Origin of the sequence: Acinetobacter haemolyticus (assembly GCF_900406815.1) — a bacterium.
GTDB lineage: Bacteria > Pseudomonadota > Gammaproteobacteria > Pseudomonadales > Moraxellaceae > Acinetobacter > Acinetobacter haemolyticus_A.
In genome coordinates this window covers 1-57671 of the sequence record NZ_OVCN01000012.1, presented here as the reverse complement: position 1 = coordinate 57671, position 57671 = coordinate 1, and the positions used below count along the sequence as shown (strand labels likewise).

General features: G+C 41.3%; 47 protein-coding genes and 4 tRNA genes. 13 read left to right on the top strand and 38 right to left on the bottom strand.

Features of this window, described 5'->3' with window-relative positions:
• Positions 1-320: 320 nt before the first annotated feature.
• From DK207_RS09970 to DK207_RS09905, 14 genes are all read right to left on the bottom strand, one after another.
• Positions 321-881, bottom strand: a complete 561-nt coding sequence (locus tag DK207_RS09970) for a TPM domain-containing protein (protein ID WP_109441023.1) — start codon at positions 879-881, stop codon at positions 321-323.
• Positions 875-1936, bottom strand: a complete 1062-nt coding sequence (locus DK207_RS09965; protein ID WP_109441022.1) for a TPM domain-containing protein — start codon at positions 1934-1936, stop codon at positions 875-877. Before DK207_RS09965 ends, DK207_RS09970 begins: the two co-directional genes overlap by 7 nt.
• A 23-nt stretch (positions 1937-1959) precedes the next feature.
• Positions 1960-2550, bottom strand: a complete 591-nt coding sequence (locus DK207_RS09960) for a LemA family protein (RefSeq protein ID WP_004641306.1) — start codon at positions 2548-2550, stop codon at positions 1960-1962.
• A 173-nt stretch (positions 2551-2723) separates the two neighbouring features.
• On the bottom strand, positions 2724-3614 hold the full coding sequence (locus DK207_RS09955) for a metal-dependent hydrolase (RefSeq protein WP_109441021.1): 891 nt from the start codon (positions 3612-3614) through the stop codon (positions 2724-2726).
• A 170-nt stretch (positions 3615-3784) separates the two neighbouring features.
• Entirely contained in the window at positions 3785-5206 is a 1422-nt protein-coding gene (locus DK207_RS09950) for an FAD-dependent oxidoreductase (RefSeq protein ID WP_109441020.1), read from the bottom strand.
• A gap of 71 nt (positions 5207-5277) precedes the next feature.
• A complete protein-coding gene (gene gltB, locus DK207_RS09945; protein ID WP_171055753.1) occupies positions 5278-9756 on the bottom strand; it encodes a glutamate synthase large subunit in 4479 nt (1492 codons plus the stop codon).
• Between the two features lie 461 nt (positions 9757-10217).
• Entirely contained in the window at positions 10218-11090 is an 873-nt protein-coding gene (locus tag DK207_RS09940; protein ID WP_005088508.1) for a hypothetical protein, read from the bottom strand.
• Between the two features lie 15 nt (positions 11091-11105).
• Positions 11106-12191: a 3-dehydroquinate synthase gene (aroB, locus tag DK207_RS09935; protein ID WP_109441019.1), complete on the bottom strand. Its 1086-nt coding sequence runs from the start codon at positions 12189-12191 to the stop codon at positions 11106-11108.
• Positions 12192-12211: 20 nt separating this feature from the next.
• Entirely contained in the window at positions 12212-12754 is a 543-nt protein-coding gene (gene aroK, locus DK207_RS09930; RefSeq protein ID WP_005087029.1) for a shikimate kinase AroK, read from the bottom strand.
• Between the two features lie 38 nt (positions 12755-12792).
• The gene (gene pilQ, locus DK207_RS09925; RefSeq protein WP_167365854.1) at positions 12793-14925 is read right to left on the bottom strand and encodes a type IV pilus secretin PilQ family protein; all 2133 of its coding nucleotides are present in this window, start codon (positions 14923-14925) and stop codon (positions 12793-12795) included.
• Between the two features lie 61 nt (positions 14926-14986).
• Complete coding sequence (locus tag DK207_RS09920; RefSeq protein WP_005088514.1) at positions 14987-15514, bottom strand: pilus assembly protein PilP; 528 nt, start codon at positions 15512-15514, stop codon at positions 14987-14989.
• Positions 15514-16224, bottom strand: a complete 711-nt coding sequence (locus tag DK207_RS09915) for a type 4a pilus biogenesis protein PilO (RefSeq protein ID WP_109441018.1) — start codon at positions 16222-16224, stop codon at positions 15514-15516. Before DK207_RS09915 ends, DK207_RS09920 begins: the two co-directional genes overlap by 1 nt.
• Entirely contained in the window at positions 16221-16865 is a 645-nt protein-coding gene (locus DK207_RS09910) for a PilN domain-containing protein (protein WP_004641325.1), read from the bottom strand. The genes DK207_RS09915 and DK207_RS09910 overlap by 4 nt, the downstream gene beginning before the upstream one ends.
• Complete coding sequence (locus tag DK207_RS09905) at positions 16865-17923, bottom strand: pilus assembly protein PilM (protein WP_004641327.1); 1059 nt, start codon at positions 17921-17923, stop codon at positions 16865-16867. The genes DK207_RS09910 and DK207_RS09905 overlap by 1 nt, the downstream gene beginning before the upstream one ends.
• A 163-nt stretch (positions 17924-18086) precedes the next feature.
• Between DK207_RS09905 and ponA the strand changes: the two genes are divergently transcribed.
• Positions 18087-20678 carry a penicillin-binding protein PBP1a gene (gene ponA, locus DK207_RS09900; RefSeq protein ID WP_026070395.1) on the top strand — a complete coding sequence of 864 codons (2592 nt, stop codon included), beginning with the start codon at positions 18087-18089 and terminating at the stop codon, positions 20676-20678.
• A 28-nt stretch (positions 20679-20706) separates the two neighbouring features.
• On the opposite strand, the gene DK207_RS09895 is transcribed toward ponA, so the two are convergent.
• The 8 genes from DK207_RS09895 to DK207_RS09860 form a co-directional block, all read right to left on the bottom strand.
• On the bottom strand, positions 20707-21525 hold the full coding sequence (locus DK207_RS09895; RefSeq protein ID WP_109441017.1) for a putative RNA methyltransferase: 819 nt from the start codon (positions 21523-21525) through the stop codon (positions 20707-20709).
• 62 nt (positions 21526-21587) lie between these two features.
• Positions 21588-22706: a phospho-N-acetylmuramoyl-pentapeptide-transferase gene (mraY, locus tag DK207_RS09890; protein ID WP_109441016.1), complete on the bottom strand. Its 1119-nt coding sequence runs from the start codon at positions 22704-22706 to the stop codon at positions 21588-21590.
• On the bottom strand, positions 22707-24104 hold the full coding sequence (locus DK207_RS09885) for a UDP-N-acetylmuramoyl-tripeptide--D-alanyl-D-alanine ligase (protein ID WP_109441015.1): 1398 nt from the start codon (positions 24102-24104) through the stop codon (positions 22707-22709).
• Between the two features lie 23 nt (positions 24105-24127).
• Positions 24128-25627, bottom strand: a complete 1500-nt coding sequence (locus tag DK207_RS09880; RefSeq protein ID WP_109441014.1) for a UDP-N-acetylmuramoyl-L-alanyl-D-glutamate--2,6-diaminopimelate ligase — start codon at positions 25625-25627, stop codon at positions 24128-24130.
• A 7-nt stretch (positions 25628-25634) separates the two neighbouring features.
• Positions 25635-27464: a penicillin-binding protein PBP3 gene (gene ftsI, locus DK207_RS09875; protein WP_109441013.1), complete on the bottom strand. Its 1830-nt coding sequence runs from the start codon at positions 27462-27464 to the stop codon at positions 25635-25637.
• 10 nt (positions 27465-27474) lie between these two features.
• Entirely contained in the window at positions 27475-27813 is a 339-nt protein-coding gene (locus DK207_RS09870; RefSeq protein ID WP_109441012.1) for a cell division protein FtsL, read from the bottom strand.
• Positions 27813-28736 (bottom strand): 16S rRNA (cytosine(1402)-N(4))-methyltransferase RsmH, encoded by a 924-nt coding sequence (gene rsmH, locus DK207_RS09865; protein ID WP_109441011.1) that lies wholly within the window; start codon positions 28734-28736, stop codon positions 27813-27815. Before rsmH ends, DK207_RS09870 begins: the two co-directional genes overlap by 1 nt.
• A gap of 199 nt (positions 28737-28935) precedes the next feature.
• Complete coding sequence (locus tag DK207_RS09860; protein WP_109441010.1) at positions 28936-29928, bottom strand: sulfate ABC transporter substrate-binding protein; 993 nt, start codon at positions 29926-29928, stop codon at positions 28936-28938.
• A gap of 461 nt (positions 29929-30389) precedes the next feature.
• Here DK207_RS09860 and DK207_RS09855 point away from each other — a divergent pair, with 461 nt between their 5' ends.
• From DK207_RS09855 to DK207_RS09825, 7 genes are all read left to right on the top strand, one after another.
• Complete coding sequence (locus DK207_RS09855; RefSeq protein ID WP_416224672.1) at positions 30390-30629, top strand: DUF4179 domain-containing protein; 240 nt, start codon at positions 30390-30392, stop codon at positions 30627-30629.
• Between the two features lie 106 nt (positions 30630-30735).
• On the top strand, positions 30736-32244 hold the full coding sequence (gltX, locus tag DK207_RS09850) for a glutamate--tRNA ligase (protein ID WP_109441009.1): 1509 nt from the start codon (positions 30736-30738) through the stop codon (positions 32242-32244).
• Between the two features lie 58 nt (positions 32245-32302).
• Positions 32303-32378, top strand: a tRNA-Ala gene (locus tag DK207_RS09845).
• Between the two features lie 118 nt (positions 32379-32496).
• Positions 32497-32572 (top strand) — tRNA-Glu (locus DK207_RS09840).
• A 111-nt stretch (positions 32573-32683) separates the two neighbouring features.
• Positions 32684-34099, top strand: a complete 1416-nt coding sequence (locus DK207_RS09835) for an amino acid permease (RefSeq protein WP_109441008.1) — start codon at positions 32684-32686, stop codon at positions 34097-34099.
• Positions 34100-34314: 215 nt separating this feature from the next.
• A tRNA-Glu gene (locus tag DK207_RS09830) sits at positions 34315-34390 on the top strand.
• A gap of 31 nt (positions 34391-34421) precedes the next feature.
• Positions 34422-34497 (top strand) — tRNA-Glu (locus tag DK207_RS09825).
• Positions 34498-34542: 45 nt separating this feature from the next.
• Here the strand turns inward: DK207_RS09825 and DK207_RS09820 are convergent.
• On the bottom strand, positions 34543-35478 hold the full coding sequence (locus tag DK207_RS09820; RefSeq protein WP_109441007.1) for a hypothetical protein: 936 nt from the start codon (positions 35476-35478) through the stop codon (positions 34543-34545).
• A gap of 170 nt (positions 35479-35648) precedes the next feature.
• The gene (locus DK207_RS09815; protein ID WP_109441006.1) at positions 35649-37268 is read right to left on the bottom strand and encodes a hypothetical protein; all 1620 of its coding nucleotides are present in this window, start codon (positions 37266-37268) and stop codon (positions 35649-35651) included.
• Between the two features lie 227 nt (positions 37269-37495).
• Here DK207_RS09815 and DK207_RS09810 point away from each other — a divergent pair, with 227 nt between their 5' ends.
• Entirely contained in the window at positions 37496-37834 is a 339-nt protein-coding gene (locus tag DK207_RS09810) for a hypothetical protein (protein WP_109441005.1), read from the top strand.
• Positions 37835-37858: 24 nt separating this feature from the next.
• Here the strand turns inward: DK207_RS09810 and DK207_RS09805 are convergent, their stop codons facing one another.
• From DK207_RS09805 to DK207_RS09770, 7 genes are all read right to left on the bottom strand, one after another.
• Positions 37859-38803, bottom strand: a complete 945-nt coding sequence (locus DK207_RS09805; protein ID WP_109441004.1) for a cation diffusion facilitator family transporter — start codon at positions 38801-38803, stop codon at positions 37859-37861.
• A gap of 279 nt (positions 38804-39082) precedes the next feature.
• Positions 39083-42226: an efflux RND transporter permease subunit gene (locus tag DK207_RS09795; protein ID WP_109441002.1), complete on the bottom strand. Its 3144-nt coding sequence runs from the start codon at positions 42224-42226 to the stop codon at positions 39083-39085.
• The gene (locus DK207_RS09790; RefSeq protein WP_109441001.1) at positions 42216-43460 is read right to left on the bottom strand and encodes an efflux RND transporter periplasmic adaptor subunit; all 1245 of its coding nucleotides are present in this window, start codon (positions 43458-43460) and stop codon (positions 42216-42218) included. The genes DK207_RS09795 and DK207_RS09790 overlap by 11 nt, the downstream gene beginning before the upstream one ends.
• A gap of 4 nt (positions 43461-43464) precedes the next feature.
• Positions 43465-44886: a TolC family protein gene (locus DK207_RS09785; RefSeq protein WP_109441000.1), complete on the bottom strand. Its 1422-nt coding sequence runs from the start codon at positions 44884-44886 to the stop codon at positions 43465-43467.
• Between the two features lie 54 nt (positions 44887-44940).
• A complete protein-coding gene (locus DK207_RS09780; protein ID WP_109440999.1) occupies positions 44941-45369 on the bottom strand; it encodes a cation efflux protein, CzcI-like in 429 nt (142 codons plus the stop codon).
• Positions 45370-45517: 148 nt separating this feature from the next.
• Positions 45518-45703, bottom strand: coding sequence for a hypothetical protein (locus tag DK207_RS09775; RefSeq protein ID WP_109440998.1), 186 nt, complete (start codon positions 45701-45703; stop codon positions 45518-45520).
• A 163-nt stretch (positions 45704-45866) separates the two neighbouring features.
• Positions 45867-46229 (bottom strand): cation efflux protein, CzcI-like, encoded by a 363-nt coding sequence (locus tag DK207_RS09770; protein WP_416224670.1) that lies wholly within the window; start codon positions 46227-46229, stop codon positions 45867-45869.
• 211 nt (positions 46230-46440) lie between these two features.
• Here DK207_RS09770 and DK207_RS09765 point away from each other — a divergent pair, with 211 nt between their 5' ends.
• Positions 46441-47133 carry a hypothetical protein gene (locus DK207_RS09765; RefSeq protein ID WP_109440997.1) on the top strand — a complete coding sequence of 231 codons (693 nt, stop codon included), beginning with the start codon at positions 46441-46443 and terminating at the stop codon, positions 47131-47133.
• A 51-nt stretch (positions 47134-47184) separates the two neighbouring features.
• On the opposite strand, the gene ettA is transcribed toward DK207_RS09765, so the two are convergent.
• Positions 47185-48846, bottom strand: a complete 1662-nt coding sequence (gene ettA / locus DK207_RS09760; protein ID WP_109440996.1) for an energy-dependent translational throttle protein EttA — start codon at positions 48844-48846, stop codon at positions 47185-47187.
• A gap of 297 nt (positions 48847-49143) precedes the next feature.
• Here ettA and DK207_RS09755 point away from each other — a divergent pair, with 297 nt between their 5' ends.
• Together DK207_RS09755 and DK207_RS09750 are read left to right on the top strand one after the other, a co-directional pair.
• On the top strand, positions 49144-50421 hold the full coding sequence (locus tag DK207_RS09755) for an O-acetylhomoserine aminocarboxypropyltransferase/cysteine synthase family protein (protein WP_109440995.1): 1278 nt from the start codon (positions 49144-49146) through the stop codon (positions 50419-50421).
• 249 nt (positions 50422-50670) lie between these two features.
• Positions 50671-51558 (top strand): SDR family NAD(P)-dependent oxidoreductase, encoded by an 888-nt coding sequence (locus DK207_RS09750; RefSeq protein ID WP_109440994.1) that lies wholly within the window; start codon positions 50671-50673, stop codon positions 51556-51558.
• A gap of 259 nt (positions 51559-51817) precedes the next feature.
• Here the strand turns inward: DK207_RS09750 and DK207_RS09745 are convergent, their stop codons facing one another.
• Together DK207_RS09745 and DK207_RS09740 are read right to left on the bottom strand one after the other, a co-directional pair.
• Positions 51818-52582: an HD domain-containing protein gene (locus DK207_RS09745; RefSeq protein ID WP_109440993.1), complete on the bottom strand. Its 765-nt coding sequence runs from the start codon at positions 52580-52582 to the stop codon at positions 51818-51820.
• A 100-nt stretch (positions 52583-52682) separates the two neighbouring features.
• Positions 52683-53567 (bottom strand): LysR family transcriptional regulator, encoded by an 885-nt coding sequence (locus DK207_RS09740; RefSeq protein WP_005087070.1) that lies wholly within the window; start codon positions 53565-53567, stop codon positions 52683-52685.
• 108 nt (positions 53568-53675) lie between these two features.
• Between DK207_RS09740 and DK207_RS09735 the strand changes: the two genes are divergently transcribed.
• Positions 53676-54431 (top strand): SDR family oxidoreductase, encoded by a 756-nt coding sequence (locus DK207_RS09735; RefSeq protein ID WP_109440992.1) that lies wholly within the window; start codon positions 53676-53678, stop codon positions 54429-54431.
• Between the two features lie 46 nt (positions 54432-54477).
• On the opposite strand, the gene DK207_RS09730 is transcribed toward DK207_RS09735, so the two are convergent.
• From DK207_RS09730 to DK207_RS09715, 4 genes are all read right to left on the bottom strand, one after another.
• Positions 54478-54795 carry an AzlD domain-containing protein gene (locus DK207_RS09730; protein ID WP_005087073.1) on the bottom strand — a complete coding sequence of 106 codons (318 nt, stop codon included), beginning with the start codon at positions 54793-54795 and terminating at the stop codon, positions 54478-54480.
• The gene (locus DK207_RS09725) at positions 54792-55502 is read right to left on the bottom strand and encodes an AzlC family ABC transporter permease (protein WP_109440991.1); all 711 of its coding nucleotides are present in this window, start codon (positions 55500-55502) and stop codon (positions 54792-54794) included. Before DK207_RS09725 ends, DK207_RS09730 begins: the two co-directional genes overlap by 4 nt.
• A gap of 78 nt (positions 55503-55580) precedes the next feature.
• Positions 55581-56411: an AraC family transcriptional regulator gene (locus DK207_RS09720; protein WP_109440990.1), complete on the bottom strand. Its 831-nt coding sequence runs from the start codon at positions 56409-56411 to the stop codon at positions 55581-55583.
• A gap of 113 nt (positions 56412-56524) precedes the next feature.
• On the bottom strand, positions 56525-57671 hold a 1147-nt coding region (locus tag DK207_RS09715; protein ID WP_109440989.1), incomplete at its 5' end, for a hypothetical protein.

Below are 57671 nucleotides of genomic sequence, written 5' to 3'. Positions count from 1 at the left end.
TTTATAAGCTTTATTCAGCTACTTGTATTCAGCACGTTTTATGCCAGCTCCTAGCTTAGCCAATTTTAACTCAAAAAAACAGTGACTTAAACCATTATTAGTACTGATCAGAATTAATGCAATTCAGACATTTTATGAAAAAAAATGACAATTAATGTCATATTTACCCCTTTATCACGACAATAAAATGCAACTGATTTTGATGATTTTCGAATTGTTTTAAAATTAAGCGCAACAGGTCACAGAAAAAAAATTGTAACCGTCACGACCATTCATCGTTAAAATTTAATTGTTCGTCTCTCGAATGGATATTCATAAGATCAATTTAAAATAATCGGCTCATTCGGCAATTCATTGGTTTGTTCAGGGATCGGTTGATCATAATATTGCGCTAGCACTTGACCAATTTTTTCAACGCCCACCAACACGCCCTGCTGATACTGTTTATTTTTTAATTTTTCAATGATCAAAGCACAAATCTGTTGCCAAGTTTCCACATCCGTTGCATTTTTTAAGCCACGATCAATCACAATTTCAACTTTTCGCTCGCATAAATTTAGATACAACAACACCCCACTATTCAGTTCTGTATCCCACACCCCAAGTTCAGCAAAAAGTTGCTGAGCCCGTAAACGCGTATCTTGATAATAGGCTTGAGAACAGGGAATATGCCCCTCAATGACGACTTGGATTTCGCCAACGTGTCCCTGCTCGGCTTGTTGTACACCTTTGGCAATCTCAACACGGTCCTGTTGATTAAAATAACGATGTGTCGCAGAGATATACAAAAAGTGTTTAAACCAACGTTTTAAACTAGGTGTGACACACTCATCCAACTTCGGTTGAGTAATAATCTGTGTTGTGTCTGTTTTCGTTACCATGAGCCTGAAGCACCTCCTCCACCAAAACTACCGCCACCGCCACGGTAGCCTCCACCACCAAAACCGCCACCTCTGCCGCCGCCACGTCCGCCACCAGAGAGAAAAGCCTGAAAAATGAGTTGTGCCAAAGAGGTGATTAATAAAAAGAATACACCGATGCCCAAAATTAAACTCATCACAACACCAGCGCCATTGACCAACCCTGCAACAGCAGCAGCTACACCAGCAGTTGATGCACTCAGACGCTTTCCAACCACAAATGATCCAATCACACCAGCAACCAGAATAAACAGCGCCATCGACATGGTGTTCTCTTTGGCTTGTTGTTGCTGTAATGCTCGTTCATGGCGTTCTTTTAGTTCTTGTGCAGACTGTTGTGCAATTTCAGGATCAAGATTCACAATACGGGTAATTTCATCCAATCCAGCAGATATACCTTGTGCGTACTGCCCTTGTTTAAATGCAGGGGTGATTTGATTGCGAATAATTCGACTCAATACCACATCAGGCAACACGCCTTCTAAACCATAACCCGTGAGGATTTGAATGTTCCGATCATTAATCGCAATGGCGATGAGCAAGCCATTGTCTCGTTTCGCTGATCCAAGCTGCCATTGCTCCCCTGCTCTCAATGCAAAATCAAAAATCGCCTCTTGCCCTGTAGTTGGCACAATAATCACACCAATCTGAGCCTTACCTTGTTGGTATAGATTCAGAATCTTTTGATCTAATTGCTGTATTTCAGCAGGACTCAGAATCTTCGCCTGATCTATCACAGGTTGATTGAGTGTTGGCAGCCCTCGAATCGACTCTCCATCTGCCATATCGTTGGCAACTTCGATAGATGTTTGAGTATTTTGATTGCTAGTGGTCGAAGTCGAAGGTTGGGCTCTTTGTTGCTCTTGAATAATTTTGCCTGCAATCAACACATCGCTTTGATCTGTTGCAGTCGCTTGCTCTGCCCATACCTTATGCTGAAAACAGATTGTAATCAAAAGAAGCATACAAACGACGACCAATCGCTGTTTGTATGTTTGCTTCAATGTTTTCAGCATAAAATACTCCCAAATATTCAAAGTTAATTAAATGAAACCGTAGGAGCTTGTTGAGCAGATTGTTCCGCCTTGAAGTTTTCTTTGGTTTTCATGCCAATCACTTTAGCAGTCATGACTTGTGGGAATTGGCGTGAATAAGCATTGTAATCTTGAACACTTGTAATATATCGATTACGAGCAACTGCAATACGGTTTTCTGTACCTTCAAGTTGCGCTTGTAAATCTCGGAAATTTTCATTGGCTTTAAGATCAGGATAATTCTCTGAAACTGCAATCAGGCGGGATAGTGCGCCAGTCAATTGACTTTGTGCTTGCTGGTAACGCTCAAATAATACAGGATCTTCTAGAACTTCTTTATCCACTTTTAAGCCCGCAACGTTAGAGCGTGCCTGTGTGACTTCAGTCAAGACTTGCTCTTCATGTTTGGCATAGCCTTTCACAACATTTACCAGGTTAGGTACAAGATCAGCCCGTCGTTGGTACTGGTTTTGCACTTCTGACCATGCAGCCGTCACCGCCTCATCTTTAACTTGCAATGTGTTATAGCCACAACCCGTGAATAGCAATGTACTTGCCAAAATTGTTGCAAGTGCAGTTTGTTTCATCAGTTTCATACCTATTTATCCTCAAGTTTTTCTTTATATTTTTAACAATAATTTATTGTAATGTGATTTTTAAAGCGCTGTGTAAAGTTTATTAAATTTGGTTATTCAATATTTAAATAAAAAAGGCATCACTTCCATGTTTGAAGTAATGCCCCACTAAACACAATTTGCGTCGACTTGGATTAACTATAAATTTTAGAAGCAGTCTCTTGTTGAAAACTAATCATGCCATATTCATCAGCCATACGTGCTTTCCAATAATTGACTAACTTCGTATAGTCATGTTTGGCAGGGTGGAAATCCGCTTGATAATACGACAAGTATTCAGGAATCAGTTGAATTAACATTTTTACAAGTAAATAAGTACCAAATAAATTACCGCCGACTTTAGGCAAACTTTTCCATTTATCCTGCCATATTAAACGCGTCGTTCCATAAAAAACCAAACTCGCAAAACCTGTGGTGACACTGCGCATCAACAAACGACGAATACGATCATCCCCATATACTTCTTGGTAGACATCAAAGGCCACAGACCGATGCTCGATTTCTTCAATCGCGTGCCATACCCAAAGTTTCATTGCGTCATCGTCCAAGGTACTCAGAATCTCTGGATGTCTGAGGATATATCCCCCTAACATCGCAGTAAAATGTTCAAAAGCACAGGTTAAAGCCAATTGTAATTTCGGATGAATATTACGAAGTGCATCATCTCGTTTTGCCAGCCACGCTTGGAAACGATCTAAATTATAGTCATCGCGTCGCCATGCATCATTGAATTCAGTGTGTGCCTTGGAATGCATCGCTTCTTGACCAATAAAAGCAGCAATCTGTGCTTGTAATTGAGGATCTTTGACTTTATCTCTCACATTGCGAACACTATTGACAAAGTATTGCTCCCCAATCGGAAAAGTAGAAGAAAGTGCCGTTAACAGATGAGACATCAGTGGAGAATTCGCAAAATAATGCCGCTTAATTTTTTGTGGATTAAATTGCAAACGTCGCACCGTAATTCCCAAGGCTTTAGGACGGTTTAAATAACTTTTTTCTTGATTTACATTTGCAAGTGCCATATCGTGTGCCTGCGCAATTTTTATACCGAGTTTGAGTATTACGCTGGGAAAACTCGATGCACAGGGCAAAAAAGCTTATAAAATTTGCCAAAACTACCAAACGGACCAGATGAAATAACAAAGCCTGCATTTCGCAGGCTTTGTTTAGAATAGGTTTCAGCGTTAAGTGTTTAGACACCAAGATAATCTAAAATACCTTCAGCAGCTTGACGACCTTCCCAGATTGCGGTTACCACAAGATCTGAACCACGCACCATATCTCCACCCGCAAAAATCTTTGGGTTAGAGGTTTGGAATTTAAATTCTTGCTGTTCAGCAGCGACCACACGACCTGAACCATCAAGACTAACTTTTGCATCCGCAAACCAATCAGCTGGACTTGGGCGGAAACCAAATGCAAGCAAGACTGCATCAGCTGGCAAAACTTCTTCAGAGCCTGGAATAGGTTCAGGACTACGGCGACCACGACTATCAGGCTCACCCAATTGGGTTGTTACTACTTTAACGCCAGTTACTTTCCCATTCTCGCCAACAATTTCAATTGGCTGGCGATTGAATAAGAATTTCACACCCTCTTCATAGGCATTCTTCACTTCACGCGCAGAACCCGGCATGTTACTTTCGTCACGACGGTAAGCACAGGTGACTTCTTGTGCGCCTTGACGCAACGAAGTACGGTTACAGTCCATTGCGGTATCACCACCACCAAGCACAATCACCTTTTTACCATCAACACTAATATATTCGCTTGGATCTTTTTCCCAACCTTGGCAGCGATTCACGTTTGCAATCAAGAAATCCAATGCGTCATAAACACCATCAAGGTCTTCACCTGAGAAGCCACCCTTCATGTAGGTATAAGTCCCCATACCCATGAACACTGCATCGTATTCAGCAAGTAATTGTTCGATTGTAACGTCTACGCCGATTTCAGTATTTAAACGGAATTCGATGCCCATCCCCGTGAAGATTTCACGACGACGCTTCATCACATCTTTTTCCATTTTAAATTCAGGAATACCAAATGTAAGCAAGCCACCGATCTCAGGGCGTTTATCAAACACCACTGGCTTGACACCACCGCGCGCAAGAATGTCAGCACAACCTAAACCCGCAGGACCTGCACCGATAATGGCAACTTTTTTATTGGTCCATTTTACGCCAGACATATCTGGACGCCAGCCTAAAGCAAAGGCAGTGTCATTGATATATTTTTCCGCATTACCAATCGTTACTGCACCAAAACCATCATTTAAGGTACAAGCACCTTCACACAAACGATCTTGTGGACAAACACGACCACAAACTTCTGGCAAGGTATTGGTTTGGTGGCACAGCTCGGCTGCTTGGAAAATTTGACCTTCTGCAATCAGCTTTAACCAGTTAGGAATATAGTTATGTACAGGACATTTCCATTCGCAATACGGGTTACCACAACCTAAACAACGATGCGTCTGATTCGCAGCCACTTCAGCAGTAAAAGGTTTATAAATTTCCACAAATTCTGCTTTGCGGACAGTAATATCTTTTTTCTCTGGATCTTGGCGTGGTACGTCCAGAAATTGAAAGTCATTATTGAGGCGTTCTGCCATGTCTCTCTCCGTGGGTAGGCGCAGCGGTTTTCTTCACCTCTGCACCTGCCTATGTCTTTGCAGTCGTGGAATTATTGTGGATCAGCTTGGGTTGTTTTCAAAAGCGTTTGCAAATTAGCAGCTTTTGGTTTTACAAGCCAGAACTTACGACTATAGAAGTCGAACTCATTACGGATTTTGTAAGCCCAAGCACTGCCTGTTTCTTGGATATGCTCATCAAGAATACGTAATAGATATTCTTTATGATCTTCCATCGCTTCTGTCGAGATACGGTTGAGGTCAATCAACTCATGGTTGTAGTAATCAACAAAGTCATTGTCGAGGTCAAGCACATAAGCAAAACCACCCGTCATACCTGCACCGAAGTTGTGACCAACCTTACCTAATACAGTCACCACACCACCCGTCATATATTCACAACAGTGGTCTCCTGCACCTTCAATTACCGCAAATGCCCCTGAGTTACGAACGGCAAAACGCTCACCTGCGGTACCCGCTGCAAACAACTTACCGCCTGTTGCACCATATAAACAGGTGTTACCAATGATCGCAGTATTTTGTGTTTGGAATGGTGAACCTTTGGGTGGGAAGATCGATACACGACCACCCGCCATGCCTTTACCAACATAGTCGTTAGCATCACCTTCAAGTTTGATATGCAAGCCACCTGCATTCCACACACCAAGTGATTGACCGGCAGTACCAACCAAATTCATCACAACAGGGCTGTTTTCCATACCCAAGTTGCCATAACGACGTGCAATCTCACCCGAGATACGCGCACCGATTGAACGATCACAGTTACCTACAGTAAAGTTAAATGAGCCGCCTGTTCCCGCTTCAATCGCTGGTAGCATTTCTTCAACCATACGTTCAGCCAAGACACCTTTGTCGAATGGTTCATTGCCTTGAACTTGACAATATTGTGCCTTGCCTTCCGCTGAAGGATGAGAGGTTAATAATGCACTTAGGTCTAAGTGTGCATGTTTTTCAGTTTCACCCGGTAATACTTCAAGTAAATCAACACGACCAATCAAGTCTTTTAGTGATGAAACGCCTAATGCAGCCAACCATTCACGTGTTTCTTCTGCAATAAACTTGAAGAAGTTAATCAACATTTGTGGCTCGCCAATATAATGCTCTTGGCGTAAATGGTCTTGTTGGGTTGCCACACCAGTTGCACAGTTATTTAAATGACAAATACGTAAGTATTTACAACCTAATGCGATCATTGGTGTAGAACCAAAACCGAAACTTTCAGCACCTAAAATAGCGGCTTTAATCACATCCAAACCTGTTTTTAAACCACCATCAGTTTGAACACGAACCTTACCACGCAAGTCGTTTACACGAAGAGCCTGATGCGCTTCACTTAAACCCAACTCCCATGGTGAACCCGCATGGTGAATCGACGAAAGCGGTGAGGCTGCTGTACCACCGTCATAACCTGAAATGGTGATGAAGTCTGCATAAGCTTTTGCAACACCTGCAGCAATTGTTCCAACACCTGGCTCAGATACTAATTTCACTGAAACCATTGCTTGAGGATTGACTTGCTTCAAGTCAAAGATCAATTGCGACAAATCTTCAATCGAATAAATATCGTGGTGTGGAGGTGGAGAAATTAAGGTCACGCCCGGCACCGAGTAACGTAAACGCGCAATCAAGCCATTTACTTTACCACCCGGTAGCTGACCACCCTCACCTGGTTTCGCACCTTGCGCCACTTTGATCTGTAGAACTTCAGCAGAAGTTAAGTACGCTGGTGTTACACCAAAACGACCTGATGCGATCTGTTTAATTTTTGAGTTACGAATCGTGCCATAACGCGCAGGATCTTCACCGCCCTCACCTGAGTTTGAACGACCACCAATGGTATTCATTGCTATCGCAATTGCTTCATGCGCTTCTGGAGACAATGCACCTAATGACATACCTGCAGAGTCAAAGCGAGGTAAAATCTCTTCAATGGTTTCAACTTGATCAAGCGCAATTGAATTGGTGGTTTTTAACTTAAATAAGTCACGAATCGTTGCAACAGGGCGATTATTTACCAACTCTGCATATTCTTTAAAGTCTTGGTATTGACCTGAACGTACCGCTTTATGAAGCGAGTTAATCACATCAGGGTTGAACGCATGGTACTCTTTACCAAAAACAAATTTGAGCAAACCACCTTGATCAATCGGCTTACGATTCTGCCATGCAGTGGTCGCCAACTTCTTCTGGTCTTTCTCTAAGTCAGCAAAGGTTGCGCCTTGAATACGACTTGGCACACCAAGGAAACATTGGTCCACAACCTCTGAAGATAGACCAACTGCTTCAAATAACTGACCACCACGATAAGAGGCAACCGTCGAGATGCCCATTTTAGAGAGAACTTTTAATAAGCCTTTCTCAATCCCTTTACGGAAATTCGCTTGTGCGTGAATTGGATCACCCAATAACTCACCTTTAGCAACCAAATCATTGATTACGTCATAAGCCAAGTACGGATACACCGCTGTTGCACCAAAGCCAAGCAATACAGCGAATTGATGTGGGTCACGAGCAAAACCCGTTTCAACTAAAATATTTGCATCAGTACGCAAACCGGTTTTAATTAAATAATGGTGAACTGCACCTGTTGCCAATGCTGAATTTGCGGGTAAGAAACCTTCACGAATATTTTTATCCGTTAAAACAATCAAAGTCTTACCATCACGAATTGCTTGCGCGGCTTCTTCACAAATACGTGTAATTGCAGCTTGCAAACCCTCAGTCTCAGCGTAATTCAAATCAATATCAACTACGCCATAGCCTTCGCGCTCTTTTTCAACATCACGAAGCTGCTGCATTTTCGAATTAGACAATACAGGGCTTGAAATAATGATGCGATCCGCATGTTCTGGACCTTGTTCGAATACGTTTTGCTCACGACCTAAACAAGTTTCCAATGACATTACAATTGATTCACGTAATGGATCAATTGGTGGATTGGTGACTTGCGCAAATTGTTGACGGAAATAGTCAGACACATGGCGTACTTGTCGAGACAATACTGCCATTGGCGTATCATCACCCATCGAACCCACCGCCTCTTGACCACTTTCAGCAATCGGACGTAACAATTGATCACGCTCTTCAAATGTCACCATAAACATTTTTTGAGCTGCTTTTAATTGATCGCCTACTAAACCTTGATCAATCAATTGCTCTTCTAACTCAGGATTCGCTTTCAGGCGAATGGCATGATCACGCAACCATTCACGATACGGACGCATATTTTTAAGATGATTACTGACATCTTTAGTGTCCAGCACTTTACTAGTTAAAGTATCAACCACCAAGATTTGACCTGGACCAACGCGGCCTTTAGACACCACATCTTCTGGATGATAGTCCCATACGCCAATCTCAGAGGCCAACGTGATGTAATCATTCTTTGTGATCACCCAACGTGCAGGACGCAAACCATTACGGTCCAACATACAGATCGCATGACGACCATCTTGAATAACTAACCCAGCAGGACCATCCCACGCTTCCATATGCTTAGAGTTGAACTCATAGAAGGCACGTAAGTCCGCATCTAATGTTTCAACGTTTTGCCATGCTGGTGGAACAAGCATACGTAATGCACGGAATAGATCCATACCACCGCCCACAAGGATTTCAAGCATATTATCTAAGCTAGAAGAGTCCGAACCAGTACGGTTTACAATTGGATTTAACTCAGTTAAACCTGGCAATAATGGGTTTTCAAATTTTGGAGTACGCGCCAAAGCCCAATTACGGTTTGCAGTAATGGTATTAATCTCACCATTATGCGCAAGATAACGGAACGGCTGAGCCAACGGCCAACGCGGTAATGTGTTGGTTGAGAAACGCTGATGGAATACCACGATATGTGATTTTAAACGCTCATCCGCCAAGTCAGTATAAAAGTCAGCAATTGCCGCAGGCATCATCAGACCTTTATAGCTGATTACCGTTGTTGCCAAAGTCGTCACATAGAATAAAGGATCATTGTGCAACTGTTGTTCAGCACGACGGCGCGCTAAAAACAACTTACGGTTGAATTCAACCTCAGTTAAGCCCATTGGGCAATTTACAAGAATTTGTTCGAACACAGGCAATGATTGCAATGCAATCTCGCCTAATGCGTCATTATTTGTTGGCACAACACGCCACGTTGCAACTGTTAAACCTTCCGCTGCAATTTCCTTATTCAGAATATTCTTTGCATTTTGAGCAAGTGCTGGATCAATATTTAGAAATACAGTACCCGCAGCAAAAATTTCTGTCAGGTTGACCCCTAATTTTAGTGCTTCATCACGGAAAAATTGTTTAGGCATAGCCAGTAACAATCCGCACCCATCTCCTGTCTTACCATCTGCGGCAATACCACCACGGTGCGTCATGCAACTTAAACTGTGAATCGCGGTTTCAACTAAATGATGGCTTGATTCCCCTTTCATGTGGGCGATCAGACCAAAACCACAGTTATCCTTAAACTCATCAGGTTGATATAAACCTTGAGCGGGAGCTACAGTATTAGGCGATGGCATGTGCATAGCGTACCCTTCTTTTCAACATGGCTCTTTCGAGCAACAAACAATCAATTCATTTTCTGCGATATTGCCGATTAACTCATACAAAGTTCAATGCTTCGCGAAAACATTTTTCATGGCGAATTTGCAATATACGTCTTTCTCATCCAAGAATCAGCGTATTTACCATGTAATGTGTTTTCAGTTATTACACCTTAGCAAGGCTTTGTAAAGCAGAAAACTTTACATTTCACCAAATTAATGAGTCATTTAGCACCAAAAAGAACATTGAGCAGACAAATTAGCACCACAAAAAAGCAAAAAACATGCCAACAAGATATAAATTTACTAAATCATTAAAAAAATTAAAATAACTTTAATTTATAGTGATCTGAGACCAAGATTTACTGACCAAAAATGCACCACAAAAAAGCATAGCGCCACAATATTGCACTAATAAAGCACCATTTTAGTGCTCATTAATTAAAGGGGTCACTGATTTCGCGCTTAGAAGAATCTGAATTTTCTTTTATTTTCTCTGCGTTTGTCGGTGTATGGACAGCAGACTGATTTTGCTGGACATTCACGACATTGCCTTGTGCATCACGGCGAGTCACCGTTGTTCTCACGGTTGTCGATGCATCTGCTGATGAAGTTGCTTTATTGGCTGAAGTCGCACTTCGAGTGGTCCCAATTAATAGCGTTTCATCAACCTTTGGTAAAGCAGCGGGTTTTAATTGAATCGCATAGAGCTGATTGGTGGACAGCTTCATCTCATCTGCACCCAAATCATTCACTAAATCGACATAAGTTTCGAGCCGCTGTGCTTTCGGTTGGATTGATTCTGGTAGACTCAACTCTAATTGTGCAAATTGACGATTCGCTTCATCTGGATTGGCAAACAGACCATATACCAAAACATATTGTTCAACTTGATCTTGGCCACTTAAACGAAAATAGGTAAATTTTTTCCGATCTGAGCGATTTAATAAAAAGTTTTTAATAATTGCTTCGTTTGAACTACGAAAAATTTCCATCGTCCAACGACGCTGATTGTCTTTGACAAATTTCGTCCCACGAAATTCAGGAAGATGCTCGTTAGCAACCACCACACGCGCTTTTAAATCCAAAGGTCTTACACTATCTGATAAGGCACCCAAATGCGTCGTGGCAGCGACCTTTTCAGGTTGAATTTGCACAGAGGTTTCCGTTTTCGAAGGTTGCTCAACTTCAACCAAAGCATCACGATCTGTCACCGCCCAAAAAACCAATGCAGCAATTAAACAAGCGAGCGCTAAAACTAGCCAGCTATATTGTTGAATATTTTGCCAAATTGATCGTGACACAGCCATGCCTTCCTTCGTGATTTATGATGCAGATTGATTTGCAAGAATAGATTGTTTCATTAGCTCAATATCAAAGTCTTTAGTGATCACAGCTTGCCCTAACTTTTGGAGCAAAACTAAGCGCAATTGACCATTTAAAACTTTTTTATCATGTGCCATATAAGCAAGAAACTCATCTAATGGAATTTTTGGACATGATATCGGTAAATTAGCACGTTGAATGATTTTTTTTGTACGTTCTACATCTTCAACCGAGATCCACCCTAAACGCTGTGATAAATCTGCAGCCATAACCATACCCGTTGCAACAGCCTCTCCATGCAACCATACGCCATAACCTAAATAAGACTCTATCGCATGACCAAAAGTATGACCTAAATTCAATAATGCTCGCTCACCTTGTTCTTTTTCATCATTAGCAACAATACGTGCTTTATGGGCACATGAGCGATAAACCGCTTCTGCCAGTAAATTTGCATCACGAGCAACCAATGCATCCATATGTTGCTCTAACCATAACAAGAAGTCTTGATCACCTAATAGTGCATATTTAATGACTTCAGCCAAACCCGCTGATAGCTCGCGATCAGGCAGGGTATCTAGCTGGGCCATATCCGCAAGCACCACCTGCGGTTGCTGAAAAGCACCTAACATGTTTTTCCCTAAAGGATGATTAATCCCCGTTTTCCCCCCAACGCTCGAATCTACCTGAGATAAAAGCGTGGTCGGTACTTGTACAAAATTCACGCCACGCTGAAAACATGCCGATGCAAATCCAGCCATATCGCCAATTACACCACCACCCAAAGCCAGTACCGTGCAGTCACGATTAAAACCAGACTCTAATAAAGCATCAAAAATCAAGTTGAGATGTTGAATATCTTTGAATTGCTCACCATCAGGTAAGATGCACTGCGCAACCTGCTTATTCAGTTGAATGAGCGCATCTTTGTAGCTTTGCAAATATAAAGGAGCGACAGTGGTATTGGAAACGAGCATGACTTGTCGCCCATGTAAATATGGCTCAAGCAAAGTTTTAGGATCTAAATAACTTCCAATAAAAATCGGATAACGACGCTCACCTAACTCGACATATAATGTTTGCATAACTTAAACCAACGACAGATTTACTTAACTTGTTTAGATAAAATTACTTGAAGAATTCGCTGAGCAAGGTCACGTGCAGCACCTTGATTAGTTTCAATAATATGATGTGCGACCTCACGATACAAAGGATCACGTGTCTCCAATAAGTCACGTAACTTCTGTTCTGGGTTTTCGACTTGTAATAATGGACGATTTTTATCGCGATAGGTTCGCTGTAGTTGTAGCTCTACAGGAGTATATAGATAAACAACAATGCCTCGTTGTTTTAAAAGTTCTCGATTGGGTCGTTGGGTCACTGCCCCGCCACCTGTAGCCAAAACAAGTGAAGAGCGGGCAGTTAAATCATTCAACACATTTGTTTCACGCAAACGAAACCCCACTTCACCTTCTTTTTCAAAAATCCATGGAATCGTCGCCCCTGTTTTACGTTCAATTTCATGATCGCTATCCATGAAATCTCGCCCTAACAGTTCAGCTAAGTGTCGACCAACAGTTGTTTTTCCTGCCCCCATCGGCCCTACCAAATAGATATTTGGTAGGGATTCAAACGCTTTGCTTGGCAAAGGCGCCACCTATATTAATTGCAATTATTGAAAATATATTAATGATTTCTGGTCAAAGTGTCATTAACAATTCTCGGTGTCACAAAAATAAGCAGTTCACGTTTATTGTCTGTTTTCAGATCACGACGGAAAAGTCGTCCCACATACGGAAGATCACCTAAAAATGGCACTTTAATTTGTGAGCTGATATTTTCCTGCTCAAAAATACCACCAAGCACTACAGTTTCACCATTATCAACCAAAACATTGGTATCAATTGAATTCTTACTAATGGTTAATTGACCCGTTGGCGTTGGTGCGCCAGGTGCATCTTTTGCAATGTTAAGTTTCATCATGACTTTTCCATCGGGCGTAATGCTTGGAGTCACATCTAAGCTTAAAGTTGCATCAATGAACTCCGTTTTAGGTACCGCATTTGCGCCCCCACCCGTCGAAGATGCATAAGGAATTTTGGTTCCTGACTCGATCTTTGCAGGTTGCTTATCAGCAGTCATCACTTTAGGCGTTGAAATAACCTCACCAAAACCATCCGCCTGTACTGCAGAAAGTTCTAAATCCAACATAAAATCAGAGAGGCTAATTAAGCCAAAAGCAATACGACTTGCACCCGGAGTAACTGCACCCAAATCTACATTTAAATTATCAGGACGTTCGATTTCATATTTCCAACCACCAGTATCACTATCCTTTTTCGGCTCTCTCAAATTCCACAGCGTAGTGTCACTTCCACCGACTAATAAATCATTATTGCGGGTGACACCTTGAGATAAGATTCCCCACTTGACCCCCATCTCCCGAGTAAAGTCTGTGCTCGCCCGAACAATACGGGCTTCGATCATCACCTGTTTAACTGAAACATCTAACAGATCCACCATCTTACGGATCTTGTCAATATTTTGGGCAGTATCATTTACGATCAAAGTATTAGTACGCACATCTGCGACAGCACTACCTCGCGGACTCAATAAGCTTTCTAAAGCAAGTGAATCTGTGTTTGCTGTCCGATTGGACATACCAGCTTTACCATCACGAGAATCTTCGATCAGTTTTAAAATATCTGCTGCTTTTGCATAGCTCAGCTTGATATATTCAGATTGAATTGGTGCAAGCTTTACACTTTGAGCAATGGCTTTTGCCTCTTCTTCCTCAGCCTTAATCAACTCTGAAACTGGCGCGATCCATATCACATTACCATTACGACGCTTATCTAGATTTTTGGTCTTTAAGACGATATCCAAAGCCTGATCCCAAGGTACATCTTTTAGGCGTAAAGTAATATTCCCTTGTACCGTATCAGCAGCCACCATATTGATATTGGTAAAATCAGCAAGTAACTGCAGCACACGACGCACTTCAATATCTTGGAAATCTAAAGAAATCTTATTGCCAGTATAAGTTTGAGATTTTGCTTTTAATGGTGATTTTTCTTCAGGTCGCTTTAAACTAATCGTCAGTTTATTTTCAGCTTGATAAGCCATGTATTCATAACTACCCGCAGACTGAATGGTAATCACACCATTACCTTTATCATTATAGGCATCAATACTTGCTACAGGAGTCGCAAAATCATTGGTATTTAAACGACGTGCTAAATGGGTCGGAATTTTATTCCCCATCGTCCGCACAACGATTTTACTCCCTTGCTGCTGTACATCTACTGGCGTATTACTACCCAATAAATCAATCACAACTAGACCTTCACCTTGATTGCCACGTTGGAAACCAATATTTGAAACCCCTTGTTGTACTTGACGGGCAGTCGCAGATACAGGACTCGCAATAGCAGGACGCGCAGAATTAATTTTTAGAATAAAAGTATTACCTTCTACACGTGTGGTAAAAGCGCCTGCATCTTTCAAATTCACAATCACGCGAGAACGCTGGTCATCCGCAGCGACTTCTACTGAACTGGCTTCATTGGTTGCAACAGGTATAGAACTCTGCTTTAAGGTTTGTTTAGCTTTATCAAAATCCAAAATCAAACGAGAGGGTTGTTCAAGTTGATATGCCTGCGGCTGTGGTGGCAGACCATTAAACATGACACGAATTTCAGTCCCCTGATCAGCCAAACTCATTGGCACAATGTTGGTCATGTTCACTTGTGCTGATGCTACCTGCATCACTGCTATTGCGACAGCACCCATTGAAAATTGACGGAATGCACGATTCATGGTCTTCGCTTCCCCAAATAAAGAATCTTTAAACTGTTTTTTCATTGTTATTCCCTTAATCTTACGGCGCAGGTCCAATTAAAACGAGTGTTCTTGGTCTCTCAACATAACCCTCTCGCCCATCAGGAACGATTTCAACCAAATCGATTTGTGTTGGACTAATTTTAATAATCCGCCCCTGATTCATCCCCAGATAGCTTCCCACTTGCACCCGTTCAATCTGCCCATCTGGTGTTTGAATCAGTGCAATGGTTTCATTAGCACGGCCACGCATACTGCCTTTCATATTCAAAGACTCTAAGGCATAGCTTTCTAAAGGCTGAGGCTGGCGATTAAAATTAGGATAAACACGTTTACCTGCCATAATTTTTAATTCAGCCGCCAACGAACTTGGCATAAATGGACTTTTCAGTTGGTGTGCTGCGTAATTAAATAGAGGAACTGGCGTAAAAATAGGCGCAGGTTCAATCGGTAACGGTGGCTGATTACGGATTTCAGCCATTTTTTGATTCACCGCATCAATGCGAGAGTCACACCCCACTAACCCAAGACCAACGAATAATGTAAGTAATAATTTATAATTATTCATTAGCGTTGCCCTCCTGAAACAGCAGTGCTATCAACCTGATCATCCGCCCCAACATAACGATAAGTTTTTGCTTTAACCGTATAATGGACAACAGGGATATCAGATTTTTTCTGAGTATCTTCTTTCGCTTCGACGATAAAATCATGCAAAGTTACGATTCGAGGCAAAGCGGCAATACCTGTCGCAAAAGCACCGAAGGCATGATAATCGCCTGTTGCTTCCAGACTAATTGGTTGCTCAATGAAGAACTCTTGTCTAACTTCTTTTTCTAAACGAATATTTTTAAATTTCAGACCCGAATTTACCCCAGTTAAGTTTATATCCTCAACCAAACTCGGAATTTCAGTTTCTTTTGGCAACTGCTCAAGCTGTTGATTAAAATTCGCTTCCATTTCTTGCAATTGAGTTTGGTATTGCTGCAAGTTACGTAATTTAGATTCCTTTTCTCTAAACTCATTTAATAGACTTTGTTCACGCGCTTCAGCATTAGCTATCGTCTGTAGCTGCTTTTGGATCACAACGAAATAACCCAATGCCGCAACAGCGAGTAAAATAAAAATCCAACACGTCACTTTTACCGACCATGGCCAACTGCCATAGTTGTTCATATCTAAAGTATTAAATTGCTGAAAAAATTGCTCAACTGTCATTTTCTTTTTCTTTACAGCTGCGCCTTCTTGATTGAGATCATTTAGTTCATCTTGACTCATTGTGCGCCTCCCACTGTTACTGATGCAGCTGATTCTGAAGCAGGATCAGTTGTCACCGTGGTTCCAATTTCACCCAAGTCTACAGTAACAACGAAACTGCCATAATTTTCTTCGACACGAGGAACTAAAGAGCTAACGGCTTTATCTTTTTTCTCTTCTGATGCCAAAAACGAATTCATAAATGCGTTACGATACCAAGGTGAAGCTTCCAAATTTCGTAACAGCTCGGCAACGGTATTTGGACTCTCTGCTTTTCCTTCGATGGTAAATTTATCACCTGTACGCGTAAACTTAGTGATGTACATTGTTGGAGGGGTTACACGCACCAACTCATCAACCAAACGTACAATGACTGGTCGTTGTCCTTGCAGTCCTTGAATCAACTTCATGCGTTCAATAATCGCATTGCGACGCTCTTGCAATCCCTCTAATGACTTCAGTTGAACATCTAAGTTTTGATTGGTACTCACAATAAACTGGTTTGCTTGTTCTTGATCATTCAGCTTGTGATCAAAATACATCCATGCTGTAAATACAGATGCGATTCCTAAAGCAGCCACCCCAACACAAAATGCAATAAATTGTTTCTTTCTTTGTTCTCTTAGCTCATCACGCCAAGGGAGTAAGTTAATCTTTGCCATTAATCAAAACTCCTCAATGCCAAACCACATGCAACCATCAGTGAGGACGCATCATTTTCAATTTTTTTAATATCTATTTGTGGAGAAAACCCCATTTGTAAAAATGGATTGGCAATCGTTACTCGGTAACCTAATTTTTGTTGTAATAACTTCGCTAGACCGGGAATATTCGCATTTCCGCCTGCCAGCAAGATGTGATCAATTTCATTAAACTGAGATGATGAAAAGAAGAACTGTAGTGAACGTGCTGCTTGTTGTACCACTGCATCCAAGAATGGCTCTAACACTTCAATATCGTAATCATCAGGTAAGGTTCTTTCTTTTTTTGCACGACCGGCTTCTTCAAAAGATAAACCATAACGACTTTGAATATCTTGTGTCAGTTGACGTCCACCAAAAACCTGCTCACGCGTGTAGATAATTTTCCCTTTCTGCATAACAGACAAGGTGGTCATCGTATGGCCAATATCTAATATCCCAACAGTATTGGCACCCATCGGCAAGGTATCAGAAAAGACGCAGAATGCACGTTCCATTGCATAGCTTTCAACATCTGCTTTCTTTGCTGTTAAGCCAGCCAGTTCCAACACTTCAACACGGGTATCTACATTTTCAGTACGTGTTGCAACCAGAAGTACATTCACCCGATTTGGATTATTTAATCGATCAGGCAGGACTTCAAAATCAAGGCTCACTTCATCTAATGGGAACGGAATGTATTGCTCAGCATCCATACGAATTTGAACTTCACGTTCTTCATCCGTCATGTCAGCATCCATTTCTATAATCTTATTAATGACCATAGATGTCGGAATTGCCATCGCAACATTACTGGTGTGAGGATTCGCAAGGTTCACCACTCTTTCAAGTGCATCACCTACCGCCTCTGGGTTCAGAATGCTTTTTTCCACCACACTATTTTCAGGCAGCGGCATGACAGCATAACTTTCAACCCAATATCTACCGTTCTTTACAGAGAGCTCCAATAATTTAACAGTTGTCGAACTAATATCGACCCCCACTAACCCCTTATTTGGTTTACGATATAACCTGAGCACAGTACTTTCCTATTTATTTTTTTATCCCCAAAAAATACAACATACTAATTTGTTTTGGTCTTTAATTAATACGGATACAATATCTCATCTAACAATCCGCATGTCTAAAGGATATACTGACCACAATTAGTTTGCCATTCGCTCTTATTAAAACTTACTTATTATGAAAAAGCTATCCAGTTCTGGTATTGTTCGCCCATTTTTTTTGATCCTTATTATTATCTTAGTCTCACTTCCAATGGGATTCTATGGCATGTATCTCTATCTGGCACCATCTCTGCCAGATATGAGCTCATTAAAAAAGGCGCCACTTATAAAACCATTGCAGGTCTATACAGCAGATAATCAACTTATTGCTGAATATGGCGGTAACCTTTCCATTCCTGTTGAATATGAGCAAATTCCACCCACCTTTATCCATGCGTTTCTGGCTGCAGAAGATTCTTCCTTTTTTGAGCATAGTGGTATCAGTTTTAAAGGTCTCGGGCGAGCGATAACCGAGTCAATTACTGGATCTGATGTGCAAACGGGCGGCTCAACGATCACCATGCAGGTTGCAAAAAATTATTATTTAAGTCCAGAACGAACACTACGACGCAAACTAACAGAAGTCTTTCTTGCCAGAAAAATTGAACAAAATCTAAGTAAACAAGAAATTCTCAGTTCGTATGTAAACAAAATCTTTTTAGGTAAAAACGCCTACGGAATCGCAGCAGCAGCACGAATTTATTACAACAAAGAGATTGATGATCTAAGTATTGCCGAAATGGCGATGATCGCAGGCTTACCTAAAGCCCCATCTCGCTATAACCCTGTTGCCAATCCACAACGCGCACTGGAGCGCCGCAATTGGATTCTTGGGCGCATGTTACAACTCGGCTATATTAATCAAAATCAATACCAAAAAGCCGTCGCAGAGCCGATTAACTTAAATATGGTTGATCGCTCAGTGAGCAATGTATTTCCGTATGTGGGCGAAATGGTCCGTGCTGAATTAGTCAAACACTTTGGTGAACAAGCAACAGATTCTGGCTATAAAGTTTATACAACCATTGACAGTAAACGCCAACGCTATGCAGAACAAGCCCTCCAAGATGGTTTAGAAGCTTATGATCGACGTCATGGGTGGCGTGGTGCTGAAGCTCACGATCAACCATTGAATCAATTTATGGCTTTTGCCAATACATTTCCGGCTCAAGTGACCAAAGTCAATAACAACTCCTTTGAAGCCTTATTACAAGACGGCTCAACGGTTACTGTAAATTGGTCGGGCATGTCATGGGTTCGCCCATACCGCAATGTGAATAGCGTAGGCGGAGCACCTTCGAATGCCTCACAAATTGTTAAGGTTAAAGATATTGTTCGTTTACGTCCAAATAGCGATAAAACAGCTTGGGCATTAACCCAAATTCCGCGGGTTCAAGGCCAATTGATTGCTCTAAATCCGAATGACGGCGCAATAGAAGCTGTTGTAGGGGGCTATAACTTTTATCATTCAAAATTTAACCGTGCCATCCAAGGCTGGCGTCAACCAGGTTCAACCATCAAGCCGTTCGTCTATGCCCTTGCATTAGAACGCGGCATGACGCCATATAGCATGGTCAATGATAGTCCAATTACCATTGGTAGATGGTCACCAAGAAACTCTGACGGCCGCTATCTCGGTATGATCCCGCTACGACGTGCTCTATATCTTTCTCGAAATACAGTTTCAGTACGTTTATTACAAAATGTTGGAATCGAGCGTACACGTCAGTTATTCATGGACTTTGGCTTACAAGAAGATCAAATTCCACGTAACTATACCATTGCCTTAGGAACGCCACAGGTACTGCCTGTACAAATGGCAACAGGGTATGCAACTTTTGCCAATGGTGGCTATCGTGTTCAACCGCATTTTATCCAACGTATCGAAGATGTCACTGGCAAAGTGATCTATACAGCCAAACCTGAATATGCATGTATTCCATGTATCAACAAGAATTCATCAGATGCCCAAGCTATAGCGCCAACAGATGAACAGCAAAGTAATGTTACTGAAATCACCAATCAAAGCCTAGAGCAAGACAATGCCGCTTCTGAAGTAATGGAAAATACAACTCAAACTGAACAAATGGTCAAAACCAACAGTGACTATCGTCAAGCACAACGCATCCTAAAATCCAGCTCTGCCTATGATATGGCTAACATATTGCGTGATGTTATTCAGCATGGTACTGGTCGGGCTGCACTTCGAATCGGTCGTGATGATTTAGGGGGTAAAACAGGTACAACGAACGATGCCAAAGATGCATGGTTCGCTGGTTTCAATGGAAATCTTGTCGCGGTTGCTTGGGTTGGATTCGACCAACCACGAACACTGGGCCGCAGAGAATATGGTGGAGTCGCTGCATTGCCAATTTGGACGAACTTTATGGCAAATGCTTTAAAAGACACACCGTCTGCATGGGTAAAATTGGACAAAGATGCCAAAGACCCGATCTCACATGATCAAATGCAAGTTCAGCAAAATCAGGATCGTAAAGAATACCGAGCATCTCCACCTTTGGCTCGTCCACTTTATCGCCCTGCGCCGCCAGCGCCCACCACTTCAGCTCAAAGTGATTTTTCAGATTTATCTGAAACGACATCCAATACTGAACAGACGATCACCCCTGCGCGCAGACAGCCTCCAAACATGGGCTCTACCACCCAGAACCCACCACAACAAAGAGAGCGTGATGGTATCGAGAATTTAATTAATCAAATTCAATAGTTTCAAGTTTTAACAGAACCAACAGTCATCAATTTGATGGCTGTTGGTTTTTTTCAAATACATAAATCTGAAAAGCAGCAATGACCGAAAATTGCTGTACTTGTTCTAGCTTCATACGTCGCTCAGGATTGGCTTTATAAGCATAAGGCGTCATTGCAATTAAGTTTTTTAATGCATATTGATCAAGCAACATTGGTGCTTCGACGCATTGTGATTGAACCAGCTTGAACTGCGCAGCTAACTGTTCCACAAATTTCTGAGGCTCATGCAAAGTTACTTGCTCGAACAAAGCTTCACGCAACTCATATAAATGTCTTGGTGCAGGTGTCACTACGATCAGATAACCTTTCTCCCTTAATACGCGAACAATTTCACTTTGAGGAATTGGGCTAAACAAGCTGGTACACACATCAATAGTTCGGTCTTGTACAGGCAAAGTTGCTCCTGTACCGACAACCCAAGTGACGTTCGCATTGAGCTTGGCTGCACGCTGTATCGCTGTTTTGGCAATGTCTACCCCAACACATTGATCTGTGCACCCTTGCATTGCGCTCGTATAGTACCCCTCACCACAACCGATATCTAAGACTGATTTAGGTTGTAGTTGCTGTAACAATGCAACCACCGCCTGTTGTAAAGGTTGATAAAATCCTTCCTGTAAAAATTCTCGACGCGCCAATACCGATTCAGGTGTATCCCCAGGCGTCTTACTGTGCTTATGCTGCACCACATGTAAATTGACATAGCCTTGTTTTGCCACATCATAACTATGACTATTCTCACATCGCCATGCATTTTCTGCCAAGTGTAGAGCTTGGCGACACACAGGGCACATCAATAAACTCATTCATTTTCTCCAAACATAAAAAAAGCTGGCATTTTCACCAGCTTCTTTCTTTGAATCGTGGTTTAACGTAATTTTAAGGTCATTAAACCTAAAACAACCAAGAAAATCGTAATAATCCAGAATCGAATGACCACCTGTGTTTCTTTCCACCCCTGCTTTTCATAGTGATGGTGCAAGGGTGCCATTAAGAACACACGCTTATTTCGCATACGCAATGAACCAATCTGCAAGAAAACAGAAATTGCTTCCATGACGAAAACACCGCCCATAATCGCAAATACGATTTCCTGACGCACCATCACCGCAATCGTACCTAACATTGCACCCAATGCTAAAGCGCCAACATCACCCATGAAAATCTGCGCAGGGTGGGCATTGTACCAAAGGAAAGCTAAACCAGCACCCACCATTGCTGAACAGATCACCACCAATTCAGAGGTATATTTGATGTAAGGAATATGTAGATAAGTTGCAAAGCGAACATCACCAGACAAATAAGCAAATACACCTAAACCAGCAGCAACCATGACAATCGGCATAATCGCCAAACCATCTAAACCATCAGTTAAATTAACCGCATTCGAAGCACCATTGATCACCAAGTAAGTAAAAGCAATAAATGCCAATCCGAGTGGAACTGCCGAAAGTGGAATTGAGAGATTTTTAAAGAATGGAATCAACAAATCCAACATATTTGCCGTATGCACTGCATTATCTTGTTGTTTTGCAATTACATAAAGCGCAACACCAGCACCAAGCGCAGCCAGTGATGTCCAAAAGAATTTTTTTCGAGCAGGTAAGCCCGCATTGTCTTTATAACGAATTTTAATCCAGTCATCTGCCCAACCAACTGCACCGAATACCACCATTACCCCTAACACGATCCAGACATAAGGGTTAGACAAATCAGCCCATAACAAGGTACTTATCCCGATGGACAGTAAGATCAAAATCCCTCCCATCGTAGGTGTACCCATTTTTTTGGCATGGTTTTCTGGAGCAAAAGAGCTGACCGCTTGACCATATTTTAATGCTTGTAATTTACGAATCATCATCGGTCCAAGGAACAACCCGATCATCAACGCGGTCAATACACTCAATAAAGAACGTAATGTTAAATAACGAACAACTTGGAACGAGCTGTTATAACCCGCCAACTGTTCAAATAACCATAGCAACATTTAAATTTTCTCCATCAAATCAGCCATCAACGTTTCCATATGGGTATAACGAGACCCTTTAAAGAGGAAACTCATTGACTGGGGTTGATGTGTTTGGACTAAATTAATTAAAAACGGTAAAGCGTCTGCCTGTGTTGCAAATGCATGTAACTTTTCTGCGTGTCTAGCACCCTGTTGAGCTGCTTCCGCAAATTCACCCACTACCACCAAATGATCTAAGGGCAACGTTACCAAATCACGCCCCAAATCATGATGTTCTTGCCAGCTACTATCGCCTAACTCTCCGATATCCCCCATCACCATGACTTTCAAGCCCTGCTGTTGCAGCAAAACCTGTGCTGCAGCACGCATCGAGGTTGGATTCGCATTATAAGTATCATCAATAAACAGATGGTTTTGATGTTGAATAAAGTTTAAACGGCCCTTGGCCCCTTGGGCTTGTTCCAAGCCTTGAACAATATCATCTAAAGATATACCAAGCGCTAATGCAAAGGCAGTTGCTGCCGTTGCATTCTGCACATTATGTGCACCTGCAAATGGTAGGTTTACAGGTTGCGTACCTTCGGGCGTATGTAGGTTAAATTGTGCAGACTGTGGATTCAGCTGAATTTCTGTTGCGAATACTTCACCACCCTCACCAAAACTCAGGATTGCATGTTTGCTTGCATTTTGACGAATAGTGGTGGTGAAATCATCATCTGCGGGAACAATGGCAGTACCTTCAGGTAGGATATGTGCATAAATTTCTGACTTAGCACGACAAATTCCCTCACGCCCCCCGAACTCACCCAAATGAGCAGTTCCAATATTTAAAATCCCTGCGACATGAGGCTGGACTAAATTAGAGGTGTAATCAATCTCACCTTGATGATTCGCACCCAATTCCATTACCGCAAATTGGTGCTCTGGACGGAGCTCAAGCAACATCATCGGCACACCCAGATCATTATTCAGGTTGCCGCGTGTGATTAAAGTCGGCGCTAAACAAGATAATATACTGCCTAACATTTCTTTAGTGGTGGTTTTCCCACTGCTTCCTGTTAAAGCAATAACCTTTAACTGTTGATTTTGCTGACGGCGATAAGCCCCTAAATGACCTAAAGCCAATCGAGTATCTTTGACAATCAACTGTGCAATATCCGCATCTACTGGACGCTCAACAATCGCAATTTGACATCCCTGAGCGGCAACTTGCGCAACAAAATCATGTGCATCAAAACGCTCGCCTTTTAAAGCGAGAAAAGCATCACCCATTTCTGCATGACGTGAATCCGTTAAAATACGCTTAATTTCACCTTTTGGAAGATTCTGCTGGAACCACTCCCCTTGAGTTGCTTGTTGTAATTGCTCTGCTGTCCAAGCTTCTAATGGAACAGTACTGGTTGTTGAGGTATGCATGGTTTTTATTTACCTTTTTTACTCTATTGCGCAGAATAAGCAGAATCTACAGAATGTGACTGAGCAACAATCGCAGATTGCACCTCAACCACATCATCAAACCAATGACGCACGCCATCAATTTCCTGATAGTTTTCATGCCCCTTCCCTGCAATCACCACAATATCACCCGCTTGAGCTTGAGCGACGACAAACTTAATTGCTTCCCTACGATCATGAATTTCATGCATGATATGTTCAGCAAAATTAATCCCTTGCTTCATATCAGCAAAAATCTGTGCGGGATCCTCAGTTCTTGGATTGTCTGAGGTCAAAATTACTGGATTGGCATGATCAAGTGCTGCTTGTGTCATCAACGGACGTTTACCACGGTCACGATCACCACCACAACCAAATACCGCCCACAGTTGACCTGTAACATGACGTTTCAAGGTGGTTAGCACTTGAATCAAAGCATCGGGGGTATGTGCGTAATCCACCACAAACAGGCGATTTGCATCTTGAATCACCTGCATACGTCCAGGCGCACCTTGCAGTTTTGGAACAAATTGAACCAAGTTAGCCAAGTCAAATCCTGCACATTCAGCAGCTATCAAACTTGCTAATAAATTCTCAACATTAAAATGCCCAAGCAGTGGACTTTGAACTGTGTATGAACCTGTTGGCGCCAACAGGGTAAAATTCGCCCCACTCAAACGATACTCTAAAGCATCGATATGATAGTCAGCCGTCGCTTGAGTTAAAGAATAGGTCAAAATTTTCGGTTGAGATGGATTAGCTTTAGCCGCCTCTAACATAAGTTGAGCATGCGCATCATCCAGATTGATCACCACCGCTTTTAAGCTCGTAAATTTGAACAGCAGCGCTTTTGCTTCAGCATAAGCTTCTAATGTCCCGTGGTAATCCAGATGATCACGACTTAAATTACTATAAACCGCTATTTCTAGATCACAGCCATTCAGACGACCTTGCTCCAATCCATGTGAGCTTGCTTCCAATGCCACAAAGCTCGCCCCTTGTTTGGCGTAGTCATGTAATGCATGCTGCAGTTGTAAGGCATCTAAAGTGGTATGCGTTGATGGTGTTAAATTAGGCAAAATCCCATTACCTGTGGTCCCCATCACCGCGCAGCCTTTACCTTGTGAGCTAATCAACTCGGCAATGAGGCGTGAAATCGTGGTTTTTCCATTGGTACCTGTTACTGCAATACCGCATAAAGGCTGCACAGGATCAACTGCCTGTAAATATTGCTTTTGCCATTCACCCATTTGATAACGGACATCTGGACACACCCATTCACTCACAAAGCCTAAAGCAGTTTCACTAATAACCGCCAATGCACCTGCATCCAGTGCATTTTGAGCAAACTGGCGTGTTTTTTCAGGTTGGCTATAACTACTCAGAGCAATAAAAATTTGCCCCTTCTCCACCTTACGACTATCCAGACTAAAGCCTTGAAAAGGTTGTGTATACCAAACCGCATCTATGCTGATCGGATGTATCTGTTGAAAACTAATCGACATAATTTACCTACGGATTGGTTTTTATAGAAGTATCTAATGGCTTATCTAAAGGCACGTTGAGTAAACGTAATGACTCTTGCATAATTCGAGCAAATACAGGCGCTGCAACCAAACCACCATAATAGCGTCCTTGAGGGTTCTCTACGACAACAATCATTGCTAAACGCGGATCACTCACAGGTGCAACACCAGCAAACAAGGCACGATATTCGTTATTCGAATAACCTTTACGGTCAGCACGAAGTTTATGTGCTGTTCCTGTTTTGCCACCGACACGATAACCCGGAATAACCGCCTGTTTAGCCGTACCACCTGGTAAGGTCACTTGTTCCAACATCATCAAGACTTGATCAGCAATCTTAGGATCGAGCACCTGTCGCCCTTCAGGCACCTGATCAAGCTTATGAAGACTTAAAGGCATTTCCACACCATGATTTGCCAACATGGCATAACCTTGAGCAAGCTGCAAAATTGTCGCATTCAAGCCATAACCATAGGCCATCGTACCTAACTGTGACGAATTTAATTTATCGGCAGAATATAGTAGGCCCGCACTTTCACCCGGAAATTTTACATCTGAGCGCTGACCAAACCCAGCACGACGGAAGAAAGAAGGCAGAGCCTCTTTTGGTAAGGATAATGCTAACTTGGCAGATCCGACGTTTGATGACTTCACGATGATTCCAGTCAGCGTCAATGCACCATAGTTATGTGTATCACGAATGGTATGCCAACCTAAACGCATTGTTCCTGGCGCGGTATTCACAATCGAGTTCGGTGTGTATTGACCACTTTCCAAAGCAGCAGCAACCGTAAACGGCTTCATCGTTGAACCCGGCTCAAACATATCAATTGCGCCGCGGTTACGCATGGCATCTTTGTTGCTCAGACCACCTTTATCATTTGGGTTGTAAGACGGCCAACTGGTCATCGCCAAAATTTCACCCGTTTTTACATCCACCGCAATCGCAGTTGCAGAACGTGCATTATTTGCCACACCCGCCGCAGTGAGTTCACGATACATGATGTATTGCAAACGCGAATCGATACTGAGCGTAATATTTTCACCAGATTCGACTTCTTTAATCACTTCAGAAACTTTTAAGCGATTACCTTTTTTATCACGAATAATTTTTTGTTCGCCATCCACCCCAGCAAGTCGAGTATTCAACTGCATTTCTAAACCTTCAATCCCTCGACCTTCACTATTGGTCAAGCCAATAATCTGGGCATTCGGTTGAGGTTGAGGGTAATAGCGCTTATAACTTTTCTCAGTATAAACACCCTGAAAATTATGTTGCAGAACCAAATCTGCTTGTTGCGGAGGCACTTCACGTTGCAACACCAAATAACGAGATCGTGCACGATCTGTCATTTGTTTCTTCAACGTTTTACGATCCATGCCCACCACGTCAGCTAATTGATCTAAGTTCAGATTTTTATTAGGTAATTGACGTTTTAATCGACGATTATTCGGATCTTTTTTTAGCTCTGCAGAGATCTCATCAAACTGTGTCTTGGCATCCCAGTAATCTCTTGGGTCGATCACAATTTTCATGATCGGTGTACTAATCGCCAATGGAACTCCATGTCGATCACTGATAACACCACGCATCGCTTCTAAACGTTCAGTCCGCAAAATATTGGCATTGGCCTTATTCTGCAAAAAGTCTTTATTAATGACCTGTACATAGAAAGCACGTGCAACAATCACAAGAAAACAGAGTAATACCGTTCCCCAAAGCAAATAAAACCGCCACATATCCAAAGCTAGGGTCGGTTTAGCAGAAATAGATTGCTGTTTTTTCCGTGTTGGTTTATTTCGCTTATCTACCATACAGCATGCCTTATTTGTCTTGCTTTGAAGTCGTTGGTAAAGAAATCACAACCGTTTGTGATGCAGGTGGTGAAAACATACGAAGCTGGGTCACAGCACGTGAGCCGATTTGTGCAGTCGCGCCAAAGGTTTGCTGTTCAATCAACAAACGCCCCCACTCAGCATTCAAATCATCTCTTTCTCGCATTTGCGCACTCAAGTCACGATAGTCATGTCGGTATTCAAAAACCTGAAACACCACCATTAATGCACTTGTGAACACCAGTGCGACGAGTACAGCATAAACAACGACTTTTTTAAGTCCAGTTTTACTGTTTGTTATCACCTCGTCATCATTTTTGTCGTCCATTATTTGCCTTTTTTCTCTAAACGCTCTGCCACGCGTAACCATGCACTGCGTGAACGCGGATTTGCTTTTACTTCTGCTTCACTCGCACGGATACGAGAGACTTTCTTTAAACGGCGAGTATCAATTTGTGCTTGAGGCATACCCCAGCCATGATCTTCAGCCAAACTCGATTCTTTTTGAATAAATTGTTTGATCAAACGATCTTCCAAAGAATGGAAGCTAATCACTGCCAATTGCCCACTTGGTTTTAATAATTCTACAGCTTGCGGCAAAAATGTCTCAATATCATCTAGTTCTTTGTTAATTGCGATGCGAATTGCTTGGAAAGTGCGCGTTGCAGGATGTTTGTGCTTCTCCCATTTAGGATGAGCAACTTTAACAATCTCAGCGAGTTGTGCTGTGGTGGTGATTTCACCTGCCAGTTTGATCGCCTTGGCAATCCGTCGGCTATAACGTTCTTCACCATATTGGTAAATAATATTGGCTAGTTTTTCTTCTTCAATTTCGAGTAACCATTCTGCGGCGGTCAAACCTTGAGAATTATCCATCCGCATATCAAGAGGACCATCTTGCATAAAGCTAAAACCACGCTCAGCCTGGTCAAGCTGAGGAGAAGATACACCTAGATCCGCCATAATCCCGTCGACTTCAACAATACCGATCTTGGCCAACTCCGCCTGAATATCTGCAAAACTGGCATGGATGATTTTAAAACGTGGATCTTCTTGTTCTAACTGAGCAGCAACCTCCAATGCTTGTGGATCTTTATCAAAGGCATAGACACGCGCATTTTGATCCAGTTTAGAGAGGAGCAGCTTGGTATGGCCACCACGGCCAAAGGTTGCATCGACATAAATACCCGTGTCGCGACCTGCCAATACGCCATCAACCGTTTCGTGAAGTAAGACAGAAATATGCGACATAAGAGAGAAATCAACAGCTAAAAATGTAACTGCACATTATCACCTTGTTTTAGGCCAGCACCAAACGACTTTTTGTAGAGAATTCTTAACTTTTCATAGGCAAAACCGTTTTCTCGACTTTTCCAACCAATAAAAAAGCAAATCTCGTTAAAGATTTGCTTTTTGAAGGACTAAAATGATGATTGAACGAATCCGTCTATTATTTTTGTGAATAAATCTGGTCAAAGATCGCACCATTCACAAAGTGGGTTTTCTGTGCTTTTGCCCATCCACCAAATACATCCTGAATGCTAAATAACTTAATTTTCGGAAATTGCGCTGCATATTTTGCAGCCACTTGAGGATTCCTTGGACGAAAATAATGTTTCGCAGCAAGTTCCTGTCCTTGAGGCGAGTAGAGAAAATTTAAATATCCACGAGCGAGCTGGCGATTACCATTTTTATCAACCGTTTTGTCGACAATCGCAACTGAGGGTTCTGCCAAAATGGAAATAGATGGATAAATAATTTCAAATTTATCCTTACCTAAACCTTGAGTTGCTAAGAGTGCTTCATTTTCCCATGATAGAAGAACATCACCAATTCCACGTTCTGCAAAAGTGGTTAATGATCCACGTGCGCCTGAATCCAAAACTTTTACATTGTGATAAATCTTTTTGACCAGTTCACGTGCTTTAGCATCATTGCCTGCAGGCTGTTTCAAAGCATACCCCCAAGCCGATAAATAAATCCAGCGGGGTGCGCCTCCCGTTTTTGGATTAGGCGTAATAATCTCCACTCCATCTTTGGTTAAGTCATTCCAATCACGAATATTTTTAGGATTGCCTTTACGTACTAAAAAAACCACGGTCGAGGTATAAGGTGCAGAGTTATCTTTAAATTGTTTCTGCCACTCTTTTCGAATCAATCCCGCATTAACGATTTCATCTATGTCATTGGCCAATGCCAAAGTCACCACGTCAGCTTGTAAACCATCGATTACAGCTCTCGCTTGTTTACCCGAACCCCCATGAGATTGTTTGAAACCAATGTCTTGCCCCGTTCTTTTTTTCCAATATTGACCAAAAGCCTGATTATATTCTTGATAGAATTCACGGGTCGGGTCATAAGAGACATTTAAAAAAGTTGTCGCTGCGTGGGAGTTAGCATTTACACTCAAAGCAAAAAAAGCCACCACAATCATTTTTTTCATTTTTTTACTCATCAGTTTGTATGCCATCTAATATACATAAATATAAAAATGCATATAATCAAAGCGTTATAACAATTTAATCATTATTTTTCATGTTTTTAGATATACAAAATTTTTCACCAAATTCTAATGAAGAACCTTTGGAAGGGTATCCCAGCGAGGAAGTTGACAACTCTCCATGTTTTCTACACATTTGCTTGCTAAATTCACTTTGCATACAAAGTAGACGAACTGTTATAGTTATAGGGTAGTAATAGTTATAAATTTTATTATTTTTGTAAAAAGCGTGACGTAGTTCTACTTTTTTATTAAGATTTATGTTTGAATCGTATTATTAAAGCAATAGTATATTTGCTTAGTTAGTCTTTTAGGCTCAATGAATGGAGGGGATTTTAGCAATGCGAGGATTAGAAATGAAAAAAACATTATGCCTCAGTTTATTTTTAGTATGTTCTGTGCAAATGGGGCATGCTGCTGCAATTAAAGAAAACAATAATATAAAAACCATGGAAAAGTCCGCTTCACCAATTGTGAAAGCACTTGACCAACAAAAACGCAATACCGCAATGCTGCCATCTACAGATGATGAGCTCAAAATGTTAAATACAATACGAACAACACCGACTCAAACATTTTTTGCAAGTCAACATGAACGCTTTTCACGTTTCGTTCAAACCATCTTTCAACCGCATAATTCTTAATTTTTAAATATGTAACCCTTCACATGTTTAAATCAAGCCTAGTCATGTCGTGACTAGGCTTTTTCGTTATAATAGCTTCAATTCTAATTTAACGTCCTGATAACCTATGAAAGTTCGTACCCGTATTGCTCCCTCTCCTACAGGTTTTCCACATGTAGGTACTGCTTATATCGCGTTATTTAATTTATGTTTTGCGAAACAGCACGGTGGTGAATTTATTTTACGTATTGAAGATACGGATCAACTGCGTTCAACACCTGAATCAGAAAAAATGATTTTAGACTCATTACGTTGGTTAGGTTTGAATTGGTCTGAAGGCCCTGATGTAGGTGGACCACATGCACCTTACCGTCAATCAGAACGTATGGGGATCTATAAACAATATGCGCTTGAATTGGTTGAAAAAGGTCATGCTTTTTACTGTTTCGCAACCGCAGAAGAACTGGATCAAATGCGTGCAGAGCAACAAGCACGTGGTGAAACACCAAAATATGATGGCCGCGGTTTAAAACTCACACAAGAAGAAGTACAACGTCGCTTAACGGCTGGTGAACCACATGTCATTCGCATGAAAGTGCCAGAAGAAGGTATTTGTAAAATCAATGATATGTTACGTGGTGAAGTGGAGATCCCATGGGCGCAAGTAGACATGCAAGTTCTGTTAAAAACAGATGGTCTTCCAACTTATCATCTTGCCAATGTCGTTGATGATCATTTAATGGAAATCACTCATGTATTGCGTGGTGAAGAATGGTTGCCGTCAGCACCTAAACACCAATTATTGTACCAATACTTCGGTTGGGACATGCCAACGCTTTGCCACATGCCATTGTTGCGTAACCCTGACAAATCTAAATTGTCTAAGCGTAAAAACCCAACCTCCATCAATTACTATCGAGACATCGGCGTCTTACCAGAAGCACTCCTGAATTATTTAGGTCGTATGGGTTGGTCAATGCCAGATGAACGTGAAGTATTTACACTGCAAGACATGATCGAAAACTTTGATGTACAGCGTGTTTCACTAGGTGGACCAATCTTTGATGTTGAGAAGCTTAACTGGCTCAATGGCCAGTGGATTAAGGGCCTAACACCTGGTCAACTCTTAGATCGCCTATTGTCTTGGAAAAGTGATCGTCAAACCCTTGAAGATATTGCTGCCGCTATTCAGCCTCGTATCAACTTACTCTCTGAAGCAGTGAATTGGGCAGGTTTCTACTTCAACCATATGCCACAAATCAGCAAAGAACAGTTCGAAAGCAAAAAACTGAGTGAAGAACAGGTTCGTCAAAGCTTACAATTTGCGATCTGGCGTTTAGAAAGCCAGTTTACTTGGAATAATGATACGGTGAGTCAGACCTTAATGGACTTGGCAAATCAAATGGAAATTAAACTCCGTGATTTCATGCCAGCATTCTTTATTGCGATCGCGGGTTCAACCAGCTCGACCCCAGTCATGCAAGCAATGGTTACACTTGGACCTGATTTAACCTTCGCAAGATTGCGTCATGCCTTAGAAATTGTTGGCTCTCCGAGCAAGAAAGAATTGAAAGCTTGGGAAAAGTTAAATGAATCGCTAAAATTGCCGAAAAATGATGCAATTAGTGAAAATTAATTTAACTTAATCATTGACGTGTGAGGGTAATCCCCCTAATATTGCCCTCACACAAACTGGGGCCATAGCTCAGTTGGTAGAGCGCTACAATGGCATTGTAGAGGTCAGCGGTTCGATCCCGCTTGGCTCCACCAGATTTTAAGATCAGAAAAGTAAAACTTTTCCTTAAAATTTAAGCAAACAGCTACGCTGTGCGCAGGCAAGTTCAGTTTAAAAGTTGCAATATTTTATTGCACGCAAATCGCCTCATCTGTCCCTATCGTCTAGAGGCCTAGGACATCGCCCTTTCACGGCGGTAACCGGGGTTCGAATCCCCGTAGGGACGCCATATTCTTTCTCTAATAATTATAATTTTCTCACAATCTTTCCATTAATCAGATTGCACATTTCCGAATTTTACATAAAATAGCCGCTTCTCCATGTTTGGACAAATTGTCGTATGCAATCTTCCAACTCAAATACTCATCAGGATCAAAATGCGCCACAAACATTAAAACGCGCAATGAGTACTCGCCACCTCGTAATGCTTTCTCTTGGTGGTGCGATTGGTACAGGATTATTCTTAGGTTCAGGTGAGGTCATCGCCCAAACAGGACCGATTGGTGCAATTCTCGCTTATATTCTAGGTGGCCTAATTGCTTATATGGTGATGTTATGTCTCGGCGAGCTTGCCGTACATATGCCTGTAGCAGGGTCTTTCGGTACATACGCCAAACATTATATTGGTCCAGGCACAGGTTATATGGTCTCATGGCTGTACTGGCTCACTTGGACGGCGACATTAGGTACAGAATTTACCGCCGCAGCCCTCCTCATGCAGGAATGGTTTCCTCATATTTCAATGTGGATCTGGACGATTATCTTTGCAGTCACCATTTTCGGGCTCAACCTTAGTTCTACTCGTATTTTTGCAGAATCTGAATTTTGGTTAGCCTTGGTTAAGGTGGTGACCGTCATCGCTTTTATCATCCTTGGATTATTGGCTATATTTGGTCTAATCCCTTTCGACGGTAAAGAATCTGCTCCACTTTTCCATAATTTGACCTCACATGGTTGGTTTCCTCAAGGTTTGATTCCAATTTTCACCACCATGTTGATTGTCAACTTTGCCTTTTCTGGTACAGAATTGATTGGTGTTGCTGCGGGTGAAACAAAAAATCCAGCTGTAAATGTGCCTAAAGCGATTAATGCAGCGATTTGGCGCTTATTAATTTTCTTTGTAGGTACCATTATCGTCATCAGTGCCTTGTTACCTTTTGAAATTGCAGGCTTGGGCGGTGAAGGGGTTAGTAGTAGTCCGTTCGTCACGGTATTTAATTATATTGGTATCCCGTATGCAGATGACATCATCCGTTTCGTTATTATTACGGCGTTACTTTCTGCAGCAAACTCAGGACTCTATGCTGCTTCGCGTATGATGTGGTCTTTATCAGATCAACGCCAGCTGCCAAGTATTTTCTCAAAATTGTCTAAAGGTGGTACGCCGATTATCGCGCTTGTTGTCACGATGTTTGGTGCAATACCTGGGCTTTTATCAGAACACTATGCGCCTGAAACCATTTTTAAAAATCTCTTGGGTGTCGCCGCATTTACGATGGTAATCGTATGGATGTGTATTTGTTGGAGTCAATTTAATTTTAGACGCAAATGGTACAAAGCAGGCTATACTGCAAAAGATCTCAAATTTGCAGCGCCGTTATTTCCAATTGTTCCGATCTTGGGCTTTGTTTTCTGTACCATTACAGGTTTAAGTATGGCCGCAGATCCAGAAATGCATGCTGGTTTCATTGCCTGCTTAATCTTTATCGCAGGCTGTTATTTGAGCTATTACATCTTCTATCGTGATCGCACATAACAACTCACTTATAAAAAAATGCAGCTTAGTCTGCATTTTTTTATGCCCTCATAAATTCGCAATGATCAGAAAATTTATATATAACTGCTTATTTTTGATTATTTATTCCTCGATATGTTTTATTTTTAGACACTCATTCTATTTTTTTAAATTTTATGCAGAAAAGTGTTTGACACCCCACCTAATTCAACCTAATATACGCCCACCTCTGAAACGTCCCTATCGTCTAGAGGCCTAGGACATCGCCCTTTCACGGCGGTAACCGGGGTTCGAATCCCCGTAGGGACGCCAATTTATAGTTTCAGATGTATGCCTCATATAAGTCCCTATCGTCTAGAGGCCTAGGACATCGCCCTTTCACGGCGGTAACCGGGGTTCGAATCCCCGTAGGGACGCCAAATTCTAAAAAAGCCACTGCATTGACAGTGGCTTTTTTTCGTCAGTTATTCGACACCGATACCGACTTGAACCTCTAAACGTCCTGATTGAACACGTAACCCACGAATTTCAAATTGATCAACCAACTGTTGTACCAACTCACGGCTTTCTTGCAAAATATTCAATCCAGGTAAAATACTGAAGTCGGTCAAGCTTAATAGCTTATCAACCATCCATGAGCGATTATTAATAAAGTTAATAAAACCAGCTTCCTCAAGATCGATATACCAAATGCGATGACCTTCTTTCTGGATACCGGGCACATCACGAATGAGATGATTGATCAGGAATGGTATCGGTAATGAATTGATCAAATCAAAACTGATATTACCTACACGTCGTGTCGCCCAGTTGGTCAGGGTGCCGCCATGGCGAACTTGTAAGTCAAGATGCTCATCAACCTGACGCAGGCGCAGATATTTTTCTTGACCAATACGGCATTCCAAAACATTAAATTCTAGGGATAAACGGTACAAGAAGCGATGATAGTGACCATCCAATTCAATATGAAAACGATCGTTCCCACACTCGACTTTAATATCATCAATCTCACTGCGATCTATACGCTTTCTAATCTGATTGTTGAGTAGCATTTCAGGAAGGTACAGCGTGAGACTACTTCGACCCAATGAGGCACGCGCCATACTGAGTGCGACTTGACGTGCCACCTCACTCGTTTCAGTCACCATACCACGGACAGAGTTTCTTACGCCCTCTACACCACGTTTGGTTTGGTGTGTGACATGATCTAAAGCATCTAATGCGGCATCAGCCACCTCTGCGATATTACGAGAAGTATCACTGGCAAACTCTACTGCATCCTGTGCGTGTTGTAGTGTTTTATTAATTAGACGACGTGACAATGATGGTTTCTCATCAGATGATGCTGTGTCGGCGGGCATAATATCAAACATTGCCTTTTTATCATCTTGTCGATTCAAGATGTTCTCCCTCTTCCCTTTCTTACTCGTTCATTGTTATTTGTGACGATTCACTTTTTGAACAGTTCGAATCTTTCTTTCTAGATTAGCATGCAACAGAAAGCGATTTACTTATTTTTGTTGCATAACATCAAGTTTTTAATCACTCAATGCCGAGTTTTACTTTCAATCTATGGGTCACCATTCTCTTGTACAGGAGATATAGCGACAGACGGTTGTACTATAACAATCTGCTCTAAACGGATCCGTTTATAGTGTTCTAAATGTTGCTGTAGCTGTCTGATCTTCTCTTGCACTCCATCCAAATTAAAATGTCTTAATTCCCTGAGACTCACCCATGCCGCCTGTATTTTTTCAAACTCAGTGCCTTTGTCCAATTTCCGTTGCAACCAACTCCATAAATCTTGCGCTCGTTGTTGCTTTTCATATTGATAAGCAAACAAACCACTGGATAAGGTAATGTCGTCAAGCTGCTCATACAAATGGCTTTGCATTTCCTGCAATTGTTGAACTTGTTGATCAGCAAAGGGGCGAAGAATGGTCTGTTGAAACCATGTCGCAACTCCAATCATTTCAGCTACTAACTGATCTCGTTGGGCATACAATGCAGATCGTTCAGGATGATGCTTATCGAGTCGGGTATCGCCTAAATAGGTCATCAAGCCCTGATCAAGAATAGTTTGAATATCACCAAGTTCCAATGACGAAGTTGTCTCAGGCTGAAGAACATTGAGCAACTGATCCAATCGATTGTAGGGTGTTGCTTGAGCGAATAATGATAAAACCTCATTTTTTTGACTGAGCAATAACCATAAATTCCCCAAACCATGAGCTAAGACATTTTGTTCGATTGAGGATGTCCCTGTTACGCGCAGCATTGCGGCTTGCATTATTTCAGACTGCTTCAAACTTTCTATAATATGTGAATCCATTAACAACTGGGGCGCACTTTCGATCACCTGCTGGCTGTAAGGAATATCGACATTTTTGCTCCCGAATATCCCGCCCATCGATTTGCCTATAGCATTTAAACTGCGTCCAACATCTGCTAACACATGCGTTTCTACAGCGCGGCTTTGGAGAGTCGCAGGTGGTAAAAATGCGGTGACTGCATGTTGAATAGTTTTTCGATAGGCTTTTTGATCAATTGGCTTTTTATAGCGACATAGCAGATCAATCGCATAAGCCACATCCCCCACATCATTGCGATATTCTTGTTGCCGCTGAATCAAACAATTCACATATGCAAAGAAAGCAACTTCATTGGATTGCGTCGCATGTTGCATGGCCCACTCATATTGTTCTATCGCTTGGGTGTATTGCTCAGCGCCAGCATGGGCTTTTGCCAAAGCGACTGCATGTTGCGTACTGGGATAATGCTGCTGAAAATATTTCAATAAATCAATCTTAGGTGCTTGATCTAAACACTGATCGAGCTGTCGCAGATAGCCATTGATTTGCTGCTGTGTGGGTTGTAACACCACAAAGTTTAATAGATACATTAAGCACTGTTCATACCAAGCATATTTTCGTGCATGCATTTCATAAGCATCGATCAATTCAGTTTCGATCAGTTCAATCAGTTGCATTGCGTAAAAGATGTCTTCTGCTGTCTCATGTTTAAATTTCCATTGCTTTGGCAACGACATTTTAAATAAACGCAAAATAAAATGCGCACTCAGATCGGGACTTTCCATAGTGACTAACATGAGTTTGTCTTGTGTGGAAAGATGTGCTTTTCCTTTGGCAATTCGCGCTAAACGTAATTTGAGAATTTTGGTCGGTAACATGCCTTTCCTTGCGCACTATTCAGCCAAGTTATACTTCAACTTAGCATGAGTTCAGGTCGATTAGCGACTATGTTTAGACGAGATGCAAGTGGACTTTAAATAGCGAAATTGAGACGTAAGCAATCCTCCATCTCCCTGATGAGCTGAATTTAAAGATTTAAACATTTCTAGATTTTAGCTTTTGCGGTTTTTTCGCTAAACTACTTAAAACACAATAGGAAAAATCTATGCAATACCGTTGCCCGAAATGTCAAAGTGTAAAAATAATGCCTGCCAGTCAGGGTGCAAATAGCCCACGCCCTGACGTGCCAAAAAGCTTAGTTCTTTTGGTCCCTGCTATTTTTATTTTACTGATCTTGGTATTGATTAGTATTGCCATGTGGATTTTTGGGAATGGTGCAGGACAAGGACTTCAAATCACGACGATTGTTGTGTTCGTGATCTGTGTAATTGCTGGGGGGCTATTTTGGCGCGATCTTCCAGATTTTAAAATTTCGATGCAAGCGTTCATGCAAGCACAAAAACATTGGAAATGTCGTGATTGCGGACATGAGTGGCATAACTGATCTCAGTCAAAAATTCACATCAGCTTAATGCTGATGTGAATGATCCTTATCAGATTTGGGATCATGTTGATGTGTATGTTCACAATTCATTTCCGCATCATCTTCAATTTGTATGGTCATTTCCTTGATTTCATGTTGATGGGTCAACATTTCAGTGGCCGCTCGATGTAATTGGTTACGATCTGCTTGAGGTGCGAATAAATGCACAGTCAGATGAATATTTTTAGAAGTAATCGCCCAGACCTTGAGTTGATGAATACTTTCAACCCCATCCAATGCCAACAAGTCATTTCTCAATTTTTCGATATCGATTTCTTCTGGCACGCCTTCCAATAAGATATTGATACTTTGCTTCAATAAAATCCATGTTCTTGGAAGTACCCAGAATCCAATTGCAACCGCAATAATCGTATCCACCCAATACCAATTGGTGTAATAAATCACAATTGCACCCACGATAACGCCGACGGAACCCAAAGCATCACTGAGCACTTCTAGATATGCACCTTTGATATTTAAACTCTCTGAAGCGCTGGACATCAACATTTTCATGGAGATCAGATTCACCACCAAACCTAGGGATGCCACAAGTAACATACCTAAACTATTAATTTCGGGTGGTTGGGTAAAACGCTGATAGGCTTCATACAAAATATACATCGCAACAAAAAACAGCATACAGGCATTAAATAATGCCGCTAGAATTTCAAAACGCTGGTAGCCAAAGGTACGTTTGTTATCCGCAGGTCGTTTTGCAATTTTGATTGCGACCAAAGCAATCGCCAGTGCAGCAGCATCAGTAAACATATGCGCAGCATCAGATAACAATGCCAAACTTTGCGTGATTAAACCCGCAATCACTTCAACGACTAAGAACGTGGATGTCAGTGCTAACGCGATTGTGAGCTTTTTTATATTACCTTCAGTCACCGCTGCATGACTGTGATCATGCCCATGATGTCCACTCATGCTGGACTCCTTATAATTGTTTAAATTCAAATATCTTTCTAACTACACTATCTCAAATCATGCATAAATATGATTAGTGCAACAAATTGTCCAAAATTTTCAATACTACATCTCCAACCAAAATTTACTATCGTGGCGATGGCATGGATGCCACCCGTAGGTCTGCGGCATCAAGGATGTGCCGTCAGACCTACAAAAGATTTTTGCTACTTTTCATCTCTGAAAAGTAGAGTAATGTCTATTCAGACACCCTACGATGAGATATGAACCCACACTCATTTAATTTGTCGCTTTCTCATTCATCCAACGATAGACCACAGGCAAGATCACCAAAGTCAGTAAGGTCGATGAAATAATTCCACCGATCACCACGGTTGCCAATGGACGCTGTACTTCAGCACCTGTGCCCGTGGCGATCGCCATCGGAATAAAACCCAGTGATGCAACAAAAGCAGTCATCAGAACAGGTCGTAACCGCAAGATCGCACCTTGCCATGTGGCGATATGCAGATCGAATTGTTCACGAAGCTCTTTGATAAAACTGAGCATCACCAAACCATTTAGGACTGCGACACCTGAAAGCGCAATAAAACCCACGCCCGCAGACATCGACAATGGAATATCTCGTAGCCACAATGCAACCAGTCCACCAGACAAGGCAAATGGCACGCCACTAAATACGAGCAAGCTTTCTTTAAAGTTATGGAATACCGCCATCAATAAAGTAAAAATCGCGATCAAGGCCAAAGGAATGACGATCTGCATACGTGCTGCCGCCGATGCCAAGTTTTCAAACTGCCCACCGTATTCCAGCCAATAGCCCGCGGGTAAAGGTTGCTGTTTTAATGTGGCTTGTAACTCTTGAACAAATGAACCTAAATCACGTCCTTCCACATTTGCAGTGACAATGACTCGACGTTTACCATTTTCACGACCGACTTGACTCATACCAGAAATCGTTTCGACTTTGGCGACGTCTTGCAATTGAACTAAACCACCATTCGGTAACTGGATTGGGAGTTGTGCCAAGCTTTGTGCGGTACGTTGGTTATCTGGCAAACGAATTTCAAAATCAAAACGACGATCTCCTTGCAAGATTTGCCCAACATTTTGTCCACCTACACTCGCAGCAACAACATCCTGAATACTTCTTACGGATAAACCATACTGCGCAGCCAAAGCATGATTAATCTCCACATTTAATACAGGTAATCCACTGGTTTGTTCGACTTTTACCGCTGTCGCACCGGATATATTCTGTACTTTTTGCGCAATTGCTTGAGCTTGCGTATTCAATACATCCATATCATCACCAAAAACCTTGATACCAACATCACTACGTATGCCTGAGATCAACTCATTAAAACGCAATTCAATCGGTTGGGAAAACTCACTGTTATTACCAGGAATCGTTGCCAAAAAGGCTTGCATTCGTGTACGTAATTCATCAATGCTCTCTTTGGGATTTTCCCATTCCTTTTTCGGCTTTAATAAAATCACCGCATCTGAAATATTAGGTGGCATCACATCGGTTGCCACCTCAGCCGTCCCTGTTCGTGCAAAAATCGCTTTTACTTCAGGGAAGTTTTTCAAAATCAACTTTTCAGTGGTTTCTTGCATCCGCAAAGACTGCTCTAAACCCGTACTTGGAGAACGCATTTGCTGCACGGCAAAATCACCCTCACTTAACTGAGGCGCAAACTCACTCCCGATCTTGGTGCTTAAAATTCCCGTCAACAGTAAAATGCTGATCGCTAAAGTCACCACGACCAACCTAAACTGATAAGCCAGATCTAAAAGCTGTTGATATTTTCCTTTTAAAGCTTGCATCCAACGCGATTCTTTCTCTTTCACCTCACCCGTGACAAATAACGCAACCGCGGCTGGTACAAACGTTACCGACAAAATCATTGCACCTAGCAATGCCATGACTACGGTCATCGCCATTGGATGGAACATCTTCGCCTCAACACCTGTTAAAGCGAAAATAGGTAAATACACCACCATAATAATGGCTTGCCCAAACAATAAAGGTTTACGTGCCTGTTTTGCCGCAAGAAAGACTTCTTTAAAACGCTCTTGTCGGGTTAATAACCGCCCTGCATGATGCTGTGCTTCTGCCAATCGCCGAATACAGTTCTCTACAATAACAACTGCGCCATCGACGATAATCCCGAAATCCAATGCACCCAAGCTCATCAAGTTGGCACTGATGTTCTGCTCTGCCATTCCTGTAAGCGTAAATAACATTGAGAGTGGAATAACACAGGCTGTAATTAGTGCTGCTCGGAAATTTCCCAAGAAAATAAATAGAATGACGATGACCAGAATCGCACCTTCTACTAAGTTTTTTTGAACTGTTTTAATGGCTTTATTCACGAGACTGGTACGATCATAGACCGTTTCAATCTCAACACCTTTTGGCAAGGTCATTTGAATTTCTTGGATTTTCGCATCAACGGCTTGGGCAACGGTACGGCTATTTTCACCCATCATCATCATGGCAATGCCAAGAACGGTTTCCTCGCCATTATAGGTTGCCGCGCCCGTACGTAAATCATGTCCAATCGCAACCGATGCAATATCTACGACGCGAATGGGTAGACCATTTTTAACACTGACCGTAATATTTTGAATATCTTCAACGCTGCTCAACATCCCCGGTACACGTACTGTGAGCTGCTGACCATTTTCTTCAATAAAGCCAGCACCACGGTTCTCATTATTTTCCTGTAACGCCGTTTGGAACTCGGTTAAGGAAATCTGGAGTTGCTGCAACCGCTTTAAATCGGGAGAAACAATATAGGTTTTGTTATAGCCTCCAATACTATTAATTTCAGCTACACCTTTGACTCGCTGTAATTGAGGTCGTACGATCCAATCTTGGATCTCTCTCAAATCCATAGCGGTATAGGGTGTTCCGTCCTCTTTTTTGGCATCGGCTTTGGCTTTAATCACCCATTGGTAAATCTCTCCAAGTCCTGTGGAAATCGGCGACATCACAGGATCAACTGCATCAGGCAACTGCCCATCAGCCTCCTGCAAACGCTGATTAATCAACTGTCGTGCCCAGTAAATATCCGTACCATCTTTAAAAATAATGGTCACTTGAGATAGACCATAGCGCGAAATTGAGCGCGTCTGTTCCAGATTTGGAATACCAGCCATCGCTGTTTCGATCGGATAAGTAATCCGTTGCTCAACTTCTAAAGCAGTATAGCCATTGGCCTGAGTATTAATTTGTACTTGGGTATTGGTAATATCAGGTACTGCATCAATCGGAAGTTTCTGATAACTCCAGACACCAACAGCAATCCAAGTCATCACAAAGAGCATGACCCAAATAGCATTGCGAATCGCAAACTGGATCAAACGATCAAACAGCCCTTCGGGTTTAGGTAACTGAGAAGAATTAGTGGTCATGTTCCGCCTCTCCTTTCTCAAGTTCCGATTTCAGTAAGAAACTGCCCGTTGCGACGTAGGACTGTCCAACACTTAAACCTTGCTTAATCTCAACCCACTCACCATCCCCCTGTTTCGCTGGAATGTTTCGCTGCCCAATTTGTACTGGAACTGCTTTAAAATCAAAGCCGTTGTTCTGATTTTTCTCTGCAACAAATACCACCTGCTTGCCTTCGACTTGTTGAATTGCCTCTGCACTCACACGCATCACCGATGCAGTTGAACCAGATTGCAATTCCACATTTACCATCAGATTTGGGCGCAATTCACTTGCATTGGATTGCACTTTGGCACGAACTTGTAAACGACCTGTTTGTGTATCGGCTTCTGCCGTCAGACTTTGCACTTGAGCATTAAAAATATTGCCTGTTTGTAGTGACTTAAAACGAATCTGTTGATTTGGTTGCACGTTGACATTCGCCATAGTCGGCAACACAAACTCCAACCACAACTGATCTAGCTGATCAATGGTAAACAGTTGATCGGCAAGTTGGACATTTTCTCCAATCACAATATCTTTATTGCTTATCACACCACTAATCGGTGCGGTTAAGGTATATCGACCATTCGATCCTGAGCCAGCGCCAAAAGCCGTTAAACGTGATCGTGCAGCTTGAACTTGGATTTGCGCTTGGCGATAGGCATTGTAAGCACGTTGGTATTCTTGCTTGGCTGAAATCCCTTGGGACCATAAGCTTCGTTCACGCTCATAATCTTGCTTTGCAAGCTCCAAATTGGTTTGCGCGATTTGCAAGTTGGCTTGTTGATCAACCAAATCTGGCACCAGAAGATTTGCCAACGCTTGACCACGCCTCACCTGCTGCCCTAACTCAACATAAACCGACTCGACTCGCCCTGCAAAACTTGGCGACACATGAGCTTGTCGATCCGTGTTAACAACCAGTTTCGCAGGATAACTTTGAATCTGGTTGACCTCACCCTTAGCCACCTGAGCAAGCTTCAAGTTATGCTGTTGCATTTGCTCTACAGTCAAACTCAGACCGTCTTCATCATGCTCCTCAGTTGATGCCTCACTTGTATGTTCATCTGCCTCATTTTCCTGATGAGAATGACCTTGTTCACTTTGTGGCTTACTGTCTTTTTCCCAAAGCAAAACTGTTGCGAGAAAACCTGTAACAACAAGGATGACTGCAATCCAAACCCATTGCTTAGGCATTTTTGATTTCATCTTCATTACATTATTCTCCGACTTGGTTTGGGAAAGCACTTGCTTGTTGCCACATACGTTGGTTGAGTTGCATCAATGCGTCTTTAGCAGTGATCTGATCTGAGGAAAGCCCCATCCGTGCCGTTTGCACATCGATATTGAGTTGCCATGCTTGCTTAAGCAGTTGGACTTTACGTAAACGAACATCTTGTAGCTGGATCGTGGCTTGCTGAACATCAGTCACGGAAAACTTACCCAACCGAAAACCTTGCAAGGTTTTCTGTTGAACTTGTATCGCTAACGGTATTTGCTGATCACTCAATTGTTGATATTGGCTTTGCAAAGCTTTTAACTCAGTCATACGGAGATCGATATCCAACTGATTTTGCTGACGATAAAAACGCTGCTGTTGTTGAATCAAGGTTTGTTTAGCTTGCGCAATTTGGATTCCATATTTTTGTGAATTAAAAATATTGAGTGGGATCTCTACGCCTAATCGAATTCGACTTTCAGTATTTTGGTCTGCCGAACGCGTACGATTTACCCCCAAGGTCATTGTTGGTTGAGGACGCGACTGCGCTTTGAGCTGCTCAATATGCGCCTGTTGACGCTGCGTTTCGAGTTGTAAGCCTTGTTCAAAAAGGTTCTGATTTTGTTCAGACATGGTTTGAATATTCATTGCCTGTGTCCAAAGCTCATTTACATTGGGCTGAAGCGAAAAAGATGGCGTGTTTTTCCCCCATAATCCAGCCAATTGTTTTTGCGCAACTTGGAGCTGTAAGTCTGCTTGTTGGCTGAGTCGCTGGTTCTCAAGATGTGCCATACGAACCCGCTCAACATCGACTTGGGCAATACTCCCTGCTTGATAACGTTTTTCAGTCGCCTCTAGGTTCTGCTGACTCACCTGCAATTGCTCAGCGATCGCTGCCTTTTCCAATTGCAATAACGCAACTTGAGACCATACATATTGGACTATCAATGCCAATTCAGCGTTATAGCGCTGCTGTGACAAATCTACCTGGTGAGCGGAAAGTTTCGCGACCTTTTGCGTCGCCTTTCGCTGTCCAAATAGATCTAAAGGTTGTGAAATACCAATGGACAGTTCGCGATCTTGATCACTTTGCAAGCCTGTTTGTTCGACCGAAAGACTCGGATTGGCCCACAGAGCACTTTGCTTGAGTTGCACACTCGCCATTTGTTGCTGTGTTTGCCAACTGGATTGTTGATTTTGATAGTTGCGAACACGCTCTAGGATGCTGTCAAAACTGGCATTTTGCTGCGCGATAGTGATCGATGGTTGATTCGCATTTAATAATGATTCCGCCAAAACGGATTGGCTGGAAAGCACCGCAATCAAAGCCAATACCGAATATTTCAAAGCAATGGAATGCGTCGCAGGATTGAGCGTGTGATTTTTCAACGTATCGATACGCTGAGATAAATTAAAAGACATATAAAGCCCCGCAAATAAAAGAAGTTGCGGTGGGCTATTTTTCGGCTACCCCACCTATAGCGGGGTCAGAACAGGAGGGGGATTTAATCCAGATAAATGTGGAGACTGGTAAGAATTAGACCAATCATATTTTTGTTTTGTCTTATGGTCGCTCAACACACGATGATCAAGCTGTTGCTGTGCTTCTGCAACCACCACATGAAAACAGGATGGCAAATGATCATGATGATCCTGCAAACTCAATGGCATCGGCAAATCGCTTGAATCTTGATTTACCTTCAAAACAGGTATTTCAGTCACTTCCATATTCTCTGGCACATGATGACCAAAATGACCTACTGAAACTGTTTGCTGTGTTGTACTTTCATGACCGCAATACGCCGCCGCCACATTCCAAAGGCTTTGAAATATGAAAAGGCTGAGCAAGACGGTAATAAAAATACTTGATCGACGCAAAGTTTTCTCTTTAGACAAAAATTGCACAGCTGAACTATAGCAAGTAAGCTCGATGTAATAAAATTACATCTACTCATTCGACATTAAAATGTTTTTTAAACGCAAGATTCACAAAACAATAAATACTTTTTTGGCAGTTGGAGACTACCCACTTGACGAGCAGTCTCCTAAAAAATTAACCCAATGATTTGCACTTATGCTTGGTGTTACTGTGCTCAATGTCATGCTCGACATTTGCTTTCATTTCTTGCTGAGATTGAAGATTTCTTTCTAAAAAAATCAAACCTCCATCTGCATTTGCCAAGCTTGCTGAAAGGAATAACACCATAAAACATAGTTTTTTATTAAATTGAATCAACATTATCTTCACCTGATTTAAATGCTTTTGATTCATCTGATTCGAGGATTTAACCTCTAAGTAAAATGAATAAAATTGTTCATTTATGACCTACTTCAATCATCTACCAAGCAAAATGGGGAAATGATGTACTGAAATAGAGAGCTTTCTGGTGAGTATCTTGAAACTACCCCACCCATAGTGGGGCAAAGACTGGAGGGGGATTTAAGCTTATTAGATATGGCGACTGGTAATGATTGGACCAGTTATATTTTTGTTCTAATTCATGTATCCGTAGAATTGGTTGCTTCAATTGCTGTTGTTCTTGAATAATAATTGCATGAAAACATGTTGGCAAATGATCGTGATGATCTTGCACGTTCAATAATCCTGAAGCATCTGCCTCTTGAACAGCAGCTAAAGAACTTTGTTGCTCTTTAGAAGAATTTTCCAACGCATGATGACCAAAATGATTGACCAAGACAGTCTGCTGAGTTGCACTTTCATGACCACAATACGCTGCCGCCACGTTCCAAATACTTTGGAACATGAACAAACTTAGCAAGAGTGTCATGAATACAAGTGAACGTCGCAACAGCACACCATTAACAGTAAATTGCAGAAAGGTACTATAGCAGCCAAGCATGCTGTAATAAAATTACAAAAAGGTTGCGAGTTGCGCTTTTATTCAATCAAGCAACACAACTTAACACTTCATGAGATAGACAAAAATAATTTCTTTAATGGTTCGAGTAATATTCATGTATAAAACTTTTTTTATTTTGGCCTTAATTGCAAGTTTCGGTTTGAGTGGTTGTGCCACTACGCTTCTCTCCGATGCCTTGCCCAATGAAACGACACAGACGCAAACCACAACATTAAAAACAGATCAAATTATTGCATTGGGTCAAGCAGTCCAAGATCAGAAGGAGTACGGTTTTATATTTGTCGGTCAAGACTATAATTATTTGATGACGGAAGGCAGCTCAAACTTACTCAATATTATTAAAAGCATTCCAGCAGAACAGAGAACGTTAAAAACCCCATCCCCAATCGAGCTAGTGATGGATGATGCTACCCATTTTCATGGTGAAATCACGATTCGATATAATACAACAACGTCGAAAATGGATGAAAAGCAGAAAGAGTTTTTAAAATCATTAGGGTTTACCAACCATTACATGGCGATGGAAAATCAACAACAAGTTTTTTACCCTTTCACCATCATTCGCTTTAAGGGCAAGATTTATCAAAACATAGAAGCACAAAAGATCCAACAGAAACTCCCAGTGCCCTACGCGATTGCCTTACAGCAAAAGACTGAGATAACGACAAAGCATCCATTTAAAAAGGCAACGCGCATGGCTTTATATCCATTAGCCATGACCTTTGATGTGGTTACTGTCGCTCCGTCACTGATCTGGTCAGATCTACATGGGGATATTAATAAATAAAGTTAAAAAAAACCAGCCCTCATGTGAGCTGGTTTTTTTATCAATCAGGTCTTAACCCGAAATTTTCTTATATTTAGAACGTTTGGTCGTAGCGGCATCACCTAAACGTGACTGGCGATAAGCTTCGTATTCTGCATAGTTACCTGTGTAGAATTCTGGCTGTTCGTTCTCAAATGACAGAATATGCGTTGCAATACGGTCAAGGAACCAACGGTCATGCGACACCACCATCACAGTACCAGGGAATACAAGAATTGCATCCTCAAGTGCACGTAAAGTTTCGATATCCAAGTCGTTTGATGGTTCATCCAGTAAGATCACGTTTGCGCCCATCTGTAAGATCTTGGCAAGTTGTAAACGGTTACGTTCACCACCAGACAATTCACCTACGCGTTTCTGCTGATCTTGGCCTTTAAAGTTAAAGCGACCGATATAAGCACGTGATGCAATTTCGTAATCACCAATTTTCAGGATATCTAAACCGCCAGAAACTTCTTCCCAAACCGTTTTGTTGTTATCCAAGGTGTCACGAATCTGACCGACATAAGCGACTTTAACTGATTCACCTAAAGTCACAGTACCTGTATCCGGTTGCTGTTCACCAGTCATCATACGGAACAAAGTGGTTTTACCCGCACCGTTTGGACCAACGATACCCACAATTGCTGTTGGCGGTACACTGAAGCTTAAGTTTTCATACAATAAGCGGCCGTCGAATGATTTGCTGATCCCTTCCACTTCCACAACCTTGTTGCCTAAACGTGGACCAGGTGGGATATAGATTTCAGATGTTTCATTACGTTGTTGGAATTCTTTAGAGTTAAGCTCTTCAAAACGCTCCATACGTGCTTTGTTTTTCTTTTGCTGGCCTTTCGCATTTGAACGAACCCATTCAAGTTCTTTTTTCAAAGCTTTAGCAAAAGATTCTTCTTGTTTCTGCTCTTGTTCTAAACGAGCATTTTTCTGTTCCAACCAAGAAGAATAGTTGCCTTGGTATGGAATACCATGTCCACGGTCAAGTTCAAGAATCCACTCAGCCACGTTATCCAAGAAATAACGGTCATGCGTAATCGCAACGATGGTGCCAGGGAAATCTTTCAAGAAACGTTCTAACCAAGATACTGATTCAGCATCCAAATGGTTCGTCGGTTCATCTAGCAGTAACATGTCTGGCTTGGAAAGCAATAAACGACAAAGCGCTACACGACGACGTTCACCACCAGAAAGTTTCGTAACATCTGCATCCCAAGCTGGAAGATTCAAAGCATCTGCTGCGATTTCAAGTTGATTATTGAGGTTATGCGCATCCCAAGCATGGATGATCGATTCCAATTTTTCTTGCTCTTTTGCAAGCGCATCAAAATCTGCATCAGGATCCGCATATTCAGCAAAAACTTGGTCAAGACGTTCTAAAGCATCAAGCGCTTCACGAACGCCATCTTCAACGTTACCACGAACATCTTTGGTTGGATCTAATGGCGGCTCTTGCTCTAAGTAACCGATTTTGATTCCAGGTTGCGCGCGTGCTTCACCTGAGAAATCTTTATCTACGCCCGCCATAATACGGAGCAAAGTAGATTTACCCGCACCGTTTAAACCAAGCACACCAATTTTTGCACCTGGGAAAAATGATAAAGAGATATCTTTTAGGATTTCGCGCTTTGGCGGAACCATTTTAGACACTCGGTTCATCGTATAAATATATTGGGCCACGCAGGACTCCTCAATTGAAAAACCAACACATCGCAAAAAGCGAAAAATAATCGCACGTATTATACGCTGAAAACCCAATCAACATGAAGTTAAGTTAGATTTTGTTTGGGACAAATAAAAGGATTTTCTATTTCAAGACATTACGCGATTGCTTTGGACAGATAAGCCAAAACTCATGGGAAGATAAGCTGCTATACATATCATTAAAAACGCAATAAATCGCATAAATTGTGCACCATTTTGGACAGATTTTCAGCTACACTCGATCATTATTTAACTCACATAGATGATGTAAACATGACTTATAAAGACGAAACTTTAGCCATTCATGCGGGATATTCACCAGAAGCAACCACCAAAGCAGTCGCAGTACCCATTTATCAAACCACGTCTTATGCCTTTGATAACACACAACATGGGGCAGATTTATTCGATTTAAAAGTTCAGGGAAATATCTACACTCGAATCATGAACCCAACCACCGCTGTGCTGGAGCAACGTCTCGCAGCGCTTGAAGGTGGTATTGGCGCTTTAGCTTTAGCCTCTGGTATGGCAGCAATCACTTACTCGATTCAAACGATTGCTGAAGCAGGCGACAATATTGCTTCTGTTTCAACTTTATACGGTGGGACCTATAATTTATTTGCCCATACTTTACCGAAACAAGGTATCGAAGTACGCTTCTTTGATTATCAGAATCCAGAAGCATTACGTTCAATTATTGATGAGAAAACCAAATTAGTTTTTGTGGAATCAATTGGTAATCCACTCGGTAATATTATTGACCTTGAAGCGATCTCAAAAATTGCGCATGAATATGGCGTACCCGTGATTGTGGACAATACCGTGGCAACGCCTGCCCTACTCAAACCATTTGAATTTGGTGCCGATATCGTAATTCATTCACTCACTAAATATATCGGCGGTCATGGCAATAGTATTGGCGGCATCATTGTGGATAGTGGGAAGTTTCCTTGGGGTAAATATCCAGAACGTTTCAAGGCATTAAATACCCCTGACCCAAGCTATCACGGCGTCAATTATGTGGAAGCACTTGGAGAAGCTGCTTATATTGCACGCGCGCGCGTCGTTCCATTACGTAATACAGGCGCAGCAATTAGCCCTTTGAGTGTGTTCTTAATTTTACAAGGATTAGAAACTTTAAATCTTCGTATGGAACGTCATACTGAAAATGCAATCAGAATTGCGGAATATTTAAAACAACACCCAAAAGTAAAATGGGTGAACTATGCAGGTTTAGAGGATCATCCACAGCATGATTTGGCACAAAAATATGTGAAAGGGAAACCTTCTGCGATCCTCTCATTCGGTGTCCAAGATGGATTAGAAGGTGGAACTCGTTTTATTGATGCATTACAGCTATTTACCCGTCTCGTAAACATCGGGGATGCAAAAAGTTTAGCGTGTCATCCTGCAACCACAACTCATCGTCAATTGAATGCAAAAGAACTCAAATCGGCAGGTGTCAGTGAAGACCTAGTGCGCTTGTCTATTGGCATTGAGCATATCGATGACCTCATTGCAGATCTTGAACAGGCTCTCGCACAGGTTTAATCGCATTGAAATCAATGAGCCTCCTGATGGGGGCTTATTTTTTGTTCAAATTAAGCAGAATATGATTGCTTTTTCAACTATTACAACATCTTGTTTTAGAGTTTTTACTCTAAAAAAACTATTATTTTTCAAACATTTACACTAGACAAACAAAAAATATCGGTTAATATTAATACAAAATAAAGTGCAATGTTTAATCGCAACAAGGATACATTGCAAACAACAGCTCGATTAATGTAGGACACTTACATGAACGCAAAACTCAAAAAACTTTTTCAGCAAAAAGTCGACGGGAAAACAATCATTGTCACAGGTGCTTCAAGTGGTATTGGTTTAACGGTTTCAAAATACCTTGCTCAAGCAGGCGCCCATGTCTTGTTGATCGCTCGTACCAAAGAAAAGTTGGATGAGGTAAAAGCTGAGATTGAAGCTGAAGGCGGTAAAGCATCGGTATTTCCATGTGATTTAAATGACATGGATTCCATTGACGCCGTTTCAAAAGATATCTTAGCTGCTGTAGATCATATTGATATTCTTGTAAATAATGCGGGACGTTCAATCCGTCGTGCAGTTCATGAATCAATTGATCGTTTCCATGATTTTGAACGCACCATGCAACTTAATTATTTTGGTGCAGTCCGTTTAGTGTTGAATCTCCTTCCACATATGATGCAACGTAAAAATGGACAAATCATTAATATTAGTTCAATTGGTGTCCTTGCAAATGCAACGCGTTTTTCTGCTTATGTTGCATCAAAAGCAGCTTTAGATGCTTTTAGCCGTTGTTTGTCTGCTGAAGTGCATTCGCATAAAATCGCAATCACGTCGATTTATATGCCTTTAGTCCGTACGCCGATGATCGCACCGACAAAGATTTATAAATATGTACCTACACTTTCGCCAGAAGAAGCAGCAGATCTGATTGCATACGCGATCGTGAAACGCCCGAAGAAAATCGCAACCAATCTTGGTCGTTTAGCTTCAATTACTTATGCTGTTGCGCCAGACATTAATAATATTTTGATGTCGATTGGTTTCAATTTATTCCCAAGCTCAACCGCATCTGTCGGTAAGCAAGAGAAGCTCAATCTTATGCAACGTGCCTATGCACGTTTGTTCCCAGGTGAACATTGGTAATCTGATTGTGAACAAAGACCTTTCTCTCTGAGGAAGGTCTTTTTTTATTGATCTTCAAAATGTGTATAAGTTTAAACTTATCCACAAGTTTGTTGTTTTAATCGACAATCATGATAATTGATCAATTCACTCGCTCATTCTTCTAAAGAATTTGTCACCTCAATATTAAAAATCTTCCCTTCTGTATCGGTCTAAAGAACTTCAAAATATTTAATATTTGAAGTCGCATAAAGTTCAATATCTCATCCATGCTCTTGCGTCATTCAAGATAAGGATTGAAACGAACCAACTGCTTAAAACCACTTTGAACCACCATCGCTGTACGCGATTTGGGTCGAACAAGGGCTTCACGTTGGGCAAATCCAATCATTTGCTGATTAAAATCTAGGCGTGGATATTGTGTATATAACTGTTGTCTAAATTGAGAAGACAACTCAAAACCCCGACTGCCAATTACATCACAACTGGCTGCTTGTTGCAGTAAATGTGCTTCGATCCCTTCATGAACCGCAACATAAGGATTCATGTGCATACTGATCACATCAAATAATTGCTCAGCACGTGGTGCTTGCCATCCTTGCACTAAAGACCAATCCTTTGCAGCATAAGCCCCTTGTCCTGCAAAACAACGACAATTTTCATGATGCTGATAATGCGGTTCAGTCATCCCCAAGTCATGTAGTAAACACGAGACTGCCAATAACTCCCCATCATGGCTCAAGCCTTGTAACTTGGAAAATGCCACAGCGTAATACCATGTTCGTAAACAATGATTCTGCAAACTCACTGAACTACAGGATTTCATTTTTTCGATCGCCTGTTTGACTTCATCACTATCAGGCAAATGTAAGTCCTCTACACTCAAAAACTGCCGAGCGTTCAGCTTAGAACGACCTGCTAATGCATACATCTTGATGCTTTGTTTAAGTACTGGGAATAGGCTATGACGTAATAAAGCCATCCGATCTTTTAAAGACAAATCACCTGAAGTTTGAGCCATCCATGCTTGTCGACCAATCTGCATTTTTATCCACCTATAAAATTAGAGTAATTACTCTAATTTTTAGTTTTACTGTAAATTTTTCTCCATGTCAAAGTGATCTGAGGTATTGTTCTGGTAGAAGCTAAAGTAGTTTTTTTAAATGTTGCTCTAACCAGTCAATAAAGTCTTGGAAATATTTTGGGCGATATTGTCGATCCGTCAGCAAAATATTTACAGGCAATTCCAAGCATGGAATATCTGAAAAGAGGCGCTGTAATTGTCCTTGCTCCACATAAGTTTTCGCATCAAATTCAGGGATCTGAATCAAGCCAAGGCCAGCTAAACCTGCTTGAATATAGGCTTCTGTATTTTCAACCAGTAAACGATAAGGCATGTTAATCCGATGATTTTGAAATGCTAACTCACTCCGTTCTCGATAATGTTTTGCCACATGGTAATCCACAGCAAAATGCCGTTCTAACGCATCAAAATGCTTCGGTTCACCATATTCCGCCAAATATTGTGGCGATGCCAAAGTCCAGATTTGCGTCTGTTTAATCGGTCGAATCAGTAAATATTCATCCTGAACCTGCCCAACTCGCACCACACAATCCAGTTGTTGTTCAATCAAATTTGAAAAATCATCGCTGCCATTAATCAACACTTTGACTTTAGGATAGCGTTGATAAAATGCGGATAGATGAGGAATCAACACTTGTGTTGCCAAGCGTTTCGGCATACCAATACTGATTTTACCTTCTTGACTACGCACCTGTGTTTTAAAACGATTTAGCTCTTTAAGTTGAGCAACCAGACGTATTGCCTCCTCATAAAACAAACTGCCTTCATGTGTTAATGCAACTTTGCGTGTGGTTCGATAAAACAGTAATACTTCATATTCTTTTTCCAAAGCTTGAATCGCATAAGTCACATTTGAACGAGGCAAACCCAATTGCAGTGCAGCTTGGGCAAAAGATTGTTTCTCAGCCACCAGACAAAAAATCTTTAAACGCTCAATTTTATCCATTTTATTATTCAACTTTTTTGCACAATCAGTTCAATACTAACAACTATTTCAAACAAATAAATTCAATTAGGATGTTTTTTATGCAAAAACAACATGAGGAATAAAGCAATGTCACAACATGATCTAAAAGGAAAAACGGTACTGATTACCGGCGGTGCAAAAAACTTAGGTGGATTAATTTCACGTAAATTTGCTGAACAAGGGGCAAATTTATTGATTCATTACAACAGTGCAGCAACGCAATCAGATGCTGAAGAAACCTTAAAAGCGGTACAAGCATTAGGGGTTAAAGCAATCTTGGTACAAGCAGATTTATCTAACATCCAGAACATTGAAGACTTATTTGTAAAAGCCAAAACAGAGTTTGGCGGTGTAGATATTGCGATTAATACTGTCGGACGTGTACTCAAAAAACCGTATTTAGACACCACCGAACAAGAGTTTGATGGCATGAATGACATCAACAATAAAATTGCCTACTTCTTTATTCAATCGGGTGGCCGCCATCTTAACCCAAATGGAAAAATCTGTACCATTGTCACCAGTTTACTTGCCGCTTATACCGGACTTTATTCAACCTATGAAGGATTAAAAGCGCCTGTGGAACATTACACACGTGCCGCATCAAAAGAATTTGGTGAACGCAGCATTTCTGTTACGGCGGTGGCACCAGGTCCAATGGATACACCATTTTTCTACGGACAAGAATCACCTGAAGCGGTGGCTTATCATAAGTCAGCATCTGCCTTAGGTGGCTTAACCAAGATCGAAGATATCGAACCACTGGTACGTTTCTTAGTCACTGATGGCTGGTGGATTACTGGACAAACTATTTTCGCCAATGGTGGATACACCACGCGTTAAGTCATTCATAAACAAGATTGGGTGCATGACGTACACACCCAATCTTTTAATTTAACCAAAACACCAATCCATAAAAACATGCCAAACTCAAAATAATCGTCAACAAGGTATGACGGACTTTATACGCAATCAAAATCGTTAAAATCGTCGCCAGAAAATAAGGATTCAATAAAGTTTCACGAAATACACCATGTTCATCCATAAATACAATCGGTGTTGCAATAGCCGTCAATAAACACGGTGCGGAGTATTGCAAAGATTGTTGGAACCATTTGGGTAAACGCAAAGGTAGATTTGGTTCAAGCAAAATATAGCGATTCATAAACACCACCAATGCCAGAATAATCAGGACAAACCAAGTCATGCTTTACGCTCCCGAAAATTCTGTAAGCAGGTTGCTGTAAACATTCCAATCACCCCTGCCATGATCGCTGCACTTTTAAAGCCTAAACTTAGGAATACCACCGTTAAAGTGACTGAAACGAGTACACCAACCAAAGTATTTAAGTTTTTTATAAATGGAATCACGATTGCGATGAACGTCGCAACGATAGAAAAATCGAGATGATATTGGTCTAAATTGGGGACGGCGGAGGCTAGAAAGACCCCACAAATACTAAATAATACCCAACACAAATAAAAGCAAAGCCCAGCACCAAGCAGATAATGAATATAATGCGGTTGCTTTTTAATACTCACGGCAAACAATTCATCAGTCAATAAAAAGCCCAACATCAACCGATCTTTCAAAGGTTGCTTAGAAATATCCTCACGTAAATACAGCGCATATAAATAGTGTTGCGTGGTAATCAGAAAAACGGAAATGATAATGGTGATTGCAGGTGTTCCTGCCATGACTAAACCTAAGGTCATCAATTGTGCGGCACCAGCAAAAACCAGTGCCGACATCCCAATGGCTTGTAAAGTCGTAAGCCCCGCTTGAATCGCCATTGAGCCTGCGAGCAAGCCCCACGGTAATACCGCAAAACACAACGGCAGTATCTTGATTGCGCCATTCAAAAATGCCCGTGATTCGGATATCGGCGCATCATCTATGCTTTCATCTAACATTTACATCACAACAGTTCATCAAAAACTTTGTGACTATGCCAAAAATCCACCGATTAAGATTGCATAAAATTGCTATTTTTATTTGAGATAAGCGATATAACCGCCCGGCGTAATTCCAAAAGTTTGACGGAAATGTCGACTAAAATGACTCTGATCCGAGAAACCACATTGCTGAGATACCTCAGATAAATTCAGACCTTGTCTTAATAATTTTTGTGATTTCTGTAAACGTGCTTGAATGAGCCATGCATGGGGTGAGAGTCCAACATGCTTTTTAAATTGCTGTAAGAAATGCCACTGACTCAAATTTGCCATTTCTGCCAACTCAATGAGTGAAAACTCTTGCTCAGGCATACTCGCCATTAATTCTTTAATATTTAAAATACGCTGTTGTGCATTACTGAGATCAGCGGTATGCGGTTTTGTTTGGCTATATTTTGATACTAACCAAGCAATCGTAGATAAGAACAAGGTTTGTTTGAGCAAGGTATTGCTCGGTTGTTCTAACAAATCAAATAGTAATCGTAATTGCTGTGCCAAACCTTCGTCATGCAACACGGCTTCTCTAAACCACGGTGCTGTGCCATGAATAGTCGTGAGATCACGCGTCAGTTCATGGAAAATTTCTGGAGTTGGATAAATTGCTCGATAACGCCAGCCCGTTTCTACCGCAGATGAGCCTGTATGTACTTCATCAGCATTCACCAAAATAATATCGCCTTGCGGTGCGACATGATTACCCCCTGTGCGATAAAAACGTTGTGCACCCTCTTCAATCACACCGATACAAAATCCTTCATGAACATGTCGCGAGAACTCCTGCTGAAAGTAACTGGCTTTCAACATTTCTAAACCACCGAGTTCTTCAAGGTGTAAGTAATCGACTTGTTCTCGAGGTCTACGTGACATCACGACCTCCTTTGGATTTTTGCATCAAATCAGGTTAACGCAATGGGATAAGATTTATAGAATAAAATTGCTGTTTTGACATTTGCCGACTTTAAGACTGTTAAATATTACACTCAAACCCTATATGGATTATCTGAAACCATTGTTTTAGGAATTTTTTTATTCACACTTTTGATTGTCTTTAGAATTTCGACCATTTTATTTGATGAAGCTAATCCGATATATATATTTTTTATATCCCTATGACTAGGTTGCCCATATTCAACATAAGAACGAGTAGAATCATTCTCATCCATTACTACATACTCGCTTTCTATTTTCTCCATTACAATCATTCTACATTCCTGCTCCTCTTGAAATGAAAAATGTTTAACTAGATAACTAATAGGTCTTATGATTTTATTACTTGCCTTTAGATCATCTACTTTCAAATCATGATTACCAATTTTCATATTTTCTAACGTTTTAATTATATTTTTAATTGAGTCATTAACATCTTCAGTAACAACATCCATTTCCTTCAAATATTTACTCCAAGCCTCACCACTTTGAACCTTATCTTGGAATTCTTGATAGAATGTAAATTTATTTCTTTTTGCGACTTCAAAATATCCAGTGAGAGGATCCATATAAATACATCTAAAGAGTGGAAATTTAAGCCCTTCTTCGATCCTACCACTATCTAAGAGATAATCTTCAATTACTGAGTTAAAGTTAAAAAAGAAATCCAACTTATACACCAAACTTATCCCTGTACAAGGTATATTTTCGGTTAAGCCATATAGTCTAAATTGGTTTAAATTATTATGATTAAAAGTAAAGCATGTTAAAAATATTTTATTATGAGAATCATATTCAACCTCATTTAGGTGGACAAATTTTAAAAATATTTTCCCTTCTGATGGATCATTCATGAAATCGGTAGAACTCAATCTCAACGAAGTAGTGTTAGTAATCAAAAGTTTGGCTACATTATAATTAGTATAGTGTGCCACTTTCCTCTCATATTGACCGCTAAATCCAACCAGAAGCCTTTTTAACATTATCATTACATAAATCTGAAGATTAAGAATATCTAATTTTACAGTATTAATAAATGTTAAGTAACGATCTTGTACTCTTTTACTTTTATAATAAAATAAGGATCTAGAATCAATCGTAGAAAAATCATCTGATAAAAATAATGAAAAATTAAAACCATAAAAACAATCATCAAAATAATCTATTTTAAAGTAATCTTCACTAAAATGAGTACAAACA

Coding starts and splice junctions, on each gene's coding strand:
- DK207_RS09970 (WP_109441023.1), bottom strand. CDS start 881: ATGGTAACGAAAACAGACACAACACAGATTATTACTCAACCGAAGTTG.
- DK207_RS09965 (WP_109441022.1), bottom strand. CDS start 1,936: ATGCTGAAAACATTGAAGCAAACATACAAACAGCGATTGGTCGTCGTT.
- DK207_RS09960 (WP_004641306.1), bottom strand. CDS start 2,550: ATGAAACTGATGAAACAAACTGCACTTGCAACAATTTTGGCAAGTACA.
- DK207_RS09955 (WP_109441021.1), bottom strand. CDS start 3,614: ATGGCACTTGCAAATGTAAATCAAGAAAAAAGTTATTTAAACCGTCCT.
- DK207_RS09950 (WP_109441020.1), bottom strand. CDS start 5,206: ATGGCAGAACGCCTCAATAATGACTTTCAATTTCTGGACGTACCACGC.
- gltB (WP_171055753.1), bottom strand. CDS start 9,756: ATGCCATCGCCTAATACTGTAGCTCCCGCTCAAGGTTTATATCAACCT.
- DK207_RS09940 (WP_005088508.1), bottom strand. CDS start 11,090: ATGGCTGTGTCACGATCAATTTGGCAAAATATTCAACAATATAGCTGG.
- aroB (WP_109441019.1), bottom strand. CDS start 12,191: ATGCAAACATTATATGTCGAGTTAGGTGAGCGTCGTTATCCGATTTTT.
- pilQ (WP_167365854.1), bottom strand. CDS start 14,925: ATGAATCGTGCATTCCGTCAATTTTCAATGGGTGCTGTCGCAATAGCA.
- DK207_RS09920 (WP_005088514.1), bottom strand. CDS start 15,514: ATGAATAATTATAAATTATTACTTACATTATTCGTTGGTCTTGGGTTA.
- DK207_RS09915 (WP_109441018.1), bottom strand. CDS start 16,224: ATGAGTCAAGATGAACTAAATGATCTCAATCAAGAAGGCGCAGCTGTA.
- DK207_RS09910 (WP_004641325.1), bottom strand. CDS start 16,865: ATGGCAAAGATTAACTTACTCCCTTGGCGTGATGAGCTAAGAGAACAA.
- ponA (WP_026070395.1), top strand. CDS start 18,087: ATGAAAAAGCTATCCAGTTCTGGTATTGTTCGCCCATTTTTTTTGATC.
- DK207_RS09895 (WP_109441017.1), bottom strand. CDS start 21,525: ATGAGTTTATTGATGTGCCCTGTGTGTCGCCAAGCTCTACACTTGGCA.
- mraY (WP_109441016.1), bottom strand. CDS start 22,706: ATGTTGCTATGGTTATTTGAACAGTTGGCGGGTTATAACAGCTCGTTC.
- DK207_RS09885 (WP_109441015.1), bottom strand. CDS start 24,104: ATGCATACCTCAACAACCAGTACTGTTCCATTAGAAGCTTGGACAGCA.
- DK207_RS09880 (WP_109441014.1), bottom strand. CDS start 25,627: ATGTCGATTAGTTTTCAACAGATACATCCGATCAGCATAGATGCGGTT.
- ftsI (WP_109441013.1), bottom strand. CDS start 27,464: ATGGTAGATAAGCGAAATAAACCAACACGGAAAAAACAGCAATCTATT.
- DK207_RS09870 (WP_109441012.1), bottom strand. CDS start 27,813: ATGGACGACAAAAATGATGACGAGGTGATAACAAACAGTAAAACTGGA.
- rsmH (WP_109441011.1), bottom strand. CDS start 28,736: ATGTCGCATATTTCTGTCTTACTTCACGAAACGGTTGATGGCGTATTG.
- DK207_RS09860 (WP_109441010.1), bottom strand. CDS start 29,928: ATGAAAAAAATGATTGTGGTGGCTTTTTTTGCTTTGAGTGTAAATGCT.
- DK207_RS09855 (WP_416224672.1), top strand. CDS start 30,390: ATGGGGCATGCTGCTGCAATTAAAGAAAACAATAATATAAAAACCATG.
- gltX (WP_109441009.1), top strand. CDS start 30,736: ATGAAAGTTCGTACCCGTATTGCTCCCTCTCCTACAGGTTTTCCACAT.
- DK207_RS09835 (WP_109441008.1), top strand. CDS start 32,684: ATGCAATCTTCCAACTCAAATACTCATCAGGATCAAAATGCGCCACAA.
- DK207_RS09815 (WP_109441006.1), bottom strand. CDS start 37,268: ATGTTACCGACCAAAATTCTCAAATTACGTTTAGCGCGAATTGCCAAA.
- DK207_RS09810 (WP_109441005.1), top strand. CDS start 37,496: ATGCAATACCGTTGCCCGAAATGTCAAAGTGTAAAAATAATGCCTGCC.
- DK207_RS09805 (WP_109441004.1), bottom strand. CDS start 38,803: ATGAGTGGACATCATGGGCATGATCACAGTCATGCAGCGGTGACTGAA.
- DK207_RS09795 (WP_109441002.1), bottom strand. CDS start 42,226: ATGACCACTAATTCTTCTCAGTTACCTAAACCCGAAGGGCTGTTTGAT.
- DK207_RS09790 (WP_109441001.1), bottom strand. CDS start 43,460: ATGAAGATGAAATCAAAAATGCCTAAGCAATGGGTTTGGATTGCAGTC.
- DK207_RS09785 (WP_109441000.1), bottom strand. CDS start 44,886: ATGTCTTTTAATTTATCTCAGCGTATCGATACGTTGAAAAATCACACG.
- DK207_RS09775 (WP_109440998.1), bottom strand. CDS start 45,703: ATGTTGATTCAATTTAATAAAAAACTATGTTTTATGGTGTTATTCCTT.
- DK207_RS09770 (WP_416224670.1), bottom strand. CDS start 46,229: ATGTTCCAAAGTATTTGGAACGTGGCGGCAGCGTATTGTGGTCATGAA.
- DK207_RS09765 (WP_109440997.1), top strand. CDS start 46,441: ATGTATAAAACTTTTTTTATTTTGGCCTTAATTGCAAGTTTCGGTTTG.
- DK207_RS09755 (WP_109440995.1), top strand. CDS start 49,144: ATGACTTATAAAGACGAAACTTTAGCCATTCATGCGGGATATTCACCA.
- DK207_RS09750 (WP_109440994.1), top strand. CDS start 50,671: ATGAACGCAAAACTCAAAAAACTTTTTCAGCAAAAAGTCGACGGGAAA.
- DK207_RS09745 (WP_109440993.1), bottom strand. CDS start 52,582: ATGCAGATTGGTCGACAAGCATGGATGGCTCAAACTTCAGGTGATTTG.
- DK207_RS09740 (WP_005087070.1), bottom strand. CDS start 53,567: ATGGATAAAATTGAGCGTTTAAAGATTTTTTGTCTGGTGGCTGAGAAA.
- DK207_RS09735 (WP_109440992.1), top strand. CDS start 53,676: ATGTCACAACATGATCTAAAAGGAAAAACGGTACTGATTACCGGCGGT.
- DK207_RS09730 (WP_005087073.1), bottom strand. CDS start 54,795: ATGACTTGGTTTGTCCTGATTATTCTGGCATTGGTGGTGTTTATGAAT.
- DK207_RS09725 (WP_109440991.1), bottom strand. CDS start 55,502: ATGTTAGATGAAAGCATAGATGATGCGCCGATATCCGAATCACGGGCA.
- DK207_RS09720 (WP_109440990.1), bottom strand. CDS start 56,411: ATGTCACGTAGACCTCGAGAACAAGTCGATTACTTACACCTTGAAGAA.